The organism is Pseudomonas sp. Pseusp21, assembly GCF_059492145.1.
This window is the reverse complement of the sequence record NZ_CP168520.1, coordinates 4,623,244-4,680,914: the sequence shown is the minus strand read 5'-3', so window position 1 is coordinate 4,680,914 and position 57,671 is coordinate 4,623,244. Positions and strand designations below refer to the sequence as shown.

Genomic DNA, 57,671 nt, shown 5'->3' with positions numbered 1-57,671 from the left:
GATCGCCCTGCCCGCTCAAGCCTTGAAAGGCAAGCCGCAACTGCGCTTCGAAGGTGCGGAACACAAGGCTATAGGCGATAACACCCGGCTGCGCTTTATTGAAAATGCCGAGCCGGTGCTCGCGCAAAATGTGCCGCTGCATCTGCCGAACGGATTGGCGCTGACCTACGGCCAGGTGCTGGCGCTGGGCGGTGATTTCTATGGAATCGTCGACCGTCCGATCAATGAAGGGTCGACTTCGGCTGATCGCCTTCAGCGCTTCACGGCGGCCTTCGACACTCTCGCCACGCTGTCGGCCTCGAAGATCGAGGCGACGCAAATTCTCGCAATCATGCAAAAGGAGATCGACGCGGTTAAACAGGCCATCAAGGATGGCAAGCAACCTCATGAGGCCTACGACGCGTTGGGAGATACGTTGTCGGAAGAGTGGAACAAAATCACCGGCGGCGGCAGTTTAGTCTCGGCCCTGTTCCCGCTCGGTCGCTATCTGAAACTGGCAGCGAACAACGCCGACCACTTCGGCGAATGGGCTCGCCAGGCCTACATCGCCGGGCACACCGCCGCCCTGCAAACCGCCGCTGCCGCCCACGCCAGTCAGGACGAACTGCAACTGGAACGGGCCTACGCGATGAACGCATTCGCCGACCACTACCTCACCGATCTGTTCTCTTCCGGGCATTTGCGAGTGCCGCGCAAAGCCATGGCCGCAGCGGTGACACCGAGCGATCTGGGCTCGCTCATCACACGTTTCATGCACGACGAAGACAGCAAGTTCGGCCTCAAGGTACGCAACGGACATGGCGAGCAATGGCGGGCATTCGGTGACAAGCGCTACTTCGACGCCACGGACGCTGACAACCGCAATCAGGTGAATCGGGCGGTACAGGATTCGGCGGACGAGGTGTACGCCGCGTATTCAAGCGGCAACGTGCCGACCACCTTCAACGCGCTGCAACGGTTGCCGGATCTGACGGCCGTGCTGGACCCGGCCAACAACTTCTCGCCACTGTTCCGCGTCGAGGGCAACAAAGTCCTGCGGCGCAAGGACGTCAACAACCTCAACGACACCGCCACCGTCGACGACTGGTGGGGCTGGAGCACTTACCTGCTGCTCAAGGACTATCACCCAACGGGCAACACGAATTAAGGAGCGATTCGATGACCATCAAATTGAAACTGGAACTGGCCTCGGGCCAATCGATGGAAGGTGCGCCGCTGCAATTGCTGCGCGATGGCGTGGCCATCGCCCGGGCGTCGGTGGATGCTCATGGCCAGGCGACGTTCGACGTCCGGCCCGGCCCCGGCAAACTCGCAGTCAGGGTGGATCGTTCGACTCTGCCCCAGAGCTGAAATGCCCGGACAAGATTGCCCCGGCGCGCCTCACCGACTCGCCGGGTAAAGTGCGACGACTGCCGCGAAGGATCGCGGCAGATCTTTCAAGGAGAGCGAAACATGACGTTTGCCGCTGCACACCTTCCGCAATTCCCCGACCACGCCAGCGACTCGATCATTCTGCGGTTATCAACTCTGGATGATGACTTGATCGTTCGTGTGCCCGATGGGCAGAACACACCGCCGAACTGGGATGTGTACCCGATCCTCGGTGATGATCCGGAGGAGCCTGAATGGCAGGGTTTGGCGGAGCCGACCGGCGTCTGGGATGACACACTGGATGACATGGTCGGCCTGACCGGGATCGAACTGAGCATCCCGAGATTCGAGCTGGAAAAGTACCTGAACAGCACCGTTGAACTGCGCTACAAGTTCGCTGATGAGGCCGGTCTCGAGCCTTGTTCGGAGCCGCTGAAACTGTACATCGAGTCCTGATCCTGCTCTTTCGAGTCCTTCCAAGACCGAGCTCACTACTACCGTTCATCGCAACTGTCATTTCTGACAGGTGCGAACGCTTGGCAGGTTCGGGCTTACTGACTTGGGAGTTAACGAACCGGCTCCATCTACGCAACACCATGGTTTGCGTTCTTACAACGGTTCAAATGGATGTGAAAAGGAGTTTGATCATGACTGCACAAGTCAAAACCTTGGTGGCACCTATTCTCAAGGAAGCCGAGAACGGTGTGCTCTTCCTTAGCAAACTCAAAGGAGACGCTCACGGTGATGTACCGCCTTACCAGCAGGCCGTCGCTGGCGACGTGATTACCATGAAAGTAGAGACCTCGACCGGTAACAAATGGGAAGCAAGACATACCCTGACCGCAGCCGAGGTGGGAAAGTCAGTGATCTTCGCCATCCCCAAAGATGTCTTTGAGAAAAAACTTGTTCCCGGTGCGAGGGCCGAACTGCATTACACCGTCACCATAAACAACGGTAATGCTTCGTCATCCCCATTGCTGACAGTTCAACTCGAACGATAAGCAACAATCACCCCTGCGCCTGTGCCTCTTCATGAGCCTGGCGCAGTCTTTCCCGGCTGTTGGTCAAATGGAGGCGCATGGCCGCACGGGCGGCATCGGAATCCTGACGGGCGATGGCGTCGTAGATTTCCTCGTGCTCGCGACTCAGGCGACTCATGTAGTGCTGCTGATCGTCATGGGCCAGGCGCGCCGAATTCAGCCGCGTGCGCGGAATGATGCTGGTGCCCAGGTGGGTCATGATGTCGGTGAAATAGCGGTTGCCGGTGGACAGCGCGATTTGCAGATGGAACTGGAAGTCCGACGCCACTGCATCGCTGGCGTGGGCCACGCTGTCATTCAGCGCATCAAGGGCCGCGCGCATCGCAGCAAGTTGCTCGGTGCTGCGGCGCTGCGCGGCAAGGCCGGCGGATTCGACTTCGAGGCTGATACGCAATTCGAGAATGGCCAACACGTCACGCAGGGTGACCACGGTGGCCGGGTCGATCCGGAAACCGCTCGGGCTCGGGGTGTCGAGCACGAAGGTGCCGATGCCATGACGGGTTTCCACCTGCCCCGCCGCCTGCAAACGGGAAATCGCCTCGCGCACCACGGTGCGGCTGACGCCATGGGCCTCCATGATCGCCGACTCGGTCGGCAACTTGTCGCCGCGCTTGAGCAGACCGTCGCGGATCTGCTCGGTCAGCACCGTCACCAGTTCCTGAGCCAGGCTGCGGCGCTTGCGAGGGAGTCGCGGGGTGTCGATCAGGTTTTCCATGGTCTGCATCTTGTCTCGAAAATTCGGCTTGTGGGCATCATAGCTCAAGCGGGTTGTACGATCACTTTCCGTTTCCACACAAACCCTGTGGGAGGCGGCAAGCCAGCCCTCACAGGGTTTGTGTGGACATATCAGGCGGTCACGTTCTGCTCAACCAGGTGACCACTGTCGATCCGCACATGCCGTGGATGGAAGCGCTTGAGGCTGCTGCGATGGCCGACGCTGACGATGCTCAGGCCCGGCAACTGGTCGATCAGCGCCTGATACAGCGTGGCTTCGTCTTCCTCATCCATCGCCGATGTCGCTTCGTCCATGTACAGCCATTGCGGTGCATAGAGCAGCGCGCGGGCGAAGGCCAGACGTTGCTGTTCACCCGGCGAGAGCATGCGCTGCCAGTGATTGGCCTCGTCCAGTCGAGCCACCAGATGCGGCAAACGGCAGGTTTCCAGCACTTGTGCATAACGCTCGGGCGCATAGGTGTCGCCCGGTTGTGGATAACTCAAGGCGTCGCGCAGGGTGCCGATCGGCAGATACGGTTTCTGTGGCAGGAACAGATAACGCGAAGCCGGCAATCGAATACTGCCGTGCCCGGCCGGCCACAAATGGCCCATCGCCCGCAGCAGCGTGGATTTACCGCTGCCGGAACGACCGCTGAGCATCACCCGATCGCCCTGCTCCACGGTCATGTCGGCGCTGGTCAGTAGATGACGACCGTCGGCCAGATCGAGGCCGAGGTTATGAACCTTCAGCTCATCACCCTGATTCTGCACGTCGATGGCTGGCGCACGTTCTTCGTTGTCGGTCATGGCCTGGCGGAAGCTCAGCAGACGATCACAGGTGGCGCGCCACGCGGCGAGGTCCGCATAGGCATTGATGAACCAGCTGAAGTTCTCCTGCACGTTGCCGAATGCCGAGTTGATCTGCATCAGCTCACCCAGTTCGATCTTGCCGGTCAGGTAACGCGGGGCCGCGACGATGAACGGGAAGATGATTGCGATCTGGCCGTAACCCGAGGTGAAGAACGTCAGGCGCTTGGACACCCGCATGATGTCCCAGAAGTTGTGCCAGACCAGACCGAAGCGATTGCTCAGACGGCGATTCTCGTTCGGCTCACCGTTGTACAGCGCAATGCTCTCGGCGTTCTCACGTACGCGGACCATGGAGAAACGCAGGTCAGCTTCGAAGCGTTGTTGTTGATTGTTCAGGCCGATCAGGCGTCGACCGATCAGGTGCGTCAGCCAACTGCCGACCGCTGCGTACAGCAGCGCACACCAGAACATGTAGCCGGGAATCTCGATACCAAACACTTCGATGCTGCCGGAGACGCCCCACAGAATGATCGAAAACGACACCAGGCTGACCACCGTGCGGATCAGGCCCAACGCGAGATTCAAGGTGTTGGTGGTGAAGGTATTGAGGTCTTCGGAAATCCGCTGGTCAGGGTTGTCGGTGTAACCGCCCTGCTCCAGCTGGTAATAGTTCTTGTGCCCGAGCCAGCGTTTGAAATGGTTCTCGGTGAGCCATGCCCGCCAACGGATGGTCAGCATCTGCGTCAGGTACAGGCGATACACCGCGCCAAGAATCGCCACGGCCGCGATGCCGCAGAAATACAGGATCAACTGCCAGAACGCCGCCTCATCCTTCTTCTGCAGGGCGTTATAGAAATCCTTGTACCAACTGTTGATCCACACCGAGATCGCCACGCTGAACAACGTCAGCGCAATCACGGCGATCAGCAACGTCCAGGCCTTGCCCTTCTCTTCGCTGCGCCAGTAAGGCGTGGTCATGGCCCACACCTTGCGAAAAAACTGCCCGCGCACAGTATCGTTGACCGCGGAATATTCAGCGTTCTGATTCATGGAAAAGGCTCGATAAAGAAAAGAACAGACACGCACCGATCATAGATGATCGGTGCGTTTTATCGCGAGGGCTGGCGATGGTCGTTCAGCGCAGGTTCAGCGACGAACCGGACGCTTCTGCAGTTTGCGCTGCAAGGTGCGGCGGTGCATGCCCAGGGCGCGGGCAGTGGCGGAAATGTTGCCTTCGTGCTCGGTCAGCACGCGCTGGATGTGCTCCCACTGCAGGCGATCCACCGACATCGGGTTTTCCGGCACCAGGCTGTCGAGGTCGGCATGCTCGGAAAGCAGCGCTGCCAGCACGTCGTCGGCATCCGCCGGTTTGCACAGGTAATTGCAGGCGCCGCGCTTGATCGCTTCAACCGCCGTGGCGATGCTCGAATAACCGGTGAGGATTACTACGCGCATTTCCGGGTCCAGCTCCAGCAGCTTCGGCAGCAAGACCAGACCGGAGTCGCCGTCCATTTTCAGGTCCAGCGCGGCGTAGTCCGGCAGATCGGCCTGAGCGATGGTCAGGCCTTCTTCGGCAGAACCGGCGGTGCTGACGCGGAAACCGCGGCGGGCCATGGCACGGGCCATCACTCGGGTGAAGGTCGCGTCGTCATCGACCAGCAGCAAATGCGGCAGTTCTTCGCCTTCGACTTGGATTTCGTCACTCATGTTGCTCTCCTCGTGCGCCGTGGGGCAGGCGCAGCTCGGTGAGCGTGCCGCCTTCCTCATGACTATAGAGTTTCACTGAGCCGCCGGCGCGTGTCACGCTGGCCTTGCTCAAAAACAGGCCCAGGCCGAAACCTTTGCCCTTGGTGGTAAAAAACGGTTTGCCGATCTGCTCGGCGATGGCCAGCGGCACACCGGCGCCATGATCGCGGATGCTGATGGTCAGGTCTTCGGCGGTCCAGTCCAGGGTCACCTGAAGGTTTTCCGGGCAAGCGTCCGCGGCGTTGTTCAACAGATTCAACAAGGCCTGGGTCAGATCCGGCGGCGGCGCCACACGCGGCAACGGGCCCTGGCCCAGACGCTGGAAGCGATAACTGGCTTCCGGGCGCATCAGGTGCCAGCGGTTGAGCGCCTCGTCGAGCCACTCGGTGACGTCCTGCATCTCCACCGCCATCCGGCGATTGGCCTCGGCGGCGCGCACCAGTTGTTGCAGAGTCTCCTTGCAGAGTTTTACCTGATCCTTCAGCACCTTCAGATCTTCCTGAAGCATCGGGTCATGATGATCCTGCTGCATTTCGTTGAGCAGCACGCTCATGGTTGCCAGCGGGGTGCCCAGTTCATGGGCGGCACCGGCGGCCTGAGTCGCGACGGCCAGCAATTGCTGATCGCGCAGGCCTTCTTCACGGCGGATCGCCCGTAACTCTTCCTGCCGGCGCAGCTCTTCAGCCATGCGCGCGGCGAAGAACGTAATCACTGCCGCCGCCAGCGCGAAGCTCAGCCACATGCCGTAGATCTGCAAGTTCTCCCGGGCCACCGGCAGGGTTTCCAGCGGATAGAAGTGCGTCAGCATCAATGTGTACAAGGCCAGCGCAATACCGGACAGCACCACCGAATAACGCCATGGCAGCGTCACCGCAGCGATGGTCAGCGGCACCAGATAATACGAAACGAACGGGTTGGTCGAACCACCGGAGAAATACAGCAAGGCACTGTGGATAACCAGATCGCAGGCCAGTTGCAGCGCGTACTCGAGTTCGGTCACCGGCCACGAAGTGCGCAGGCGTACGGCGGTGAACACACAGAGCAGAATCGAACAGCCGAGGGTCATCACCAGTTGCACCCACGGCAACGGCAACAGATCCAGCCAGTAAGCGAGGCCCACGGAGCCGGCCTGCGCGGCGAGCACCAGGGTGCGGATGAAAGTCAGCCGCCAGAGATTCTGGCGAGTGGCGGAAGTCAGTTGTACGGGGGCGAGCATGAGCTCTCCTGATGAGCGCTCCAGGCGGATCGCACGGAGTATAACCAAGGCGCGGGCTTGAGAGGCGAAAGTGCGGCAAACGACCACACCCAAAAGCAGTTGCAAGTTGCGAGCTTCAAGCTACGAGCAAAAGCTTGCGGCTTGCAGCTTGAATCTCGTCGCTGGCCTTGTCATCTGTATAGAAGTTGTAACTGGGCGAACCGGATCATAAAAGCTAGAGTCTGATGGTTTCACGCAGGCCCCCGAACCATCACCTGCGCCCTCATCAAGGAGCTTTCATGCACACATTTCGCCGCAGCGCCGCCCTTCTCGCCCTGACCGTCGGCAGCATCGCCAGCCTTCCGGCCCTGGCCGCCGATGAGCTGCACTACAACCAGATTTCCCTGCGCGCCGAAGTCAGCCAGGAAGTGGCCCGCGACCTGATGATCGTGACCCTCTACACCGAAGAACAGAACACCGACCCGGCCAAACTCGCCGCCGACGTCAGCACCACCATGAACAAGGCCCTCGCCCAGGCGAAGCAGGTCAAAGACATCACCCTGCGCCAGGGCAGCCGCAACAGCTACCCGATCTACGACACCAAGGGCCAGAAAATCACCGGCTGGCGCGAACGCGCCGAACTGCGCCTGGAAAGCGCCGACTTCGCCGCCCTGTCCAAACTCACCGGCGAGCTGCTGACCGACCTGAAAATGGGAGGAATGGACTTCGCCATCGCCGACCCGACCCGCAAGGCCAGCGAAGACAAACTGCTGAAAGAAGCCGTCACCGCCTTCAAGGCCCGCGCCCAACTGGCCACCGACGCCCTGGGCGGCAAGGGCTACAAAATCGTCAACCTGAACCTCAACAGCAACGGCTTCCCGCAACCGTACATGCGCGCCCCGATGATGATGAAAGCCGCGGGCATGGATTCAGCGCCCGTCACGCCTGAAGTCGAAGCCGGCACCAGCCAGGTCAGCCTGACCGCTGATGGCTCGATTGAAGTGTTGATGCAGTGATTGAATGACGACTGAATGAAAAACCGGCGATCAGTGATGATCGCCGGTTTTTTTTATACCTGGGATTTGTGTTGTCAGGTTTGCGGATCAACCCGATCCAGCGCGCGGTTCACTGCAAGCTCCGCCAGCATGATGATCTGCTGGATACCCAGTGCCGTATTGCGTTGCGGGCCGCTGAGTTCGTTGGCGAAATTGCTGGCGATGGTACTGGCCGAGGCCAGGGATTCGCAGGCATTGGCCAGCAGGCTTTCGGTGTCGACGTTGGGCGTGACCATGTACATCGTGCTCGGGCGCGGTTTGGAAGGGTTGGGGCACAGGTAATAGTCGAGGGCGCGTTTGATGGCTTCGCGGTTGCGGGCGAGGTCTTCGGCGCGCATGGCTTCTTCGAGGGGTGTGGGTGTTTCGAGGGGTGGGTCGGGTACGGGCTTGTTCATGGAGCATTTCCTTATGAATTTGCGCCACTCATTTCCGATCTCACTCGAGAAATGAGGTGGCAACTATGTACGGAGTGAGATTACCGGTAAGGAAACCAACCCGGCCGGACCGAAGTCCGCCCGTACATAGCCGCCATAAAGAACTGCCGACAGCATGAACTGGCGGCGATTATGGGGCGGCTTGCTCTGGTTTCCAAATTCAGTAACCGGGAATCTCACCTCCCGATCGCAGAGTCTTCTGCGACAACCAAAGACTAGGGATCGTGCTTCCGACGGACAACCTGAAAACCTTGTGGGAAGGTTCGGTGAATCCCACACATCTTTAAACATTCGAAAATGGAACGCGGAGCGTCCCGGGCTGCATTCCCACGCGGAGCGTGGGAACGATCAAGCAGTCCGCAGTTGCTTTCCGCTTTCCGCTTTCCGCTTTCCGCTTTCCGCTTTCCGCTTTCCGCTTTCCGCTTTCCGCTTTCCGCTTTCCGCTTTCCGCTTTCCGCTTTCCGCTTTCCGCTTTCCGCTTTCCGCTTTCCGCTTCCCACCACTCAACACGATGAGCGTTAGCTCGAGTAAAGCTCTTGATCTTTTGGCGACGTCGGAAGGCTGAGTGGAGGGATTTATCCGGGGGTGGGAGCGCAGCGACCGTTTGGCGAAGCCAAACACATCGAGAGGAGGTGCAGCGAAGCAAACCGTAGGCGATGCCCCCGGATGAATCCCGTAACGAAGGAACCCCGAGCCCCAGCGAGGGGCCGAACGCAGGAGCAAGCGTTTTTGGTTACTTTTTAGGCGTTTGTAAAAAGTGACCCGCCGTAAGGGCGGAACCATAAGCCGCAGCACCCGAAAAAACGGATATGCCCAAAAACCCGCCAGATATACCGAGATAGACGCATCCCCTCAAAAAACGATATTTCCGAACACCCCCAAATCCCCGCTAACCTCAAACAACAACCACCTAAAAACCCACGGGCCAGACATGCATAGATCCACCCTAAAACCACTCCTGATCACCCTGGCCCTGACCGCCATAACCCCACTCGCAAACGCAGCAACAACCCTGGTCTACTGCTCCGAAGCCAGCCCCGCAGGCTTCGACCCCAGCCAATACACCAGCGGCACCGACTTCGACGCCTCCGCCGAAACCGTCTTCAACCGCCTTACCCAATTCAAACGCGGCGGCACCGAAGTCGAACCCGGTCTGGCGACCAAATGGGACGTAAGCCCGGACGGCCTCCAGTACACCTTCCACCTGCGCCAAAACGTAAAATTCCACACCACCGACTACTTCACCCCAACCCGAACCTTCAACGCCGACGACGTCCTCTTCACCTTCCAGCGCCTGCTCGACCCGGACAACGCCTTTCGCAAGGCCTACCCCGCCGAGTCCCCGTACTTCACCGACATGGGCCTGAACACCACGATCAAATCCGTGGAAAAACTCGACGACAACACCGTGCGCTTCAACCTGAACAACGTCGACGCCGCGTTCGTGCAAAACCTCGCCATGAGCTTCGCCTCGGTGCAATCGGCCGAATACGCCGCCCAATTGCTAAAGGAAGGCCACGCCGCTGACCTCAACCAGAAACCGGTCGGCACCGGCCCGTTCGTGTTCAAGCGCTACCAGAAGGACGCGCAGATCCGCTACGCCGCGAACAAGGACTACTGGAAACCCGAGGACGTGAAGCTCGACAACCTGGTGTTCTCGATCACCCCGGACGCCGCCGTCCGCCTGCAAAAGCTCAAGACCGGCGAATGCCAGGTCAGCGGTTACCCGCGCCCCGCCGACATCGAAGTGATGGAAAAAGACCCGAACCTGCGGGTGTTGAAGCAGCCCGGTTTCAACCTCGGCTTCCTCGCCTACAACACCACCCATCCGCCGCTGGATCAGCTCAAAGTGCGCCAGGCGCTGGACATGGCCATCGACAAACCGGCAATCATCAAAGCGGTTTATCAGAGTGCCGGACAGCTGGCGCAAAACGCCTTGCCGCCAGCGCAATGGTCGTTCGATCCGAACATAAAAGACGCGCCGCACGACCCTGTGAAAGCCAAAGCGCTACTCAAGGAAGCCGGGGTTGCACCGGGTACAACCATCAACCTCTGGGCCATGACCGTGCAGCGCGCCTCGAACCCGAATGCGCGGATGTCGGCACAGATGATCCAGCAGGATTGGGAGAAGATCGGTATCAAGGCCAACATCGTCAGCTATGAATGGGGCGAGTACATCAAGCGCGCCAAGAATGGCGAACACGACGCGATGATCTACGGCTGGACCGGTGACAACGGCGACCCCGACAACTGGCTGGGCGTGCTTTACAGCTGCGCGGCGGTGAACGGCAGCAACTACGCCAAATGGTGCGATCCGGCCTACGACAAGCTGGTGCAGCAGGCCAAGGTGTCCACCGATAAATCGCAACGGGTAAAACTGTATCAACAGGCGCAACTGATCCTTAAACAGCAGGTGCCGATCACGCCGATCGCCAACTCCACGGTGTTCCAGCCGCTGCGCAAGGAAGTCAGCGACTTCAAGATCAGCCCGTTCGGTCTAACCCCCTTCTATGGCGTGGGTATAAATAAGTAACACCCGGCCCCAATCCGGCGCGTACGGCATGACCAATGCACCGTTTTGGGGCTCCATTTGCACCGTAAAAACCGGTCGCAAACGGTCAAATGCGTCAGAAGTTATACGGATGCGACATTAAGGTACGTTCGTGCCACGCTTTGAGGCCGCCGAGCGCTCTGGATCTTGCATTGGGTATGGGCCCTGCATAAGTATCCGCAGGCACGACTCACGAGGTCGTACCTCACTACTAAAAAATGACAACAAATCATGAGGCCAACATGCTTAAACACGCGGTCATTCCGTTTTTAGTCGGCGCAGGCTTGTTAGCCTCCGCACCTTTCGCCACCGCTGCGACTAACCTGGTGTTCTGCTCCGAAGGCAGCCCGGCCGGTTTCGATCCAGGCCAATACACCACCGGAACCGACTTCGACGCCTCAGCCGAAACCATGTTCAACCGTCTGACCCAGTTCGAGCGTGGCGGTACCGCCGTGATTCCTGGTCTGGCGACCAAGTGGGACATTTCGGATGACGGCCTGACTTACACCTTCCACCTGCGCGAAGGCGTCAAGTTCCACACCACCCCGTATTTCAAGCCGACTCGTGAGTTCAACGCCGACGACGTGCTGTTCACCTTCAATCGCATGATTAACAAGGATGACCCGTTCCGTAAGGCGTACCCGACCGAATTCCCGTACTTCACCGACATGGGGATGGACACCAACATCACCAAGATCGATAAAGTCGACGACCACACCGTCAAGTTCACCCTGAAAGAAGTCGACGCTGCGTTCATCCAGAACATGGCCATGAGCTTCGCGTCGATCCAGTCCGCCGAGTACGCAGCCCAGCTGCTGAAAGAAGGCAAGGCTGCCGACATCAACCAGAAGCCGATCGGCACTGGTCCGTTCGTGTTCAAGAGCTACCAGAAAGACTCCAACATTCGTTACACCGGCAACAAGGACTACTGGAAGCCTGAAGATGTGAAGATCGACAACCTGATCTTCGCCATCACCACCGACCCGTCGGTACGTATCCAGAAGCTGAAGAAGAACGAGTGTCAGGTCACCCTGTTCCCGCGTCCGGCCGACCTCGCGGCACTGAAAGCCGATCCTGCGCTGAAGATGCCTGACCAGGCTGGCTTCAACCTGGGCTACATCGCCTACAACGTGATGGACAAGGTCAAGGGCAGCAACGAGCCTAATCCGCTGGCCGACCTGCGCGTTCGCCAGGCGCTGGACATGTCGGTCAACAAGCCACAGATCATCGACTCGGTATACCAGGGCGCGGGCCAACTGGCCGTCAACGCCATGCCGCCGACCCAGTGGTCCTACGACACCACCATCAAGGACGCCAAGTACGATCCTGAGAAAGCCAAACAGCTGCTCAAGGAAGCCGGCGTCAAGGAAGGTACCGAGATCGTTCTGTGGGCGATGCCGGTTCAGCGTCCGTACAACCCGAACGCCAAACTGATGGCCGAAATGCTCCAGTCCGACTGGAAGAAAATCGGTCTGAACGTGAAGATTCAGAGCTACGAGTGGGGCGAGTACATCAAGCGCTCCAAGGGTGGCGAGAACCAGGGCATGCTGATTGGCTGGAGCGGTGACAATGGTGATCCGGACAACTGGCTCAACGTGCTGTTTGGTTGCGACTCCCTGAGCGGCAACAACTTCTCCAAATGGTGCGACAAGAAATTCGACGGCCTCGTGAAAGAAGCCAAGCGCACCACTGACCAGGCCAAGCGCACCGAACTCTACAAAGAGGCGCAGCACGTCCTCAAAGATGCAGTCCCTATGACACCTATCGCTCACTCGACGGTGTATCAACCCATGCGCGCCAACGTGCAGGACTTCAAGATCAGCCCGTTCGGCTTGAACTCCTTCTACGGCGTCAGCGTCAGCAAATAAAAGAGGCAGCGGCGACGTTTTCAGCGTCGCCGCTGTTTTTTTGCCGAGAAGTTAGGAATTTGCCTACAACTTTTTCCACCCCGTCTTACCGGGATGGTTTAGGACGTGTCGCCTTTTCCTACGAGTCTTTAGGACTCAGCGCATTTACTGCCAGACCCACGGCCCCTACCGTCGGGTTCTGACCAGTGACTGCGTGGGCTTTCGGTTTTGCTGTTCGTTTCGGTTGGAGCTCAATGCAGCCACAACGTCCCTGGACGGGATCGCGGCGCATTGAAAAACACTAAAAAAGAGGGAGCGTCATGCGCCATACCTTGGTTTTTTCCGCATTGCTGGGCGCCGGCCTGTTGGCCGCCACGTCCGCCAGTTTCGCCGCCAGCGACAGTCTGGTGTTCTGCTCCGAAGGCAGCCCGGCCGGTTTCGATACCGCGCAGTACACGACGGCGACCGATAACGACGCCGCCGAACCGCTGTACAACCGCCTGGCCGAGTTCGAAAAAGGTGCGACCGGTGTAGTACCGGGCCTCGCAACCAGCTGGGATATTTCCGAGGACGGCCTCAAGTACACCTTTCACCTGCGTGAAGGGGTGAAATTTCATACAACGCCGTACTTTAAACCTACACGCGATTTCAACGCCGACGACGTGCTGTTCACGTTTAACCGCATGCTCGATCCGCAACAGCCTTTCCGTAAGGCTTATCCGACCGAGTTCCCGTATTTCAACGGGATGAGCCTCAACAAGAACATCGCCAAGGTCGAGAAGACCGGGCCGCTGACCGTGCAGTTCACGCTCAACAGCGTCGACGCCGCGTTCATCCAGAACATCGCCATGAGCTTCGCCGCCATTCTGTCCGCCGAGTACGCCGACAAGCTGCTGGCCGAAGGCAAGCCGAGCGACATCAACCAGAAGCCGATCGGCACTGGCCCGTTTGTGTTCAAGAGCTACCAGAAAGACTCGAACATTCGCTACACCGGCAACCCGCACTACTGGGATCCGAGCCGGGTGAAGCTGAAGAACCTGATTTTCGCGATCAATACCGACGCCTCGGTACGTGTGCAAAAGCTCAAGGCCGGCGAATGCCAGGTCACCCTGCACCCGCGTCCGGCCGATGTGCCGGCACTGAAGAACGACCCGAAACTGCAATTGATCGAGAAACCAGGCTTCAACCTCGGCTACATCGCCTACAACGTGCGCCACAAGCCGTTCGACCAGCTCGAAGTGCGTCAGGCGCTGGACATGGCGGTGAATAAACAGGGAATTCTCAACGCTGTTTATCAAGGCGCCGGCCAACTGGCCGTCAACGCCATGCCGCCGACCCAATGGTCCTACGACGACACCATCAAGGACGCCGCCTATAACCCGGAGAAAGCCAAAGAGCTGCTCAAGGCTGCCGGCGTCAAGGAAGGCACCGAGATCACCCTGTGGGCGATGCCGGTACAACGTCCGTACAACCCGAACGCCAAACTGATGGCCGAAATGCTCCAGGCCGACTGGGCCAAGATCGGTCTGAAAGTGAAGATCGTCAGCTACGAATGGGGCGAGTACATCAAACGCACCAAGAATGGCGAGCACGACGTCAGCCTGATCGGCTGGACCGGTGACAACGGGGATCCGGACAACTGGCTCGGCACGCTATACAGCTGCGACGCCATCGGCGGCAACAACTACTCCATGTGGTGCGATCCGGCTTACGACAAGCTGATCAAGCAGGCCAAGGTCGTCACCGACCGCGACCAGCGCACCGTGCTCTACAAACAGGCCCAGCAACTGCTCAAGCAGCAAGTGCCGATCACGCCTGTCGCCCACTCGACGGTCAACCAGCCGCTGAGCGCCAAAGTCGAAGGGTTCAAGGTGAGCCCGTTCGGTCGCAACGTGTTTTCGGGTGTCAGCATCGATTAAACAAAAAACCGATTAGCCGCAATGCTGAGGGGGCCGTCTACCCCCTCACGCAAGCGCTTTGCCGAAATTCGCCAATCAGGCATTTTGCAAACGTTTGCGATGTGTGAATGAGTTCTAAACCAATAACCGGCCAACCCAAAAAAGCCGGCATAAAAAGAAAGTAAAGGAGCTTCACCCATGAAACTGAGCAATACCGCGATACTGGCCCTGGCCATCAGCAGCATCACCGCCACGGCTTACGCGGAAACCCAAAGCCAGGCGTTCACCCCGGTGACCGTCAACACCAAGAGCGCCCAGGCAGAAGCCACCGGTTTCGTCGAAGGTCAGTCGATCACCGGCACTACCCGCAACTGGTACGCCAACGAACAACTGAAGCGTGGCGGCAAGTTTGCCTATAAGAAAGATGGTGCAATCGCCGAGACCGACCGTCGTATCAACTGGGTGCAAGGCACCATCGTCAAGTACAACTCGGGCTTCACCGAAGGCACTGTAGGGATCAGCACCGAAGTTGCGGCGTACAACGCCATCGCGCTGGAGCGTGATCGTGAGAATCTGGCCTCCGGCAACGGTGGTGCACCGAAGACCGGCTCCTTCTCCGGTAACAACCGTACCCTGACTCACAAGAACAACGGTGAAGCGGTCGATCAGTGGAGCAAAATCGGGCTGGCCAACATCAAGGCCCGTATTTCCAACACCACGCTGACCGCAGGTCGCATGAACTTCAGCAGCCCGCAAGTCGACGTGATCGGCAACCGTGCACTGCCTTCGAGCTTCGAAGGTATTTCCCTGCACAGTGAAGAGCTGAACAACCTGTCCTTCGACCTGGCCACGTTCGACCGCGTGTCGCCACGTTCGGAACAGAGCCTGCAGAAATTCCGCGCCGAATACGCCAACGGCCGTGTCGAATCCGATCACGTGCACACTGCCGGTATCAGCTACCAGCCACTTGAAAGCCTGAAAACCAGTGTTTGGGGCACTCAGGTCGAAGACCTGTGGAACCAGTACTACTTCGGCGCCACCCATGAACTGGGTGACAGCAATGTCCTCGCCCTGACTACCGGTCTTAACTACTACAAGACCGTTGATGAAGGCAAAAAACTGCTGGGCGATATCGACAACGACACCTACTCTCTGTCGTTCGGCCTGACCCACCAGGCCCACAGCCTGACGTTCTCGTACCAGCAAGTGAACGGTAACGAGTACTTCGACTACCTGCATGAAACCAACGGCATCTACCTGGCCAACTCCCTGCTGTCGGACTTCAACGGCCCGAACGAGAAATCCTTCCAGGTTTCCTACGGCATCAACATGGCCGAATACGGCGTGCCAGGCCTGAAGTTCAACATCTATCAGGCACGCGGCTGGGGCATCGACGGTACCCACTACAACGGCAACAAAGGCGTTGCCGGCAAGGGTTACGACGGTATCCAGGAACAAGATGGCGAGCACCATTATGAATACGGTATCGGTGCCACCTACGCAGTACAGAGCGGCCCTCTTAAAGCGACCACCATTCGCGGCACCTACACCGCGCACCGTGCGAGCGAATTCCAGTCGGACGGCAGCATCAACGAGTTCCGTCTCGTGACCACCATCCCGTTCAACATCCTGTAAAACCGCACGCCGACGGCTGACTCAGTGACGAGTCGGCCGTTCGGCTTTTGTCTTCAACCGATTGCAGAGGGTTCTTGATGAAAATGCTTCCCCTACGTGCGGCCATCGCGGCTGCGTTGCTGAGTGTCGCTGTCGGCGTCTCGGCCAAACCCTTGGTGGTCTGCACCGAAGCCAGTCCGGAAGGCTTCGATATAGTCCAGTACACGACTGCAGTCACAGCCGACGCGGTGGCCGAAACCATCTTAAACCGTCTGGCGGACTTCAAGCCCGGCACCACCGAAGTGATTCCGGCGCTGGCCGAATCCTGGGACATCAGCGACGACGGCCTGACCTACACGTTCCACCTGCGCAAAGGCGTCAAGTTTCACACCACCGAATATTTCAAGCCGACCCGCGACATGAACGCCGACGACGTGGTCTGGAGTTTCCAGCGTCAGCTGGACCCGAATCACCCGTGGCACAAGCTGTCGAGCGTGGGCTTCCCGTACTTTGAAAGCATGGGCTTCAAGGAACTGCTCAAAAGCGTCGAGAAAGTCGACGACAACACCGTCAAGTTCACCCTGACCCGTCGCGAAGCGCCGTTCCTGGCCGACATCGCCATGGCGTTCTCCTCGATCTATTCGGCCGAGTACGCCGACCAGTTGCTCAAGGCCAACAAGACCGGCGACCTGAACAACAAACCGGTCGGCACCGGGCCGTTCATCTTCCAGCGCTACAACAAGGACGCCCAGGTTCGCTTCAAGGCCAACCCGGACTATTTCCGTGGCAAGCCGCCGGCTGACGCGCTGATCCTGGCGATCGCCACCGACAACAACGTGCGCTTGCAGAAACTCAAGGCCAACGAGTGCCAGATCGCGCTGTACCCGAAACCGGATGACATCCCGAGCATCAAGAAAGACAGCAACCTGAAAGTCGACGAACTGGATGCGATGACCGTCTCGTACGTCGCCATGAACACCCAGCACAAGTACATCAGCGACGTGCGGGTGCGTAAGGCGATCGACATCGCCTTCGACAAGGAAGCCTACGTCAACGCCCTGTTCGGCAAAGGCAACGCGACGGTTGCGGTCAACCCGTACCCGCCAACCCTGCTGGGCTACAACCACGAACTGAAGAACCCGCCACGTGACCTCGATGCTGCCCGCAAGCTGCTCAAGGAAGCCGGCGTACCGGAAGGCACCGTGTTTACCCTGTTTACCCGTAACGGCGGCGGCCCGACCAACCCGAACCCGATGCTCGGCGCGCAGATGATGCAGGCTGACCTGGCGAAAGTCGGGATCAAGATCGACATCCGCGTGATGGAATGGGGCGAGATGCTCAAACGCGCCAAGGCCGGCGAGCACGACATGGTCTCGGCCGGATGGGCGGGCGACAACGGCGACCCGGATAACTTCCTGACGCCTATGCTCAGTTGCGAAGCCGCCAAGAACGGCGAAAACTACGCGCGCTGGTGCAACGAGAAATTCCAGGCCCTGCTCGACGAAGCACGGGCTAAAGTAGATCCGGCCGAACGCGCCAGGCTGTATGAACAGGCTCAAGTGCTGTTCAATCAGGATCAGCCGTGGATCAGCATGGCCCACACCCGCATGTTCACCGCAATGCGCAACAACGTAGAGGGTTATCACATCAGCCCTCTGACAACCAATAACTTCGCCACCACCCAGGTGAAGTAGATAAGAAAACTCCCGGTTTCCCTGACCCCAGGGAAACCGGGCACGCCTAACCGGCTGATGAGGTACCACACACGATGTTTAGTTTTATTGCCCGCCGACTGGGGTTGTTGATCCCCACGTTTTTCGGCATCACCTTGCTGACTTTCGCGTTGATTCGCATGATTCCCGGCGACCCCGTGGAAGTGATGATGGGCGAACGTCGGGTCGACCCCGAAATGCACGCTCAGGCAATGGAACGCCTCGGTCTGAACAAACCGCTGTACGCCCAGTACCTGGACTACATCGGCAAACTGGCCCACGGCGATCTCGGCGAATCCCTGCGCACCCGTGAGAGCGTATGGACCGAGTTCACCTCCCTCTTCCCGGCGACCCTGGAACTGTCCATGGCCGCCCTGCTGTTCGCCGGCATCCTGGGCCTCTTGGCCGGGGTGATCGCGGCCCTCAAGCGAGGATCCCTGTTCGACCACGGGGTGATGGGCATCTCCCTCGCGGGTTACTCGATGCCGATCTTCTGGTGGGGCCTGATCCTCATCATGTTCTTCTCGGTGAGCCTGGGCTGGACCCCGGTGTCCGGGCGGATCGACCTGCTTTACGACATCGAGCCGCGCACCGGCTTCATGCTGATCGACACTCTGCTGGCCGATGACATGGGCGCGTTCCTCGATGCCCTGCACCACCTGATCCTGCCGGCCATCGTTTTGGGCACCATTCCGCTGGCGGTGATCGCGCGGATGACCCGTTCGTCGATGCTCGAAGTGCTGCGTGAGGACTACATCCGTACCGCCAAGGCCAAAGGCCTGTCGCCGTCGCGCGTGGTGTTCGTGCACGGCCTGCGCAACGCCCTGATTCCGGTACTGACCGTAGTCGGCCTGCAAGTCGGCACCCTGCTGGCCGGCGCGGTCCTGACCGAAACCATCTTCTCCTGGCCCGGCATCGGTAAATGGCTGATCGAAGCCATCGGCGCCCGGGACTACCCGGTTGTACAAAACGGCATCCTGTTAATCGCCTGCCTGGTGATTCTGGTCAACTTCGTGGTGGATATCCTCTACGGCTTTGCCAACCCACGCATCCGTCATCAGCGCTGAGGTCAATACCCATGAGCACTCCAACTTCCTCAGTAGTCACCGCCGCCACCGCCGTGGATCAAAGTCTGCTGTATCCGTCACCGTACAAAGAGTTCTGGCAGGCCTTTGCCAAGAACAAGGGCGCCGTCGCCGGCCTGCTGTTCATGCTGCTGGTGATTTTCTGCGCGATCTTCGCGCCGTGGGTCGCCCCGCATAACCCGAGCGAGCAATACCGCGACTTCCTGCTGACGCCGCCGGCGTGGCTCGAAGGCGGGCAGATGCAATTCCTGCTCGGCACCGATGAACTGGGTCGCGACCTGCTGTCGCGTCTGATCCAGGGTTCGCGCCTGTCGCTGCTGATCGGTCTGTCGTCGGTGGTGATGTCGCTGATCCCGGGGATCCTGCTGGGTCTGTTCGCCGGTTTCTTCCCGAAAGTGGTCGGCCCGACCATCATGCGTCTGATGGACATCATGCTGGCCCTGCCGTCGCTGCTGCTGGCCGTGGCGATCGTCGCCATCCTCGGCCCTGGCCTGATCAACACCGTGATCGCGATTGCCGTGGTGTCCTTGCCGTCCTACGTGCGTCTGACCCGTGCCGCCGTGATGGGTGAGCTGAACCGCGACTACGTGACCGCCGCGCGCCTGGCCGGTGCCGGTCTGCCACGCCTGATGTTCATCACCGTGCTGCCGAACTGCATGGCACCGCTGATCGTTCAGGCAACCCTGAGCTTCTCCTCGGCGATCCTCGATGCCGCCGCCCTGGGCTTCCTCGGCCTCGGCGTCCAGCCGCCAACCCCCGAGTGGGGCACCATGCTGGCTTCGGCCCGCGACTACATCGAACGCGCCTGGTGGGTGGTGAGTCTGCCTGGTTTGACCATTTTGCTCAGCGTGCTGGCAATCAACTTGATGGGCGACGGCCTGCGCGATGCGCTGGACCCGAAACTCAAGAACGCCGCCTGAGGAGATTCCCATGTCACTGTTAGAAATCAAGAATCTCAACGTTCGCTTCGGCGACAAGAACGCCACCCCGGTCGTCGACGGCCTCGACCTGAAAGTCGACAAGGGCGAAGTCCTGGCGATCGTGGGCGAGTCGGGTTCCGGCAAGTCCGTGACCATGATGGCGCTGATGGGCCTGATCGAGCACCCGGGGATCGTCACCGCCGACGCCCTGAGCTTCGACGGCAAGAACATGCTCAAGCTGAACAACCGCCAGCGTCGGCAGATCGTCGGCAAAGACCTGGCGATGGTGTTCCAGGACCCGATGACCGCGCTGAACCCGAGCTACACCGTCGGTTTCCAGATCGAAGAAGTGCTGCGCCTGCACCTGAAAATGTCCGGCAAGCAAGCGCGCAAGCGTGCGATCGAACTGCTGGAAAAAGTCGAGATCCCGGGCGCCGCCAGCCGTATGGATGCCTACCCGCATCAACTGTCCGGCGGCATGAGCCAGCGTGTGGCAATTGCCATGGCGATTGCCGGCGAGCCGAAACTGCTGATCGCCGACGAACCGACCACTGCACTCGACGTGACCATTCAGGCGCAAATCATGGATCTGCTGCTGGCGTTGCAGAAAGAGCAGAACATGGGCCTGGTGCTGATCACCCACGACCTCGCCGTCGTGGCTGAAACCGCCCAGCGCGTGTGCGTGATGTACGCCGGTCAAGCCGTTGAAGTCGGTCAGGTGCCGCAACTGTTCGACATCCCGGCCCACCCGTACAGCGAAGCGCTGCTCAAGGCGATTCCGGAACACAGCCAGGGTGCCGAGCGTCTGGCCACGCTGCCGGGCATCGTTCCCGGCCGTTACGACCGCCCGCAAGGCTGCCTGCTGTCGCCGCGCTGCCCGTACGTGCAGGACAGCTGCCGCGCGCAGCGTCCGACCCTTGACCCGAAAAGCCACAGCCTCGCCCGCTGCTTCTATCCGTTGAACCAGGAGGTGGCGTAATGGCCGTCGTACTTACCGCCCGCGACCTGACCCGTCACTACGAAGTCTCCCGTGGCCTGTTCAAGGGCCACGCCACCGTGCGCGCCCTCAACGGCGTGTCGTTCGAGCTGGAAGCCGGCAAGACCCTCGCCGTCGTCGGTGAATCGGGCTGCGGCAAATCCACCCTCGCCCGTGCCCTGACCCTGATCGAAGAGCCGTCGTCCGGCTCCCTGAAAATCGCCGGGCAAGAAGTGGCCGGCGCCGACAAGGCTCAGCGCAAACAACTGCGCAAAGACGTGCAGATGGTGTTCCAGAGCCCGTACGCGTCGTTGAACCCACGGCAGAAAATCGGTGATCAGCTGGCCGAGCCGCTGCTGATCAACACCAACCTGTCGGCCGCCGAACGTCGCGAGAAAGTCCAGGCGATGATGAAGCAGGTCGGCTTGCGTCCCGAGCACTACCAGCGTTATCCGCACATGTTCTCCGGCGGTCAGCGTCAGCGTATCGCGCTGGCCCGCGCCATGATGCTGCAACCGAAAGTGCTGGTGGCGGACGAACCGACCTCGGCGCTGGACGTGTCGATCCAGGCGCAGGTGCTGAACCTGTTCATGGACATGCAGCAGGAGTTCAACACCGGTTACGTGTTCATCTCGCACAACCTGGCGGTGGTGCAGCACGTGGCCGACGACGTGATGGTGATGTACCTCGGTCGCCCGGTGGAAATCGGTCCGAAGCACGACATCTATGCCCGCCCTCTGCACCCGTACACCCAGGCGCTGTTGTCGGCGACCCCGACCATCCACCCGGATCCGGACAAGCCGAAAATCAAGATCGTCGGCGAGTTGCCCAACCCGCTGAACCCGCCGCCTGGCTGCGCGTTCCACAAGCGCTGCCCATACGCCACCGCGCGTTGCAGCAGCGAAGAGCCGGCCCTGCGCCAGCTCGACACCCGTCAGGTTGCCTGCCATTACGCCGAGCAGTTCCTCGACGGCGCGGCCTGAAAAAACCCGCCCCGTTTCCCGGGGCGGGTTGTTGATGAGTTGACCAAACCCCTTCTGCCCCGATTGCGCATCAGTCGAGAAAGAAGGGGTTTTCTTTTGTCCGGCGTTTACATCCGGCTGACCCGGCGTCGTTGGATATTCGGTGGGGTGACCAAAAAATCCCGGGCTATCGCGCAACGGTCTAAACAACTGTCAGTTATGACAGGTGCTCGATAGAGCGAGGCAGGCTTATGGTTTCACGTACTCAATACGCGTGACGCTGCACTCAATCCCTCTATTGTTGGATCTGGAGTATCAGGAAATGAACGATGAACACATCGCTACACCGCACCCTCGTGCGCTGCTGGATCGGGTGGTTGACTTTAATCTCCAACCGCGGGACGGCAAGGGGGAGCTCACTGCCAGGGCTAGCAAAGACTACCCCATAGACATCACGTCAGAGCCAACGGATTCCCACACGCTGAAAACCGGGATCAAGACGATCGATCTGCTGCGCCCCGTTCTGAAGGGCAGCAAAATCGGTGTGTTCGGGGGAGCAGGGGTTGGCAAGACGGTATTGATACAGGAACTGATAAATAACATCGCAAAATCTCAGCAATCGTTTTTTGTTGTTTCTATAGAAATCGGGCTTGGGTCGAGCTACCCGAACTCCATAAGTAAGGACGCAAGTGATGACAAACGATTGAGATTGATCGGCTCGGAACATGACTCACAGGACGACTATCTAAGGGCGGTAAAAGTCGGATTGGCCGTGGCCGAGCATTTCCGTGACGAAGGTCGTAACGTTCTGGTGACAATCGATTCCTCCCCCCGATTCACCCAGGCCGGTAGCGAAGTCTCCGCACTGCTCGGTCGAATACCTTCGGAAGTCGCTTACCAGCCGACCCTCGCGACAGAGATAGGCGCCCCGCGAGAGCCGAGGGGATCGATAACTTCTGTACAAGCCATCTACACACCTGCGGAGGACCTGACCGACCCGGCGCCGTCGACCACTTTCGCCGACCTGGACGCCTCCTTCGTTCTGTCTACAAAACTGGCCGCCGACAATATCTATCCAGCGGTAGATCCACTGAGCTCGACTTCGCGCCTGCTGAACCCGGACGTGGTCAGTGAAGAACACTACAAAACAGCTAATAGCGTTCTGAACTTGCTGGAGAAATACGAACCACTGAAAGACATCATTGCAACACTGGGTATGGACGAACTGTCGGACGAGGACAAGCTGACGGTTAGCCGTGCTCGTAAGATCCAGTACTTCTTGTCGCAGCCTCGCTCCAAGGCTGGAACTCCGGGTGGATACTTTTTCCTGGAAGACACCATTGCTGTTTGCAAAGGGATTGTCAGCGGTATCTACGACCACATGAAAGATGAGTGGTACAGCACTTACGAAGTCCCAATCCTCAATTTCGGAAAGGCTCCAATCCAGCCACGCTAAGCACGCAGAGAAAACAAAAAGGCGAAGCTCCACGCTTCGCCTTTTCCCAACCCGTCCATCTGAAAGCCAAATGCGTGGAAATGTGCCCTCCGCACACTAAGTTTGGCTGTCGCCCTCATCCGGATCATCGGTGTCCGGCTCATCGGTGGTCGAGTCGTCATCGTCGGCGCTGCCACCCTGGCCCTTATCGCCCGGCTCGGACTCGGACTTGGCCAGCATCAGCGTGCTGTGCCCCACCTGCCCGCTGGACGCCTGGGTATCGTGATCCTCGCACTCGGCCCAGGCCGTCGCGGTGCCGAGGGACAGCATCACCATCACTTTCAACAGCAGCAAAATCCGTAGCAACCTGCTTTTCATAGCCGAGTCCATCCTGTTCCAGGTGAGAAATTCATGCTGACCTGACGCTGATTGAAATCTAGTTCCGATCCGCCGGGTTCACCAGATAGGACGCTAACCAATGCCCGGAAATGCCATGCGTGGACAGACCGCTTTCGAATAACGCTCATAACCGGATCGGCTAAGCGAGATCGCTTCTCCCGATCGCTTGCTGAGCAACCTATCTACAGCCAATAAAAAGCCCCCGAGGCTTTTGCATCGGGGGCTTTGGATGGAGCAGTTCAGCGCTTAGTGATGCTCGCGCGTCGCACGGAATTTCACGTCCGGCCAGCGCTCTTCCATCAGGGCCAGGTTGACCCGGGTCGGCGCGAGGTAGGTCAGGTGACCGCCGCCGTCCAGTGCCAGGTTTTCCACGGCCTTGTTGGAGAATTCCTCGAGCTTCTTCTTGTCGCTGCATTCGATCCAGCGCGCGGAGTACACGGTGATCGGCTCGTAGGAGCACTCGACCTTGTATTCCTCTTTCAGGCGGCTGGCGACCACATCGAACTGCAGCACACCGACGGCGCCGAGGATGATGTCGTTGCTGCGCTCCGGGAAGAACACCTGGGTCGCGCCTTCTTCGGCGAGCTGTTGCAGGCCCTGACGCAGTTGCTTGGATTTCAGCGGGTCGCGCAGGCGTACGCGGCGGAACAGTTCCGGGGCGAAGTGCGGGATACCGGTGAAGCCCAGGGTTTCGCCTTCGCTGAAGGTGTCGCCGATCTGGATCGTGCCGTGGTTGTGCAGACCGATGATGTCGCCGGCGTACGCTTCTTCCAGCTGTTCACGCTCGGAGGAGAAGAACGTCAGGGCGTCGCCGATGCGCACGTCCTTGCCGGTACGCACATGACGCATCTTCATGCCTTTCTCGTACTTGCCGGAGCAGATACGCATGAAGGCGATACGGTCGCGATGTTTCGGGTCCATGTTCGCCTGGATCTTGAAGATGAAGCCCGAGAACTTCTCTTCCACCGGCTCCACGGTGCGCTCGTTGGCTACGCGTGGCAGCGGGCGCGGGGCCCAGTCGACCACGGCGTCGAGTACGTGGTCGACACCGAAGTTGCCCAGTGCAGTACCGAAGAACACCGGGGTCAGTTGACCGTCGAGGAACTCCTGCTGGTTGAACTCGTGGCAGGCGCCCTGCACCAGTTCCAGCTGTTCGAGGAAACGCTCGTACTCATCGCCCAGGTGTGCGCGGGCTTCGTCGGAGTCGAGCTTCTCGATGATCTTGGTTTCGGTGCGTTCGTGACCGTGACCGGCGGTGTAGACAATGATGTAGTCGTCCGCCAGGTGGTACACGCCCTTGAAGTCGCGGTAGCAACCGATCGGCCAGGTGATCGGCGCAGCCTTGATCTTCAGGACGGCTTCGATCTCGTCGAGCAGTTCGATCGGGTCGCGGATGTCACGGTCGAGTTTGTTGATGAAGCTGACGATAGGCGTGTCACGCAGACGGCAGACGTCCATCAGCGCGATGGTCCGTGGCTCTACACCTTTACCGCCGTCGAGAACCATCAGGGCCGAGTCCACCGCAGTCAGGGTGCGGTAGGTGTCTTCGGAGAAGTCTTCGTGGCCCGGGGTGTCGAGCAGGTTGATCATGTGTTCGCGATACGGGAACTGCATGACCGACGTGGTGATCGAGATGCCCCGCTGCTTTTCCATCTCCATCCAGTCGGATGTCGCGTGGCGGTCGGATTTACGGGATTTTACCGTACCGGCCACGGCAATCGCCTTGCCCATCAGCAAGAGCTTTTCGGTGATGGTGGTTTTACCGGCATCGGGGTGGGAAATAATGGCGAAAGTGCGGCGTTTCGCGACTTCGGCGGCCTGTCTGGTCATGGGAAATCGCCTGGCGGTGATTCAAAAAAGGGCGGCGATTATAGCCCAACTCGATTCAATAACCGAACCGTTGAGCACATTAAGGGTGGCCAAATGCTGCCTCGGATGGGAACCTTTTAAAGCACGGAGACGTCCATCCCCTGTTACGACAATTCGTCAGGGGCTGAAAAATCAGCAAGTTAGCCTGACGAGGCTGCGCTCATGGCTCGCTTTCAGGCCGCTTTTGCCGGACTGAAAAAAAGCTGCTTCTCGCGAACACTGACTCCGGCAGCCAGGCATGGCATGCCACACGGAGCAGCGGTCGCCGACTAAAAAAAGGAGTCCGCCTGTGGCTATCCGCTATGGCAAAGGGCTGATGGGAGGTGCGGTGGTGATCGCGCTCCTGGCCCTGCTGGTCCACTGGATCGGCATCAACACGATCGAACACTACCGCGACGATTTGTTGTTTTACCTGCAAGCTCATCTGATTCTCGTCCTCGCCTCAATGCTGGCCGCCCTTGTCGTGGGCATCCCCGCCGGTATTTTCCTGAGCCGCCCGACCATGGTCGGCCGCGCCGAACGCTTCATGCAGATCTTCAACATCGGCAACACCGTGCCGCCGCTGGCCGTGCTGGCGATTGCCCTGGGGATTCTCGGCATCGGCAGCGGTCCGGCGATCTTCGCCCTGTTCCTCGCCTCGCTGTTGCCGATTGTGCGCAACACCTACGAAGGCCTGAAAAACGTCCAGGGCTCGCTGAAAGAGGCCGCTGTCGGCATCGGCATGACCCCGCGCCAGGTGCTGTGGAAAGTCGAGTTGCCCAACGCCGTGCCGATCATCGTCGGCGGTGTGCGGGTGGCGCTGGCGATCAATGTCGGTACCGCGCCGCTGGCCTTCCTGATCGGCGCCAACAGCCTCGGCAGCCTGATCTTCCCCGGCATCGCCCTGAACAATCAGCCGCAACTGCTGCTCGGCGCCGCGTGCACCGCGCTGCTGGCCCTGCTGCTCGATGGCGTGGTCACCCTCGCCAGCCGTCTCTGGCTGGAACGCGGTTTGCGCCCGTCTTGAGGCTTTGCGAAGGAATATTTATGAAAAGACTTAGTTTGATTCTGGGCTGCGTGCTGCTCTTCACAGGCATCGCCCAAGCCGCTGACAAACCAGTGATCCGCCTTGGCGCCCGGGTATTCACCGAGCAGACCCTGCTCGCGGAAATCACCGCGCAATACCTGCGCAGCAAAGGCTACGACGCGCAGATCACCGGCGGTCTGGGCAGCAACCTGGCCCGCAGCGCCCACGAAACCGGACAACTGGACATGCTCTGGGAATACACCGGTGTGTCGCTGGTGGCCTACAACCACGTGACTGAAAAACTCGACAGCGCACAGTCCTACGCCCGGGTCAAAGAACTCGATGCGAAGAAAGGCCTGGTCTGGCTGACACCGTCGAAATTCAGCAACACCTACGCCCTCGCCCTGCCGAAAACCGTGGCCGAGGAATATCCGCAGATCCAAACCATCAGCCAGTTGAACGAAGTGCTGCGCGCTGAAGCCAAAACCAATCATCTGGTGGCGCTGGACACCGAGTTCGCCAACCGCTCCGACGGTCTGGACGGCATGGTCAAGCTCTACGACATGAACCTGACCCGCAAGAACATCCGGCAGATGGACGCAGGGCTGGTGTACACCGCGCTACGTAACGGGCAGGTGTTTGCAGGTCTGGTCTACACCACCGACGGTCGCCTCAACGCGTTCGGCCTGAAGCTGCTGGAAGACGACAAGCATTATTTCCCGGACTACACCGCCGCGCCGGTCGTGCGTCAGGCCTACCTCGACGCGCATCCGCAACTGGCCGAGCAACTCAAGCCGCTGGCCGAGCTGTTCGACGACGAAACCATGCGCCAGCTCAACGCGCGGGTCGATGTCGATCACGAGAGCCCGTCGAAAGTCGCTGCCGATTTCCTGCGCCAGCATCCACTGAACTAAAGGAGGAAAAGTCATGGAATTTTTGAACGCCTTTTCCCACCTCGACTGGCAGCAGGTGATGCACCTGACCTGGCAGCACATCACACTGGTCGGCATTGCTGTCAGCCTGGCAATCCTCATCGGCGTGCCGCTGGGCATCCTGATGACACGCTTCCCGAGCCTCGCCGGCCCCTTGCAGGCCAGCGCCACGGTGCTGCTGACCGTGCCGTCGATTGCCCTGTTCGGCCTGCTGCTGCCGTTCTACTCGAAGTTCGGCCAGGGCCTCGGCCCGATGCCGGCGATCACCGCTGTGTTCCTTTATTCACTGCTGCCGATCATGCGTAACACCTACCTTGCCCTGACCGGTGTCGAGCCGGGCATCCGCGAAGCCGCACGCGGCATCGGCATGACCTTCGGCCAGCGCCTGCGCATGGTCGAGTTGCCGATCGCCGTGCCGGTGATCCTCGCCGGCGTACGCACTGCCGTGGTGATGAACATCGGTGTGATGACCATTGCCGCGACTATCGGCGCCGGCGGCCTCGGTGTGCTGATCCTCGCTTCCATCAGCCGCAGTGACATGTCGATGCTCATCGTCGGCGCGCTGCTGGTCAGTCTTCTGGCGATCTTCGCCGACCTCATTTTGCAGTGGCTGCAACGTTCGCTGACTCCAAAAGGACTCCTCAAATGATCGAACTTCAAAACCTCAGCAAGACCTTCCAAAGCAACGGCAAAGATGTGAAAGCCGTGGACTCGGTAAGCCTGACCGTCAATGAAGGCGAAATCTGTGTGTTCCTCGGGCCATCGGGTTGCGGCAAAAGCACCACGCTGAAAATGATCAACCGCCTGATCAAGCCGACCTCGGGCAAGATCCTGATCAACGGCGAAGACACCACCGACCTCGACGAAGTGACCCTGCGCCGCAACATCGGCTACGTGATCCAGCAGATCGGTCTGTTCCCGAACATGACCATCGAAGAGAACATTGTCGTGGTGCCGAAACTGCTCGGCTGGGACAAACAGAAATGCCACGACCGCGCCCGCGAACTGATGAGCATGATCAAGCTTGAACCCAAGCAGTATCTGCATCGCTACCCGCGCGAACTGTCCGGTGGCCAGCAGCAACGGATCGGCGTGATCCGTGCGCTGGCGGCGGATGCACCGCTGCTGCTGATGGACGAACCGTTCGGCGCGGTCGACCCGATCAACCGCGAGATGATCCAGAACGAATTCTTCGAGATGCAGCGGGCGCTGAACAAGACCGTGATCATGGTCAGCCACGACATCGACGAAGCGATCAAGCTCGGCGACAAGATCGCGATCTTCCGCGCCGGCAAGTTGCTGCAGATCGATCATCCGGACACCCTGCTCGCTCATCCGGCGGACGACTTTGTCAGCAACTTCGTCGGTCAGGACAGCACCCTCAAACGCCTGCTGCTGGTAAAAGCCGAAGATGCGGCGGACAACGCGCCTTCGGTGAGCCCGGAAACCCCGGTGGCCGATGCGCTGGAGTTGATGGACGAGCATGACCGTCGTTATGTCGTCGTCACTGACGCGGAGAACAAGGCTCTGGGTTATGTGCGCCGTCGCGACCTGCACCGTCAGACCGGCACCTGTGCGCAATTCCTCCGCGAGTTCAACGCCACCGCTGCCTACGACGAGCATTTGCGCATTCTGTTGTCGCGCATGTACGAGTTCAATCGCTCATGGCTGCCAGTGATGGATGCCGAGCGTGTGTTCCTTGGCGAGGTCACCCAGGAGTCGATTGCGGCTTACCTGAGTTCGGGCCGTTCGCGCGGAATGAAGACCAATATCGTGTCACCGGCCGAAGCGGTGGCCTGATCAAATGCAAAAGGGCTGTTCGACAGCCCTTTTTTTCGACCGCCGGAATCTGAAAGCCGTGATTATTTTGCCGACTATGAGCCGGCAAGAAATATCAACACGTCAGAAGGTTGAACCCGCCCGAAGATCTCTGCCTCAACCAGCAACTTCCCTCGCACCTCCCCTTCTCGCCGCCAACGTCGCCGATGTTGAAGTGAACGCACTTATCTGAGACTTGGCACACATCAGCGTCGAACGTGCAGGTATTTTTAACACCTGAAAATTATTGCGGAACATCTGGCCGTCATCTCGGTCGGGTACAAAGAGTGATATCCGCGACGTACGTCAGAAGCGTGCAAAAACGCGACATTTTTAGTTGATCTCAGGCCCCTCACGCCCTAAAGTTCGCGCCGAACGTCCATGCTGGAAACGATCCATCCGGCTCAAGTACTGACGACGAGACAGCAAGGCCAAGGGAAAGAAAGACTACATTTCCCATGGCCTTTTTGCTTTCGGCGACATGCCTTGGGAAGTAGGCGAACCAAAGTGGGGATACGGAGGACGTTCAGGAGGGTGTGTCATCAATGAATTCACGAGTGCGCCGGGCATGCTTTTGCGCAGGGCAAGGCGCGAGGCCCGCAGTTTGGTTGTTCCAAATAAGGGACGAGCAACGCAGCCCTGCGCAAAAGCAGGCCCGGCCCTTCGGGTTGTGCCTGAGCGCGCGCCATGCTGCGTTGCAGGCCTTGCGAAGGGAGCAACCATTAGCTGCGGCCTGCGCCTTGCCTGGCACGCGCTCAGGCACAACGCACTCGCGAATTCATTGATGACACACCCTCGCACCCATTGATTAACTTTGTTTGCCAGTAGGAGAGTTCCCAGCATGTCGATCCAGGTCGAAGACTATTTCGCGCGCGAAACCTTTCAGAAAATGAAGGCGTTCGCCGACAAACAGGAAACCCCGTTCGTGGTGATCGACACCGCGATGATCGCCCAGGCCTATGACGACCTGCGCGCCGGTTTCGAATTCGCCAAGGTCTACTACGCGGTCAAGGCCAACCCGGCCGTCGAGATCATCGATCTGCTCAAAGAGAAAGGTTCGAGCTTCGACATCGCCTCGATTTATGAGCTGGACAAAGTGCTGAGCCGTGGCGTCAGCCCGGACCAGATCAGCTACGGCAACACCATCAAGAAGTCCAAGGACATTCGCTACTTCTACGAGAAGGGCGTGCGTCTGTTCGCCACCGACTCGGAAGCCGACCTGCGCAACATCGCCAAGGCCGCACCGGGCGCCAAAGTCTATGTGCGCATCCTGACCGAAGGCTCGACCACGGCCGACTGGCCACTGTCGCGCAAATTCGGCTGCCAGACCGACATGGCCATGGATCTGCTGATCCTTGCTCGTGACCTGGGCCTGGTGCCTTACGGCATCTCGTTCCACGTCGGTTCGCAACAGCGTGACATCAGCGTCTGGGACGCGGCGATCGCCAAGGTCAAAGTGATCTTCGAGCGCCTGAAAGAAGAAGACGGCATCCACCTGAAGCTGATCAACATGGGCGGTGGCTTCCCGGCCAACTACATCACCCGCACCAACAGCCTGGAAACCTATGCCGAAGAAATCATCCGCTTCCTCAAGGAAGACTTCGGTGATGACCTGCCGGAAATCATTCTGGAGCCGGGCCGTTCGCTGATCGCCAACGCTGGCATCCTGGTCAGCGAAGTGGTGCTGGTCGCGCGTAAATCCCGCACCGCCGTCGAGCGTTGGGTTTACACCGATGTGGGCAAATTCTCGGGCCTGATCGAAACCATGGACGAAGCGATCAAGTTCCCGATCTGGACCGAGAAGAAAGGCGAGATGGAAGAAGTCGTGATCGCCGGCCCGACCTGCGACAGCGCCGACATCATGTACGAGAACTACAAGTACGGTCTGCCGCTGAACCTGGCGATCGGTGATCGCCTGTACTGGCTGTCGACCGGTGCGTACACCACCAGTTACAGCGCGGTAGAGTTCAACGGCTTCCCGCCGCTGAAATCGTTCTACGTGTAAGCGATGCTGGCGTAATGCAAAAAGCCCATGACGTGTCATGGGCTTTTTTATGGCTGCGATTCAGGTGTTCTGTAACTCGGTGCAACGGTGAGCGTAGGCCTGCGCCAGCGCCTGGATTCGCGGATCGGTTGCGCTCGCCAGCGTCTGGCTGGCCACGCGCAGAAAATTCAGGTTGCCGCCGGCCAGCGCTTTCTCCAGCCAGACCAACGCCTCATCAACGCGCCCCTCAGCCGCCAGCACCGCCGCATAACTGAACTGCCCACGAAAGTCTCCGCCTTCGGCCGAACGTCGATACCAGTCACGGGCCGCTGCCGGATTCGAGGGGCACACTTGCCCCTCTTCCAGATAACGCCCGAGCAGGTTCATCGACTTGGCATGCCCGGACTCTGCCGCGCGCTGATACAGCGCCATGGCCTGAAGATGATCGACCGCAACACCGCGCCCGGTCGCCAGTAGGTTGGCGAGGTTGTACATCGCCCAATCCAACCCGCCGGCGGCAGCGATTCGATAATGTTGCACAGCATTGGCGGCATCGACCGGACATCCCCAACCGTGCTCATGACAGCGGCCGAGCATGTTGCGCGCCATCAGATGACCTTGCCCTGCGGCGATTTCAAACCAGCGCAAGGCCAGCGGCTGATCCTGAGCAATCCCGTGACCATCGAGCAGGATCTGCCCAAGCAGCGCCTGCGCTTCCAGCACGCCCTCACCCGCCGCGATCAGAATCGCCTGAGCCGCGCGGGCAGGGCTTTCTTCGAGCATGGCCGTGAGGCGTTCGCCGTCGAGGACTTCTTCGCGGCGCAAACGAAAGTCCGCCACTTATACCTCGACCCAGCGACGCAGCAGGTTGTGATAGGTGCCGGTGAGGCGGATCAGCGAAGGGTGATCGGGCATGTCCTGGGTAAGCAGCTGGATCGCACCGTCCATCTCGAACAGCAACGCGCGTTGGCTGTCCTCGCGCACCAGGCTTTGAGTCCAGAAGAACGAGGCATAGCGCGCACCGCGAGTCACCGCGTTGACCTTGTGCAGGCTGGTGCCGGGGTACAGCACCATATCGCCGGCGGGCAGTTTTACCCGCTGGGTGCCGAAGGTGTCCTGGATTTCCAGCTCGCCGCCGTCGTAGTCCTCGGGTTCGCTGAAGAACAGCGTGGCCGACAGATCAGTGCGTACCCGTTCGATGCTGCCCTTGGGCTGGCGTACGGCATTGTCGATGTGAAAATCGAAACTGCCACCCGCCGTGTAGCAGTTGAGTAACGGCGGAAATACCTTGTGCGGCAGCGCGGCAGACATGAACAACGGATTTTTCCACAGCCGTTCGAGCATCGCCGCGCCGATTTCCTTGGCCAGCGGATGGCCTTCGGGCAGTTGCAGATTGTGCTTGGCCTTGGCCGATTGATAGCCGGCGGTGATCTTGCCATCGGCCCAGTCCGCTTGTTCCAGCGCCTCGCGAATGCGCTGCACTTCGTCTTTCTCGAACAGCGCGGGGATGTGCAGGAGCATGGCGACGTCACCAGATGGCAAAAGGATGCCAATGGTATTGATTCTTATTGACTGTGTAAAACCCGCTAGACGAATGAACTGGTAAAAACCGTAAGGTTAAATTGTAAAGAATGTAAATTTGTCGCGAATAGTAATGTTTCGCAATTGATACGAATACCTGTTTACCCTATATTCCGCCGCCTCAAATCCTTGGGGAGGGGAATAAAAATGGCACGTCAACCAGCACAAGTACCGGTCAGTTCACCACGTCTGCTCGCTTCCGCCATCGGCGTGGCGATCACCGCCGGCTCCGCAGGCCACATGGTGTTCGCCGCCGAAAAAACCGACAGCAAAGCCACCGGCAATGCCATCGCCCTGGACGCCACCGCCATCACCGGCGAAGCCCAGGACTCGACCTCCTACCAGGTCGAGAAAGCCTCCTCGCCCAAGTACACCGCGCCGCTGGTTGATACCCCGCGTTCGGTCACCGTTATCCCGCAACAAGTGCTGAAAGACACCGGCGCCCTGAACATGCAGGATGCGCTGCGCACCGTACCGGGCATCACCTTCGGTGCCGGTGAAGGCGGCAACCCGCAGGGCGACCGTCCGTTCATCCGTGGTTTCGACGCCCAGGGCGACACCTACCTCGACGGCGTGCGCGACACCGGCTCCCAGAGCCGCGAAATCTTCGCCGTGGAAAACATCGAAGTCAGCAAGGGCCCGAACTCCGCCATCGGCGGTCGCGGCGCAGCCGGCGGCAGCATCAACCTGGTGAGCAAGAAAGCCCACTTGGGCAACTCGTTCGACGGTGGCTTCACCTGGGGCTCCGACCAGACCCAGCGCTACACCATGGATGGCAACTACCAGTTCAGCGACACCGCTGCCGGCCGTCTGAACCTGATGAGCCACGAGAGCAACGTCGCCGGTCGCGACAAGGTCGACTACGACCGCTGGGGCATCGCGCCGTCCCTGGCCTTCGGCCTGGGCACCGACACTCGCGTCAACCTCGATTACTACCATCTCGAAAGCAACGACACCCCGGATTCGGGCATCCCTTACACCATCCCGGCCGGTGGCTCGGCGGCGCGCACCAAGTCCAGCCCGGACAAACCGTACGCCGGCGGCGATCACAGCAATTTCTACGGTCTGGACCGCGACTTCCGCAAGGGCCGCACCGACACCGCGACCTTCGCCATCGAGCATGACCTGAGCGACTCGCTGACGATCAAGAACACCCTGCGTCACGGCACCAGCATGCAGGATTACATCCTGACCCAGCCGGACGACAGCAAGGGCAACGTGAACAACGGCAGCGTCTGGCGTCGTGCGAACACTCGTGTGAGCAACACCGAGACCACCACCAACCAGACCGATCTGTTCGGCAACTTCTACGTTGCCGGCTTCAAGAACAGCTTCTCCACCGGTGTCGAGTACACCCGTGAGGAAAGCAGCAAATCCTCGTACAACGTCAACACCGACACCACGCCGCGCACCTCGGCCGTGACCACCAACTGCAACCCGGGTCTGATCGGCGCCGCCAGCGGCTACAACTGCACCTCGCTGTCGAACCCGACGCCGAACGATCCGTGGAACGGCGCCATTTCGCGCAACTACGCCGGCACCGACACCCAGTCCGATACCTACGCACTGTATGCGTTCGACACCCTCGAGCTGTCCGAGCAATGGCTGGTGAACATGGGCCTGCGTTACGACCACTTCGAAACCGGCTACAAGACTTACACCAACGCTGGCCGCACCACCTCCAAGGGTTCGGACACCAGCGAGTTCGTCACCGGTCAGTTCGGCATCGTCTACAAACCGGCAGAGAACGGCAGCATCTATGCGTCCTACGCCACCTCCGCCACTCCGCCGGGCAACACCCTGGGTGAAGGTCAGGAAGGCAACCCGCTGGGCGGCACGCCGGATCGCAATGGCAACCTGCTCAAGAGCGACATGGAGCCGGAAACCACCAAGAACTACGAAGTCGGTACCAAGTGGGATCTGCTGAACGATCGCCTGTCGCTGACCGCCGACATCTTCCGCACCGAGAAAGAAAACGCGCGTGTCCAGGTCGATACCACCTCGTACGAAAACGCCGGCAAGACTCGTGTACAAGGTATCGAGTTGTCCGCCAGCGGCAAGATCACCGACAAGTGGCAAGTGTTCGCCGGCTACGCCTACATGGACAGCGAACAGGTGGACGGTGGTGACCTGCCGGCCAACAAGGCCAACAACGGTAACGAGTTGCCCAACACGCCGAAGAACAGCGCCAGCCTGTGGACCACTTACCAGGTCACGCCGAAGCTGACCATCGGTGGCGGTGCGTTCTATGTGGATGACGTATTCGGCAACGTGGCCAACACCACCATGGTCGATTCCTACGTTCGCTACGACGCGATGGCGGCGTACAAGCTGAGCAAGAACGTCGACCTGCAACTGAACGTGCAGAACCTGACCAACGAGACCTACTACGACAAGGCCTTCTCGACCCACTTCGCCAATCAGGCGGCGGGCCGTACGGCATTGCTGAGCACCAACTTCCACTTCTGATCGAAGCGGGAAGTACCGAGCCCCGTTCATTCATTTGAGCGGGGCTTTTGTGCGTAATAAAGAACGTTTCTCGATAGGCCACGGCATAATGCACGCCGTGAACACAACCTCCGAACGGACAAGGCAAGCAACGTGTTGAAGAAAACCCTGTTCCAGTTGCACTGGTTTTTTGGCATCACTGCCGGGCTGGTGCTGGCCCTGATGGGCATCACCGGCGCTGCCTATTCGTTTCAGGACGAAATTCTCAAAGCCCTCAACCCTTCGGTGTTGCAGGTAGAGAAGCAGGTCGCCGGCGTGCTGCCCCCCGCCGATCTGGTGGCGCACATCGAAGCGGCCTCGGGCAAGAAAGTCTCGATGCTCTCGGTCGAGACCGAAAGCGGCAGCGCCGGACGTGTCTGGTTCACCCCGCCCAAAGGCGAGCGCCGGGGCGAGATGCGCTACTTCGATCCTTACACCGCCGAGTTCAAGGGCGACGCCACCGGCCAGGACTTCTTCGGCCTGATGCTGCAACTGCACCGGTTCCTCGCCATGGGCGATACCGGCCGCAACATCACCGGCGCCTGCACCCTGATGCTGCTGTTCTTCTGCCTGTCCGGCCTGTACCTGCGCTGGCCGCGCCAGTGGCACAGCTGGCGCGTGTGGCTGACCCTCGACTGGAAGAAAAAGGGCCGCAGCTTCAACTGGGATCTGCACTCGGTGTTCGGCACCTGGTGCATGCTGGTTTACCTGCTGCTGGCACTGACCGGACTGTCCTGGTCCTACGAGTGGTACAACAAGGGCCTGACCCGACTGCTTTCCGATGCACCGCAAAACGAGCGCGTGCGCGGTGGTCGTGGCCCGGCGCCTGAAGGTCCGGCGCCGACTGCCGATTACGCCGCCATGTGGCTCAGCATCTACAGCACCGCAGGCCCGGGCCTCGCTTCCTACAACATCCGCATGCCGCCGGTGGCCGGCCAACCGGCGACCGTGTTCTACCTGCTCGACAGCTCGCCCCATGACCGCGCGCTGAACCAGATCACCCTCGACCCGGCCACCGGTGTGGTCAAACGCGTCGACCGCTACGCCGACAAGAGCTTCAAGGCGCAATTGCTGACCAGCATTTACGCGCTGCACGTCGGCAGCTATTTCGGGCTGGTCGGGCGGATCATCGTCACCGTCGCGGCCGTCTTGATGCCGCTGTTCTTCATCACCGGCTGGTTGCTTTATCTGGATCGCCGACGCAAGAAAAAGCAGATCAAGGATGCCCGCAAAGGCCTCGACCAACCGGCCGGCGATACGCCGGCGTGGCTGATCGGCTTCGCCAGCCAGAGCGGTTTTGCCGAGCAACTGGCGTGGCAGACCGCCGGGCAATTGCAGGCCGCCGGATTGCCGGTGAAGGTGCAGCCGCTGGCGAATGTCAGCGAGCAGAATCTGCGCGAATCAAACAACGCGCTGTTCGTGGTCAGTACCTTCGGCGACGGCGAAGCGCCGGACAGCGCGCGCGGTTTCGAACGCAAAGTGCTGAACAACGCCTCGACCCTCGACAGCCTCAACTACGCCGTACTCGGCCTTGGCGATCGGCAGTATCAACACTTCTGCGGTTTCGCCCGACGCCTGCATCAATGGCTGGGCGAACACGGTGGCAAGACCCTGTTCGCCCCGGTCGAAGTCGACAGCGGCGATCCTTACGCGCTGCGTCACTGGCAGACCCAGCTCGGCCTGCTCACCGGGCAAGCACCGGTCGACACCTGGCAGGCACCGAGCTACGAGAACTGGACACTGGTGCGCCGCGAGCTGATGAACCCGGACAGCGCCGGCGCCCCGGTTTTCCTGCTCGGCCTGACCGCGCCGACTTCTCGCAGCTGGCTGGCCGGTGACCTGGTGGAAGTGCTGCCGCGCAACTGCCCGTGGGCCATCGAGCATTTCCTCGACGGCCTCGGCATCCGTGGCGAAACCAGCGTCAAGGTCAACGGCCTGCAGGAGTCGCTGGAAGTGGCCCTCGCCAGCCGCCAGTTGCCCGAGCACCGCGCCCATCTGGTGGGCCTGCACGCCCAGGCGCTGGTCGATGCGATGGTGCCGTTGGCCATGCGCGAATACTCGATCGCCTCGATTGCCGCCGACGGCGTACTGGAACTGATCGTGCGGCAAGAACAGCATGCCGATGGCAGCCTCGGCATCGGCTCCGGCTGGCTGACCGAGCATGCGCAGATCGGCGGCAGCATCAGCCTGCGGGTCCGCCGCAACAGCGGTTTCCACCTGCCGAACGCTCCGGTGCCGATGATCCTGCTGGGCAACGGCACCGGCCTTGCCGGGCTGCGCAGCTTGCTCAAGGCACGGATCGCCGACAACCAACAGCGCCACTGGCTGTTGTTTGGCGAACGCAATCGCGAGCACGACTTCCTCTGCCGCGCAGAGCTGGAAGAGTGGTTGATCAATGGCGATCTGGAACGCCTCGATCTGGCGTTCTCGCGGGATCAGGCCGAGAAGATTTACGTGCAGGATCGCCTGCGCGAATCGGCCGGCGAGTTGAAGAAATGGCTGGCGGACGGTGCAGTGATCTACATCTGCGGCAGCCTTCAAGGGATGGCGTCGGGCGTGGATCAGGTGCTCAATGAAGTGCTGGGCGCTGCCGAAGTCGAACGCCTGATCGAACAGGGTCGCTATCGCCGCGACGTTTACTGATTCACCTTGGATAACTGTGGGAGCAAGCTTGCTCCCACAGCTTCAGCGCTGCATTCAGACCGGCTGCAGCTTCTGCTCAAACACCGCAACCCCCTCCAGATCCCGCAACACCACGCTCATCTCCCCGCTCTGCCCCTCAATGTTCACTTCGCCGAAAAACTGAAAACCGGCAAACGGTGAAGCGTTTTGCGTCGGTGGCGCTTTCTGAAACACCACTTGCGGGCCGAAGGTCTTGTCCAGCGGATTGGGGCCGAAACTGCCGGCGTTCAACGGCCCTGCGACAAACTCCCAGAACGGTTCGAAATCCTGGAACGCCGCGCGATCCGGGTGGTAATGATGCGCCGCGCAGTAATGCACGTCTGCCGTCAGGAACACGAAATTGCGCACCTGATGTGCCCGCAGGAACCCGAGCAATTCGGCCACTTCCAGCTCGCGCCCCTGGGCCGGACCGGGGTCGCCGTTGGCCACCGCTTCCCAGCGTGCAACACCGGGACTGACTTCACCGTCGGGCACGCCGAGACCGATCGGCATGTCGGCGGCAATCACTTTCCACTGGGCTTTCGAGGCCTTCAATCCACGCTTGAGCCAGTTCAGTTGCTCCCGCCCGAGGAACGGCTTTTCCGCCCCGAGATTGTCGTCGTTGGCCCCGCGATAACTGCGCATGTCGAGCACGAACACATCGAGCATCGGCCCGTAACTCAGCTTGCGATAGATCCGCCCGCCACCGTCCGCTGCCTGACGGCGCATCGGCGAATATTCGAGCCAGGCCTGACGCGCACGGCCGACCAGGGTGTGGATATTTTTTTCCTGATAACGATCGTCGAGCTGCTTGCCCGGCGACCAGTTGTTGACCACTTCATGGTCGTCCCACTGCCAGATCTGCGGCACTTCGGCGTTGAAGCGACGGACGTTTTCGTCCATCAGGTTGTAGCGGTAATTGCCGCGATAATCGTCGAGGGTCTGGGCGACCTTGCTCTTGGCTTCCGTGGTGAGGTTGCGCCAGGTCCGGCCACCCTCGGTGGTCAGCTGCGCCGGCACCGGGCCGTCGGCGTAGATGGTGTCGCCGCTGTGGATAAAGAAGTCCGGCAAGCGCATGCGCATCGCTTCATAAATGCGCATGCCGCCGATATCGGGGTTGATGCCGAAGCCCTGGCCGACGGTGTCGCCGCTCCAGACAAAACGGAGATTGCGCCGCGCAGTCGGTGCACTGCGCAAGTGGCCAAGCCACGGTTCACTGGCGACGCCGGTGCGGGCGTCCTTGAAATACACGCGGTAGAAAATCGCCTGATCGGCCGGCAACCCGGTGAGTTCGACGCGGGCGGTGAAATCGCTGCGGGCATCGGCCAGCGCCGAAACCACGCGGCGCGGATGGCGGAACTGGCTGCGGGTGTCCCATTCCACCACCATCTGTGCCGGGCGGTCGGCGCGGCTCCAGATCATCGCGCGGCCACCCTGCAGGTCGCCGGATTGCACGCCGTCAGTCAGTTGCGGTCGATCCTTGACCGACGCGATCACGGCCGGCGCCAGCCCCGGCATCAGCAGTCCGGCGCCGACGGCTTGCATCACGCGCCGGCGACCGGGATTGAAATCGCTCATGGTGTTCTCCCTGAAAAAAGGAAAACTTAAGCACTGCTAGATGAAAAGGGTGTGACACCTCACGCCTTCGCGGGCTCCAGCGCCAGTTCCACGGCTTCCGGGCGTTTGACCAGCGCATACACCACCGCCGTCAGCAGACTGCCCGCGACAATCGCCAGCAGGTACAACAGCGCATGGTTGATCGCATTCGGAATCGCCAGCACGAACAGCCCACCGTGGGGCGCCATCAGTTTGCAGCCGAAGTACATCGACAGCGCACCGGTCAGCGCACCGCCGGCAATGCTCGCCGGGATCACCCGCAAAGGGTCTTTCGCGGCAAACGGAATCGCCCCTTCGGAGATGAAGCACAACCCGAGCACCAGCGCCGCTTTACCGGCCTCGCGTTCAGTCTGGGCGAACTTGCGTCGGGCGATGAACGTGGCGATGCCCAGACCGATCGGCGGCACCATGCCGGCGGCCATGGTCGCGGCCATCGGTGCATAACTCTGCGAGGCGAGCAGCCCCACCGAGAACGCATACGCGGCCTTGTTGATCGGCCCGCCGAGGTCGACGCACATCATGCCGCCCAGCAGCACACCGAGCAGGATCGCGTTGGTGGTGCCCATGCTGTCGAGAAAATGTGTGAGCGCCGCAAGCATCCCGGCCACCGGTTTGCCGACCACGTAAATCATCACCAGTCCGGTGAACAGACTGGCGAACAACGGGATGATCAGAATCGGTTTCAGCGCTTCGAGACTTTGCGGCAGCGCCACATAGCGACTGATTGCTTTGGCGGCATAGCCTGCGATAAACCCGGCAACGATCCCACCGATGAATCCGGCGCCCAGGGTGCTCGCCAGCAAACCGCCGATCATCCCCGGTGCGAGTCCGGGACGGTCGGCAATCGACCAGGCGATGTAACCGGCCAGCAGCGGCACCATCAATTTGAACGCGGTCTCGCCACCGATCTGCATCAGCGCCGCCGCCAGCGTGCCCTCTTCCTTGAACGCGGTGATGCCGAACACGAACGACAAGGCGATCATCAGACCGCCCGCTACCACCATCGGCAGCATGAACGACACACCGGTCAGCAGGTGTTTGTAGACGCCGCTTTTCTCTTGTTTGGCCGGGGCCTTGCCGTCGCCGGCAGCGTTTTCAACGACACCTTCGGCCAGGGCTTTTTTCAGCGTGGCTTCGGATTGCTTCAACGCAATGCCGGTGCTGCAGCGGTAGATTTTCTTGCCGGCGAAACGCTCGGTGGCGACTTCAATGTCAGCCGCCAGCAGCACTACGTCAGCCTCGGCAATCGCGGTTGCGCTCAGCGGATTTCGCGCGCCGACCGAGCCCTGGGTTTCGACTTGCAGGTCGTAGCCCAGACGCTTGGCGGCTTGCTGCAAGGCTTCGGCGGCCATGAAGGTGTGGGCGACGCCGGTCGGGCATGCAGTGACCGCGACCAGACGCGGCGCTTGCGCGCTGGCAACCACGGGCGGCGTTTCGTCAGCGACGTAAACCTGCGCCTCGACGGCGCCACGCCGCAGCACGTCTTCAACATCCTGCAGGGCTTGCGCCGGCGCGATCCGAAAGACTTTCTTGCCGATGAACCGGGTCATGTCCACCGGTCCCGTGGTCACCAGCAACACCCACTCGGCGGCTTCGATGGTGGCCGCTGACAACTCGCGTTCCGGGTGCGCGGCATCCACCACTTCGACGCTGGTGCTCCAGCCCTGACGCTGGGCCGCGGCATCCAGCAGCCGGGCGCACAGCACACTGGTGACCATGCCGTTAGGGCAGGCCGTGACAATGGCTAACTTCATGACAAACCCTCTTATTGTTCTGTCAGGGGGCGCACGCGCACGCCCTGTTCGAGCTGCGTCAGTTGCGCAGCATCGTGAATACCGAATCCGATCTGGGTCACCGCCTGCGCCGCAATTGCGGTGGCCGTGCGCAGGGTTTGTTCCGGCGTGTCGGCGCTGAGCAGGCCGTGGAGCATGCCGGCCAGCAACGAATCGCCGGCACCGACCGTGCTGGCGACGCTGACCTTCGGCGGCGTCGCATGCAGCGCCGAGCCGACGCTGTACCAGTTCACACCCTCGGCGCCATGGGAAATCACCACATGCTCGATGCCTTGGGCGTGCAGCCGATTGGCCGCTTCGGCCTGAGACGCGTGGGACACCACTTCACAGCCCAGCGCATCGGCCAGCTCTTCGGTGTTCGGCTTGATCAGCCACGGGCCGGCCTTGAGCGCCGCGCGCAAGGCGTCGCCGCTGGTGTCCAGGGCGACTTTCAGGCCCAACGTTTTCAAGCGTTCGACCAGTTCGCGCAACCACTGTGCAGTGACTCCGCGCGGCAAGCTGCCCGCAACTACAACCGCGTCATGCCCCGGCGCGATCTGCACCAGTCGATCCAGCAACGCCTGTTGCGCCACCACGCCGACCACCGGCCCCGGGCCGTTGATGTCGGTGATGCGGCCATCCTGTTCCGCGACCTTGATGTTGCTGCGGGTCTCGCCGGGCACCCGGATAAACGCATCGGTGAAACCGCGCTTGGCGAACAGGGTTTCGAACGCTTGCAGATTGTCTTCGCCGAGAAAGCCGCTGACCGTCAGTTGATGACCGAGGTCGGCCAGCACTTGCGCAACGTTGACGCCCTTGCCGGCGGCGTGGGTGTGCATCTCGTCGCTGCGGTTGACCTGACCGGCCTCAAGACGTGGCAACTGCACCGTAAGGTCCAGCGCCGGGTTGAGGGTCAGGGTGAGAATCTTGGCCATTACAGGGCCTCCACTAATGCGCGCACTTCGTTGGCGCTGCCCACGGCCAGGGCTTGTTGAGCAAGGGTTTGCGTTTGCGTCAGGCTGAGTTCGCGGATGCGTGCCTTGACCTCGGCGATGCTGCGCCCGGAGACACTCAGTTCATCCACACCGAGGCCGACCAGCACCGGCACCGCCAGCGGATCCGCCGCCAGCTCGCCGCACACACCGACCCATTTGCCATGGGCATGGGCCGCGCGCACGGTGATGTCGATCAGTTGCAGCACTGCCGGGTGCAGGCCGTCAGCCTGGGCGGACAGGGTCGGATGTCCACGGTCGATCGCCAGCGTGTACTGAGTCAGGTCGTTGGTGCCGACGCTGAAGAAATCCACCTCTTTGGCCAGCACCGGCGCCAGCAGTGCGGCGGACGGCACTTCGATCATGATCCCCAGTTGCAGGTCGGCAACCGGGATTTCCAGACGCAGGCGTTCGGTCATGTCGCGGGCCTGACGCCACTCTTCGACGCTGCCGACCATCGGGAACATGATCCGCAAAGGACGGCTGTCTGCCGAACGGAGCAAGGCACGCAATTGCGCCTCCATGATCTGCGGACGCTGCAAGGTCAGGCGAATCCCGCGTACGCCGAGGAACGGGTTTTCTTCCTTGGCAATCGGCCAATACGGCAGCGGTTTGTCGCCGCCGACATCGAGGGTGCGCACCACCAGCGGCCGGCCGGCGAGGCCGTCGAGGACGCGGCGGTATTCGGCTTCCTGAGTCGCCTCGTCCGGCGCCTGTGGATGAGCCATGAAAATCAGTTCGGTGCGCAACAGACCGATGCCTTCGGCGCCCTGCTCCACCGCACTGATCACACCGGCGCTTTCACCGATGTTGGCGAACACTTCCACAGCGTGGCCATCGGTGGTGTGTGCCGGCTGATGGCGTTGTTCGGCGGCGGCTTTCAGGCGTTGTTGGCGGGTGTCGCGTTCTTCGCTGGCGCGTTGCAGGGTCGCGGCATCCGCGTCCACATGCAGGCGCCCACGCTGGCCGTCGAGCAGCAACGGCGTGCCCGGCTTCAGCAGCAACACCGCAGCGCCCGCACCGACCAGCGCCGGAATCCCCAGCGCGCGAGCCACGATGGCGCTGTGGGCGGTGGCGCCGCCCCGTGCGGTGAGAATCCCCGCCACCCGCGCCGGATCCAGACGCGCCACGTCGGACGGGCCGACTTCATCCATCACCAGAATGTACGGTTGCTCGGGCTCGGCGGGCGTCTGCACGCCACACAGTTGCGCCAGCACCCGACGACCAATGTCGCGCAGGTCGGCGGCACGTTCGGCGAGCAACGCGTCCTGCAACGCTTCCTGTTGTTTTGCGGCGGCCTCGATCACGGCCATCCAGGCCGCCTCGGCGCTTTCGCCCTGCTTGAGGCGGGTGTCGACTTCGTCGGTGAGTTCCGGGTCGTCGAGCATTTCCTGGTGGGTGATGAAAATCTCGCGGATCGCCTTGGCCTTGCTGCGCTCGATCAGGCCCTGAATGTCCTGACGCACGTCGGCCAGCGCTTGCTTGAGACGCTCGCGCTCGATAGCGGCGGACTCGCCGCGCAACGGGTAATCGATGGTTTGCTGGACTTGAATGTGCGCCGGGCCGATGGCGATGCCGGGGGCGGCGGGAATCGCTTGCAGCAGACTGCCGGAGGCCGGGGCGGTCAGCACTTCTGCAATGTCCGTAATCACTTCGCGCTGTTGACTGACTGCGGGCAACGGTTCGACTTCTTCGCCGAGGCCTTCTTCGATGGCGGCCAGCAACGCCGGCAAGGCGTCAGCGGCAATGCTCGGCTCGGCGATGATTTCCAGCACCTGCCCGCGACGGGCGCCGAGGCTCAGCAGTTTGCTCAGGCTCTTCACCGATACGGCGCTGTCCTGACCGTCGACGATGCGCACACGAATCTCGCCGTCAAAACTTTTCGCCAGTTGCGCGAGGATTTTCGCCGGCCGCGCGTGCAGACCATGGGCGTTGGCCAATGCGATACGTGCGCTCGGCCAGTCGGCCGGCAACTCACCGCCAAGCACTTCGAGGACTTTACGGCTGCTGGTGGCGCGGCCCAGTTCATGGCCGCGACCTTCGATCAGCAACGCGCACAACCGTTCGAGCAACGCCTGATGCGCTTCACCCAGACTGGCCAGACAGAACAGACCGCTGAGCGGCTGGCCGAGGTAACGCATCGGTTTGTCCGGGGTGACGAACGCCAGCCCCGGACGCTTCACGGTCTGCTCGCTGTGCAGCCACCACAGGCCATCGCCCAGCGGCAGCGCTTCGACTTGCTGCAGCACGCCGGCGAAACCGTTGCTCACGCAATCGGCCTGGCGCAGCAGACGCGCACCACGCCAGACCAGTTCTTCGAAATCGTCGGCGGAGACCCCGAGGCCGATCATCTGCGCATCCAGCGCCAGCTCTTGCGGCGCACCTTGCAGCAGTTTCAGCAGTGCTTCCGGCGAACTGGCGCGGCGCAGGGCCTGGCCCAGATCGGTCTCGCCGAGAGCGCGGGTCAGCAGTTGCAGCAGGCGCAGGTGTTCGTCGGATTTGGCGGCGATGCCGATGGCCAGATAAACGATCTGGCCGTCGCCCCAGTCCACGCCATCGGGGAACTGCATCAGGCGCACGCCGGTGGCGAACACCTGATCGCGGGTTTCGGGCGTGCCGTGGGGGATCGCAATGCCTTGGCCGAGGAAGGTCGAGCCCTGAGCCTCCCGGGCCTGCAGGCCAGCGAGGTATCCGTCGGCGACCAGACCATCGGCGACCAGATGACTGGCCAGCAATTGCAAAGCGGCGGGTTTATCCACAGCCGACTGGCCCATGGATATCTGCTCTACAGTGAGCTCGAGCATGCGATCTCCTTTTTGGCGCGGTGGCGCGCCAGGTATTGTTTTGAATGGTTGCAGCTTAGGCGCTATGGGCCATCCTTTTCAGGAGGCAGTTTTGGCGGTTTCACGGCAGAACCGGCCAAAGGCGTCTAAAACGTAGAAAATACGCTTGCTGAAACGTTTAATCTAGATTGATCGGCACGTTACTCGATAATGTCCCATCCTTGAAGTCCAACTTGTCGGATGCGCTGAGACAATGGTCGCCTGCCTGAATCGGGTAGGATTGGCGAAAATGTCGCGGCAAGCTCGAAAAAACAAGGAAATCCCGGGTTGAAACTCAGTGATATCGCGCGGTTGGCCGGAGTGTCCGTGACCACCGCCAGCTACGTCATCAACGGCAAGGCCGAACAGCAACGCATCAGCAACGCCACCGTCGAGCGGGTGCGGGCGGTGGTCGAACTGCACGGCTTTACCCCCAATCCACAGGCGGCCGGGCTGCGCAGTCGGCACACCCGGACCCTGGGTTTTATCCTGCCGGATCTGGAAAACCCCAGTTACGCGCGGATCGCCAAACTGCTGGAGCAAGGCGCCCGGGCGCGGGGCTATCAGCTGCTGATCGCCAGCTCCGACGATGCGCCGGACAGCGAGCGACAACTGCTGCAACTGTTCCGCGCCCGGCGCTGCGATGCGTTGATCGTCGCCAGTTGTCTCCCGGCCGGTGACGACAGTTATCGCCAGTTGCAGGCCAAGGGCCTGCCGATCATTGCCATCGACCGGGTGATGGATGCCGAGCATTTCTGCTCGGTGGTCAGCGACGACCGCGAAGCCAGCCTGCACCTGACCGAAAGCCTGCTCGACCCGCAGCCGAAGCAGATCGTGCTGCTGGGCGCCCGCCCGGAACTGAGCATCAGCCAGGAACGTGCGGCCGGATTCAAGCAAGCCCTCGCCGGATTCAAGGGCGAAGTGCTGATCGAACACGCCGAATCCTTCAGCCGCGAGTGCGGCAAGCAGTTGATGGAAGAACTCCTGCAACGCCTCGGGCATTTGCCGGATGCGCTGGTGACAACGTCCTACGTGCTGCTGCAGGGCGTATTCGACGCGCTGCATGACTTCCCGCTCAAATCGCGCCCACTGCGTCTCGGCACATTCGGTGACACCCAGTTGCTCGACTTCCTGCCGCTGCCGGTCAACGCCATGGCCCAGCAGCACCAGTTGATCGCCGACAAGGCGCTTGAACTGGCGCTGGCGGCGGTCGAACAATCGGACTACCAGCCCGGCGTGCAGGCCATCGCCCGTACCTTCAAGCAGCGTATTCACCGGGACTGAGCCGTGGAGCTGATCGACAGCCACACCCATCTGGACTTCCCTGACTTTGACGCCGACCGCGCGGTGCTGCTGAGCGAAAGCCGCGCCCTCGGGGTGCGGCGAATGGTGGTGCTCGGGGTCTACGAGGGTAACTGGCAACGGGTGTGGGATCTGGTGCAAAGCGATGCCGATCTGTACGCGGCCCTCGGTTTGCACCCGGTGTATCTCGATCAGCATCGGCCGCAAGACTTGCTGGCACTGGGCGACTGGCTGACACGGCTAAAGGGTCATAGGCAGCTGTGCGCGGTCGGCGAAATCGGCCTGGATTACTTCATCGAAACCCTCGACCGCGAACGCCAGCAGGCGCTGTTCGAAGCGCAGCTGCAACTGGCGGCGGATTTCGAATTACCGGCGCTGATCCACGTACGACGCAGCCATGCGGCGGTGATCGCCACGCTCAAGCGCTTCAAGCTCAAACGCGCCGGCATCATCCACGCCTTTGCTGGCAGCCGTGAAGAAGCGCGGGAGTACATCAAGCTCGGTTTCAAACTTGGCCTCGGGGGCGCACCGACCTGGCCGCAGGCGTTGCGCATGCATCGGGTGCTGGCCGACTTGCCGCTGGACGCGGTGGTGCTGGAAACCGACTCACCGGACATGGCGCCCGCCATGTTTCCCGGCGTGCGCAATACGCCGGCGCATTTGCCGGCGATCTGCGACTCACTGGCCACTTTAATGAACATCAGTGCGCAACAACTCGCCGCCGCCAGTACCGCCAACAGCTGCGAGGTGTTCGGCTGGTAGTCAGTCGGCGTGGGCCTTGGCCGCGTCGAGAATCAGCGTCAGGTGCTGGCGCTGCCGGGCATAACGAATCACCGCGAAGTACACGAAAATCGCGATCAGCGATCCGTTCAGTTGTTCGGTGACGCTGAGCAGCCCCACCCATTCCATCACCAGGGCCACCAGCAGCGCGGTGCACACCGTCACCAGCGCACTGGCGCGCAGCAGGCCGAGTGAATCGAGCGAACGGAAACGTTTGATCTGCTTGGGGCAACGCAATTCCAGGCTTTTCTGGCAATGGGCGCAGGTGAACGCTTCGTGAATCGAAATGGCATTCAGCTGCCAGGGTTTGAGTGCCAGCGTGGTCTGGCAGTGGGCGCAGCGGCCCTGGACGCCCAGGGTTGCGACGGACATGTGCGATCTCCTCCAAGTGGTCAATGAATTGATCTTGGTTCATTGAAGCCGAAAAACCAGCGCCTGGAGGAAAACAGGATTGGGCTTACAGATGCAGGCAAAAAAGTACTACAAACCATTCCGAAAAAACCTGCCTCAGAGGAGGCAGGTCGATTCAAACCCGGAACGCGCTGATCAACTGCTTCAACTCGACCACCTGCGCCGACAACGCACGGCTGGCATCTTCGGTCTGGTGTGCACCTTCTGCAGTGCGCTCGCCGGCACGGTTGATCTCGACGATGTTCTGGTCGATATCGTGGGCGACGGCGGTCTGCTGCTCGACGGCGGCGGCGATCTGCTGGTTCTGGTCGACGATCATGCCGACAGCGCCGAGGATGTTTTCCAGCGCCTGCTGGACTTTCTCCGACTGCCCCACCGTGCCGTTGGCCATCTGATGGCTGACGCCCATGGCCTTCACTGCCGCGCCGACGCCGCCATGGAGCTTGGCGATCATCTGCTCGATTTCTTCGGTCGATTGCTGAGTGCGTTTGGCCAGCGTGCGGACTTCGTCAGCGACCACGGCAAAACCGCGCCCCTGCTCACCGGCCCGCGCAGCCTCGATCGCGGCGTTGAGCGCCAGCAGATTGGTCTGTTCGGCGATGCTCTTGATCACTTCCAGAACGCGACTGATCGACTGACTGTCGCTGGCCAACTGGTTGATCACCAGCACCGATTGATCGATTTCGCTCGCAAGTGCCGCGATGCTGCCCTGCTGCGATTCCACCAGTCCGCGCCCATTGATGGTTTCATCGTTCACGCTGTGGGCGCTGCTGACCGCTGCCGCCGCACTGCGTGCCACCTCCAGCGACGTTGCCGACATCTGGTTCATCGCCGTCGCCACTTGTTCGATCTGTGTGCGTTGCCCGGCGACCGCCTGATTGCTCTGCGCCGAGACGTTTTCCACCTGCCCCGCCTGCCGCTCGACCTCGCCAACGGTGTGGCCGACCCGTTCGATCAGGTCATGGATTTTCCTCACCGTACCGTTGAACACTTCGCCCAACTCGCCGAGTTCATCGCGGCTGTTGGCGTGGAAATTCACCGTCATGTCGCCCGCCGCGACTTTATCCATCATGGCGCCGAGGTTTTTCAGGGTGGCGCGGGTCGAGGCATAGAAGCCACCGTAGAGATAGAAAATCAGCACGAACACCAGCGACAACGCCACGGCTTGCAGCACCATGTGCGTACGGTTTTGCCCCAGGCGCTGTTGCAATTGGGTGTCGAGGAATTTCAGGGTGGCGTCGTTGAGCTGATAGGTCTGGTCCATCAGCCCGGTGAGCTGGTCATAAAAACCCTGCCATGGGGCGTCGAGGGTTTCGGCCATCACCACTTGTTCTTCGATCAGGGTGCCGGCCTGTTTCAGCGACGCCTTGCTGGCATCGGCCGGGGCGCTCAGGGAGTCACGGGCGGCTTTGCTCGAACCCAGCGCATCCTGCAATTTCAGGCCATATTCGGCCTGAAGCTTTTCGATCTGCACCAGCAACTCGTCGAAGCGGGTGCTCGACGAACTGTTGAGAAAGCCCTGGCCCAATGAATACGAGCCCATCGCCCGACCTTCGCCCAACGCCTGGGTGACGGCCGGCGTGATCGCGGTGATCAGCTCGCTGAGCTGGCGTATGTCGCTCTGGTTGTCGCGACTCAATCCGGCCTGACTGGCCACGATCTGGCTGAAAATCTGCGCATTGCCGAGCAATTTGCCAATCAGCGCACTTTTGCTTTGCAGAGAGTTTTCCGCCTGCTGGGCCTTGAACGCGGCGATCATTTCATCGCGCTTGGCCTCGAAGAACTTGATCTGCTCCGGATCCTCGGTCATGGGCGTCAGCCCTTGCAGGCGCGCCAGAACGTTTTGCTCAAGACTGGTGATCTGCGCCTCAACATTGCCGGCCTTTCCGGACTGGCCGAGGGTGACATTGATCTGCACCAGATTGTTGAGGGTTTCCAGATCCCGGCGAAGGGTCAGGCTGCTGCCCAGCAGATCGAGGCTCTGCAGCTCGACCCGGGTGCCCTGGAATTCGCGGTAGGAATCGCGCACCAGATAGAAATTGGTCACCAGCATCGGCACCAGGAACAGCACGCTGATCAGGCTGAACTTCATGCCGAAGCTCAAGCGGTTCATCAGCGAGACGGCGGGATAGAGCAAGCTCTTCACTGGAAGTCTCCCTTGGTTTTTTCTTGTTTTTATTGGCAGGCGCGGGGCGACAGCAGATAGCCACTATCGGGCGCTATCTCTGTATAGCTCAAATCGAAGGGAGGTTTTGTAACTTAAGGTTAACGAGGGGGATTGCCCCCCTCATTACTCGAACGGCCTACGCCAGCACTGTCCACAGGGCAAATCCGGCATACCACAGCACCGCCGCCCGCAGCAGCAACTCCCACAGGCAGTCGAGGGTGTTGATGCCTTCGGGGCCGACAGCGGCCGGCGGGATTTCCCCGGCCGCGAGCCCGACCCTGTTGATCAGTTGCGCGGCGCTGATGTTCCAGTTCAGCAGCTCGTGCAGCATCACCCGACTGACCGCGACGAAATTACCGACCAGGGCGAGGCTCGCCGCCAGCAGGCGCACCGGCACCCAGTCGAAGGCATGACGCAGTTGCCCTGCCCGTTCGGCCACCGCCGGGTTCTGGGCGTTTTCCTCCGCCAGCGCCAGCAAGCGGTAACTCAGTGCCGCCACCGGACCGAGCAGGAAGTACCAGAAAATCACCGCAAAAAAGCTCTGGTAGGCCTGCCACAATAGATGCCGCTGCACTTGCTCCAGCAATTGTTCTCCGCTTTCGGCGCAGATTTTCAGATCACGCTTGGCCACATGGGCGGCGGCCTGCAGGTCCTCGCGGCGCCAGGCGTCGCGAAACGGCCCGAGTTCGCCGAGCAGGTCACCCCGCCCCAGGCTGTAAATCACCACCAGTAAATGCACCGGCAATGCCAGCAGACCATAGGCCACCGGCTCCAGCACCAGCAGCAACAAGCCCAGCAATGCCACCGGCAGCAGCACCAGAACAATCAGCACCAGCCACGGCTGTTTCGCCAGCCCACCGGTTTCAAGCTTGTGCAGTTCGCGGATCCATCCGCCATCGCGTTGCACCCGTTGGCGCAGAGCCGAGAACTTCTCGATCCATACCGCCAGCAGTAACACCAGAAAACTCATTGTCCTTCCTCTTGTGCCAGGGCGGCGCGGTAGCGTGCCCAGTCGAATGCGGGTCCGGGGTCGGTCTTGCGTCCGGGGGCGATGTCACTGTGCCCGCAGATGCGCTCGACGGTGATTGCCGGGAACGCCGCCTGTATCTGCCGGGTCAGCGCGGTCAGCGCCCGGTACTGCGCATCGGTGAACGGCAGATCATCGGTGCCTTCCAGCTCGATGCCTACGGAAAAATCGTTACAGGTTTCCCGTCCCTCGAACATCGAAACACCGGCATGCCAGGCCCGTTCAAGACAGGAGACAAACTGGGTGACCTTGCCGTCACGTTCGATCAGAAAATGTGCAGACACGCGCAGGTCGGCGATCCCCGCAAAGTAGGGATGTTCCGTGACATCCAGACGATTCTGGAAAAATTCCTGGACCTTGCCGGTGGCGAACTGCGCCGGTGGCAGGCTGATGTTGTGGATGACCAACAGGGAGACTTCGCCCGCCGGGCGTTCATTGAAGTTGGGCGAAGGGCAGACCTGCACCCCGTGACACCACCCGCTTGCGGGATCCAACTGCATACCGATTCCTTCAACGCCGACTGTGTTGGCGACCAGTATGCCGTGATCGGCCCCCGGCGCGCGATCACTTGCCGCGATTGAGCCGCCGCAGATTGCCGAGCACCGACTCGAGCGCCCGGTCGAACAGCAAGGTGTCGTCCAGCGCCCGCACCGCGCCGCGACGAAACGCCAGGGCCAGTTCCGTGCGGTCGCGCTCCAGCACTTTCATGCCGGTGCGGTCGACGAACACGTACTTGCCGGTCGCCTCGATGATCGCCGCCAGTTTGCAGCGCAGAGTGTGTTCTTCGTCCTCCTCGAACGCCACCCAGCTGCCCAGACGCAACTGTTCGACCTGGCGCAGACCGACATCGTCGGCTGGCAAACGCGCTGGCGTGCGTGGTTTGAGACCGTCGTCGGCCATCTGCAGGACAATCGTCTGCGACACTTCGATCATTTCCGGCAGCACGGACTGATCCGGTGCGCCGGACGGTTCGAGCAGCCGCACATGCAGCGCTTCCAGCTCACTGAAAAAGCCGCTGGTGGCAAACGGATCGAAGGCCGAAGTGCTCAAGCCGTCGCGCAATGACTTGAGCAACCCCGGCACCAGCGCCAGCAGACGCAGACCGGCTTCGGCATCGTCGTGGCGCTGCACGCTCCAGATCAATTGCTCCATGGTCTGCACGTCGGCCTGCCATTCGGCGGACTGATCGCCGTGCTTGAGGCAGGTCAGCAGCAACACCTTGCTCCAGGCGTCCTGCACGAACGTCACCACCGACGGTGGCAGGACCTTGCCCAGCAACGCCTGATTGAGCGCCTGCTCGACCCGCTGGCGAGCCAGTTCGGTTTTCGCCCGGCCCTCTTCGGCATCGCGCAAACGCTGTTCAAGCAATTCGCTGCGACGGCGCTCGTCACTGGTGAAGGCGAGGAAGTCCGCCAGCAACTCGGAAAAAATCGCCGGGTCATCGACGAAATCCGTCAGCAGGCGCTGCACCACTTGCTCGATGCGCAGGTACAGGCTGTCGCGCGCATTACCGTCGCACTCGCCCCAGCCCATCGCCGCCTCGGCGATTTCGTTGAGCAGGCGGCGCGCCGGGTGGCTGCTGCGGCTGAAGAAGCTTTTGTCGATCACCGCGACCTTCAACATCGGGATCTGCAACCGGGCAATCAGCGCCTTGAGGGAATCCGGCAGGTTGCGATCATCGAGGATGCAGTCGAAGACCATGGCCACCAGATTGATCACGTCCTCGTCAGCCCCGCCGACAATTCGCGATTTGCCGCTGCGTACGCTGACCCGCGTCAGCAGTTGTTCAAGCTGATGGCGCAGATCGAAGTCGTCCTGCACTGCCAGCGCCGGCACGTATTGCTGCAGGTGCGAGAGCAGGCGCAGCAGGTCGCGGGTGGAAATCGGCTGCGCCGGAGCGCTGGGTTCAAGGGTCGGCGCGACGGTGCCGCGCACGTGCAGCAGCAACTCCTGCAATGCGGCGAAGACCTCCTGCACGCCGGCATCGGTCTGGGGTTTGTCGACGCCCTCGAATTCGCTCTGCACGCTGGCCACGGCCTGATCGATGGCACGACGGGCCGGTGCCGGCTTGAGTTCGGGCAACACACCCGTGGCGATCAGCAGTTGGTTGGCTTCGGCGTAGAGTTGATCGGTATCGGCCAGCACATAGCGCTCGAACAATTTGAGCAGGATCAGCTTGACCTTGATCTCCACCCCCAGATTGCGCCCGGCCTGCAGGAAGTACTCGCAAAGCATCGCCGGGCCCAGCGGGTTGTAATGATCGCCCAGAGTCTTGCCCAACAACGCATTGAACCGCGCGGTCAGTTGGTCGAGGGCGAAGCCGTCGCGATTGAGCACGCGGCCGACCATGGTTTCGACCGCGACGCTGCGCTCCATGTCATCGGTGCGCGCTGTCGTGTCCCCGTATTGCAAGGCGTGAGACAGGACGGCGGGAACGGGATCGAATTGAGTGAGGCCGACAAAGGCTTCGAAAAACTGCTCGAGAAAACCACGCTCGATGTTCTTGCGCTTGAGGCGCAGGTCGCGCATGGCTTCGAAAAAGATGTTCTGTTCGACGTCGTTGCGTGCCCGGTCGGCCATTTCGAACAGGGTGTCGTCGGCGTTATCGAACAGCTCCTGCAAACCGTTGCGCAGGCGCTGGGCAGCCTTGTCGCGAACCTGAAGCAGAATCACAGGCAGGCGGGCGAGCGGCGAGTGAGGCGCCTGATCGGTAGTGGCCTTGTGCAGAGGCACTACATTCCCGTCGTTGTGCATCCAAGCCTCCTGAAACGGTGATTTGCCGACGTCAAAGCTATGGCGTCAAATGCAAGGCGGATTATCTTGCAAAAGATGTCTCCGGCGCCAGAGCCGTCAGGGTTTCCCCTATGCGCCGACACCTTGAAGTGACCACGACAGAATCGGGTTTGCTCAAAGAAAATCGACCGGATGCAGGGCTGCGTGGCTGTTCTCGCCTTGGGTTGGCCGACGCCATGCCCCTATAATCGGACCACTTAGTTTGTGGAGCCCGTTATGCCGAATCTACGTCTCGCCGATTTGACCGCCGAAATCGAAGCCAACGTGCGCCGTGCGTTGCTCGAAGACATCGGCAGCGGCGACATCACCGCGCAACTGATCCCGGCCGAACGCCTGGCCAAAGCCACCATCATCACCCGTGACGCCGCCGTCATCAGTGGCACGGCCTGGGTCGATGCGGTGTTCCGCCAGCTCGATCCGCGGGTGGCGGTGCATTGGCAGGTGCGCGATGGCGAACGGGTTTCGCCCAATCAGCCGTTGTTTCATCTGGAAGGCCCTGCCCGCTCACTACTGACCGGCGAGCGCAGCGCCCTGAACTTCCTGCAATTGCTGTCGGGCGTGGCGACCCGCGCGCAGTACCTGGCGGACTTCGTCGCCGAGACCTCGGTAAAACTGCTCGACACCCGCAAGACCCTGCCGGGCCTGCGTCTGGCGCAGAAATACGCGGTCACCTGCGGCGGTTGCCATAACCATCGCATCGGTCTCTACGACGCGTTCCTGATCAAGGAAAACCACATCGCTGCCAGCGGCGGCATCCCGCAGGCCATTGCCGCTGCGCACAAGATCGCCCCGGGCAAGCCGGTGGAAATCGAAGTGGAAAGTCTGGAAGAGCTGAAGGAGGCGCTGGCCGCCGGAGCCGACATCATCATGCTCGATGAGCTGAGCCTCGACGACATGCGCGAAGCCGTGCGCCTGAACGGCGGCAAGGCAAAACTGGAAGCCAGTGGCGGCATCAACGAAAGCACGCTGCTGCCGATCGCACAGACCGGGGTGGATTACATTTCGATCGGCGCGATGACCAAGGACGTGAAGGCCGTGGATCTGTCGATGCGACTGAGCATTTAAGGGCAGCGGCAAGATGCGAGCTACAAGCTGCAAGCCAAAGCGGTTGTGCTTTTACTTGTAGCTTGCGGCTTGTAGCTGGCAGCTCTCGTCAAACGACGAGATTGTTCATCTCGCAGTACTCTTCCCACTCGACGCCCAACACCTCGGCCGCTTCCTTGTGCAGCTCCAGGCGCTTGGCCTCGAACTCCTCAGGTGTGCTGGTGTACTTGAGGGTCAGTTCCCACGGCTGCAGGCCCTGGGCTTCGGCTTCATCTTCGAACGCCCACTGGATCTGGTCTTTCTGATCATCGGGACTCAGGTCCTTGATCTCTTCCTTCAGATCCGGAACATCCAGGATGTATTTTCTAAGCGCTTCTTCGTGACGTTGCTCTTGAGTTAATTCGGTCATGGCGTTCTCGCTGATCATAGGAATGGAGGATGGATCTGGATCATCAAGGATCTCTCTGACGCGGACTGTCCGGCCTTCGGAACCATTCGGGATCATCTGAAAACTGCTGGGCGATGCTCATGCAGGCACCGAATATAGGACGTTTGCATGGCGAATTACACGGCTCTTTACATCTCTCCCACAAAAAGTTGACCTGTGGAACATAAATGCCGGTTCAAAAGGATTAGGGAGAGGTGGTGCCCGAGACAGGAATCGAACCTGCGACCTTCGCGTTACGAGTGCGCTGCTCTACCGGCTGAGCTACACGGGCGGTGGGCTAAACCTAGCACTGGTCTTGCAGGTCGGCAACTTCGCCGAATGACTCGATATTTCATGGACAAAAAAATGCCCCGCCGTTTTCACGGCGGGGCATTTTCATTGCGCTAGGACTGCGGGGTGATTAAACGCCCGAAGCCTTGGCAGCTGCCACGTCTTTGATGGACAGCTTGATACGGCCGCGGTTGTCCACGTCCAGTACCAGTACTTCCACTTCCTGGCCTTCTTTCAGGATGTCGGTCACTTTCTCTACGCGAGCGTCGCTCAGCATCGAGATGTGAACCAGACCGTCCTTGCCCGGCAGGATGTTGACGAATGCGCCGAAGTCGACGATGCGCTCAACCTTGCCGACGTAGATCTTGCCGATCTCGGCCTCTGCGGTGATACCCAGAACGCGCTGACGAGCTGCTTCAGCCGCTTCCTTGGTTTCGCCGAAGATCTTGATCGAGCCGTCGTCTTCGATGTCGATCGAAGCCTTGGTCTCTTCGCAGATCGCACGGATGGTCGCGCCACCCTTACCGATAACGTCACGGATCTTGTCGGTGTCGATCTTCATAGCGATCATGGTCGGAGCGTTGGCCGACAGTTCGGTACGCGACTGGCCGATGATCTGGTTCATCTGGCCGAGGATGTTCAGGCGCGCTTCCAGGGCTTGGCCCAGAGCGATTTCCATGATCTCTTCGGTGATGCCCTTGATCTTGATGTCCATCTGCAGCGCGGTCACACCTTTGGCGGTACCGGCTACTTTGAAGTCCATGTCGCCCAGGTGGTCTTCGTCACCCAGGATGTCGGTCAGGACGGCGAACTTCTCGCCTTCTTTAACCAGACCCATGGCGATACCGGCAACCGGTGCCTTCATCGGGACACCAGCGTCCATCAGGGCCAGGGAAGCGCCGCAAACGGAAGCCATCGAGCTCGAACCGTTGGATTCGGTGATTTCCGATACCACACGGATGGTGTACGGGAACACGTCAGCGGCAGGCAGCATGGCCGAAACCGAGCGACGGGCCAGACGGCCGTGACCGATTTCGCGACGACCGGCGCCACCCATGCGACCACACTCGCCCACCGAGAACGGAGGGAAGTTGTAGTGCAGCATGAACGGGTCTTTTTTCTCGCCTTCCAGGGTGTCCAGCAGTTGCGCGTCACGGGCGGTGCCCAGCGTCGCGACGACCAGAGCCTGGGTTTCGCCACGGGTGAACAGTGCCGAACCGTGAGTCTTCGGCAGAACGCCGACTTCGATGTTCAGCGGACGTACGGTGCGGGTGTCGCGACCGTCGATACGTGGCTTGCCGTTAACGATGTTTTCGCGAACGGTGCGGTATTCGATTTCACCAAAAGCGGCTTTGACGTCGGCAGCCGAAGGCTGGCCTTCTTCACCGGACAGCTTGGCCACAACCTGGTCACGCAGCTCGCCCAGACGCGCGTAACGGTCGGCCTTGATGGTGATGGTGTAAGCCTGGGAGATCGCTTCGCCGAACTCGGAACGGATAGCGGCCAGCAGCTCGGTGGCTTCTGGAGCAGGTGCCCAGGTCCAGGTTGGCTTGGCGGCTTCGGCAGCCAGTTCCTTAACGGCGTTGATCACGACCTGGAACTCGTCGTGAGCAAACAGTACTGCGCCCAGCATCTGGTCTTCGGTCAGCTCTTTGGCTTCCGATTCAACCATCAGTACGGCGTCCGAAGTACCGGCAACGACCATGTCCAGGCTCGAGGCAGCCTGCTGCTCGTAGGTCGGGTTCAGCAGGTAGCCGGTGCTTTCGTGGAAAGCAACGCGAGCGGCGCCGATCGGGCCGTCGAACGGAATGCCGGAGATCGCCAGGGCAGCCGAGGTACCGATCATCGCAGCGATGTCCGGATCGGTCTTCTTGCTGGTGGAAACGACGGTGCAGACAACCTGCACTTCGTTCATGAAACCTTCAGGGAACAGTGGACGGATCGGACGGTCGATCAGTCGGGAAGTCAGGGTTTCTTTCTCGGAAGGACGGCCTTCACGCTTGAAGAAACCGCCAGGGATCTTACCGGCAGCGTAGGTCTTTTCCTGGTAGTGAACGGACAGAGGGAAGAAGCCCTTGCCCGGATCGGCTTGCTTGGCACCGACTACGGTCACCAATACGCTGA

General features: G+C 60.7%; 45 protein-coding genes, 1 tRNA gene and 1 pseudogene (2 of these 47 only partly in view). 25 read left to right on the top strand and 22 right to left on the bottom strand.

All coding sequences use genetic code 11. From position 1 onward, the window contains the following. From ACEN93_RS21115 to ACEN93_RS21100, 4 genes are all read left to right on the top strand, one after another. A protein-coding gene (locus ACEN93_RS21115) for a phospholipase (protein ID WP_495610467.1) crosses the window boundary here: on the top strand, positions 1–1,147 show its 3' portion. It extends 152 nt beyond the left edge of the window; 1,147 of the gene's 1,299 nt are visible here — the last part of the coding sequence; the start codon falls outside the window, past its left edge; it ends in the stop codon at positions 1,145–1,147. An 11-nt stretch (positions 1,148–1,158) separates the two neighbouring features. Beyond that, a complete protein-coding gene (locus ACEN93_RS21110; RefSeq protein WP_039769250.1) occupies positions 1,159–1,350 on the top strand; it encodes a hypothetical protein in 192 nt (63 codons plus the stop codon). Between the two features lie 102 nt (positions 1,351–1,452). Then, a complete protein-coding gene (locus tag ACEN93_RS21105) occupies positions 1,453–1,827 on the top strand; it encodes a hypothetical protein (protein ID WP_039769248.1) in 375 nt (124 codons plus the stop codon). Positions 1,828–2,018: 191 nt separating this feature from the next. Then, on the top strand, positions 2,019–2,372 hold the full coding sequence (locus tag ACEN93_RS21100; RefSeq protein WP_039769246.1) for a hypothetical protein: 354 nt from the start codon (positions 2,019–2,021) through the stop codon (positions 2,370–2,372). 7 nt (positions 2,373–2,379) lie between these two features. On the opposite strand, the gene ACEN93_RS21095 is transcribed toward ACEN93_RS21100, so the two are convergent. From ACEN93_RS21095 to ACEN93_RS21080, 4 genes are all read right to left on the bottom strand, one after another. After that, a complete protein-coding gene (locus tag ACEN93_RS21095) occupies positions 2,380–3,126 on the bottom strand; it encodes a FadR/GntR family transcriptional regulator (RefSeq protein ID WP_176240928.1) in 747 nt (248 codons plus the stop codon). 131 nt (positions 3,127–3,257) lie between these two features. After that, positions 3,258–4,985 (bottom strand): ABC transporter ATP-binding protein/permease, encoded by a 1,728-nt coding sequence (locus tag ACEN93_RS21090; protein WP_210711019.1) that lies wholly within the window; start codon positions 4,983–4,985, stop codon positions 3,258–3,260. A gap of 96 nt (positions 4,986–5,081) precedes the next feature. Further along, on the bottom strand, positions 5,082–5,642 hold the full coding sequence (locus ACEN93_RS21085; protein ID WP_003221630.1) for a response regulator transcription factor: 561 nt from the start codon (positions 5,640–5,642) through the stop codon (positions 5,082–5,084). Then, positions 5,635–6,897 carry an ATP-binding protein gene (locus ACEN93_RS21080; RefSeq protein ID WP_011332442.1) on the bottom strand — a complete coding sequence of 421 codons (1,263 nt, stop codon included), beginning with the start codon at positions 6,895–6,897 and terminating at the stop codon, positions 5,635–5,637. Before ACEN93_RS21080 ends, ACEN93_RS21085 begins: the two co-directional genes overlap by 8 nt. A 278-nt stretch (positions 6,898–7,175) precedes the next feature. On the opposite strand from ACEN93_RS21080, the gene ACEN93_RS21075 reads away from it, so the two are divergent. Continuing rightward, a complete protein-coding gene (locus ACEN93_RS21075) occupies positions 7,176–7,892 on the top strand; it encodes an SIMPL domain-containing protein (RefSeq protein ID WP_064593362.1) in 717 nt (238 codons plus the stop codon). A 74-nt stretch (positions 7,893–7,966) separates the two neighbouring features. Here the strand turns inward: ACEN93_RS21075 and ACEN93_RS21070 are convergent, their stop codons facing one another. Then, entirely contained in the window at positions 7,967–8,326 is a 360-nt protein-coding gene (locus tag ACEN93_RS21070; protein ID WP_495610466.1) for a DUF6124 family protein, read from the bottom strand. Between the two features lie 970 nt (positions 8,327–9,296). Here ACEN93_RS21070 and ACEN93_RS21065 point away from each other — a divergent pair. The 10 genes from ACEN93_RS21065 to ACEN93_RS21020 all read left to right on the top strand — a co-directional run bounded on the left by ACEN93_RS21065 (position 9,297) and on the right by ACEN93_RS21020 (position 23,386). Then, positions 9,297–10,898, top strand: a complete 1,602-nt coding sequence (locus ACEN93_RS21065) for an ABC transporter substrate-binding protein (RefSeq protein WP_490843167.1) — start codon at positions 9,297–9,299, stop codon at positions 10,896–10,898. A gap of 260 nt (positions 10,899–11,158) precedes the next feature. After that, positions 11,159–12,784 carry an ABC transporter substrate-binding protein gene (locus ACEN93_RS21060; RefSeq protein ID WP_129972358.1) on the top strand — a complete coding sequence of 542 codons (1,626 nt, stop codon included), beginning with the start codon at positions 11,159–11,161 and terminating at the stop codon, positions 12,782–12,784. Positions 12,785–13,083: 299 nt separating this feature from the next. Continuing rightward, positions 13,084–14,682 (top strand): ABC transporter substrate-binding protein, encoded by a 1,599-nt coding sequence (locus tag ACEN93_RS21055; RefSeq protein WP_074691859.1) that lies wholly within the window; start codon positions 13,084–13,086, stop codon positions 14,680–14,682. Positions 14,683–14,859: 177 nt separating this feature from the next. Continuing rightward, positions 14,860–16,296 carry an OprD family porin gene (locus tag ACEN93_RS21050; RefSeq protein WP_039769228.1) on the top strand — a complete coding sequence of 479 codons (1,437 nt, stop codon included), beginning with the start codon at positions 14,860–14,862 and terminating at the stop codon, positions 16,294–16,296. 77 nt (positions 16,297–16,373) lie between these two features. Beyond that, entirely contained in the window at positions 16,374–17,969 is a 1,596-nt protein-coding gene (locus ACEN93_RS21045) for an ABC transporter substrate-binding protein (protein WP_163974029.1), read from the top strand. Positions 17,970–18,043: 74 nt separating this feature from the next. Continuing rightward, positions 18,044–19,054 (top strand): ABC transporter permease subunit, encoded by a 1,011-nt coding sequence (locus ACEN93_RS21040; RefSeq protein ID WP_007953665.1) that lies wholly within the window; start codon positions 18,044–18,046, stop codon positions 19,052–19,054. An 11-nt stretch (positions 19,055–19,065) separates the two neighbouring features. Then, positions 19,066–19,992: an ABC transporter permease subunit gene (locus ACEN93_RS21035; protein ID WP_039769224.1), complete on the top strand. Its 927-nt coding sequence runs from the start codon at positions 19,066–19,068 to the stop codon at positions 19,990–19,992. Between the two features lie 10 nt (positions 19,993–20,002). After that, complete coding sequence (locus tag ACEN93_RS21030; RefSeq protein ID WP_064382563.1) at positions 20,003–20,971, top strand: ABC transporter ATP-binding protein; 969 nt, start codon at positions 20,003–20,005, stop codon at positions 20,969–20,971. Continuing rightward, positions 20,971–21,951 (top strand): peptide ABC transporter ATP-binding protein, encoded by a 981-nt coding sequence (locus ACEN93_RS21025; RefSeq protein WP_007953682.1) that lies wholly within the window; start codon positions 20,971–20,973, stop codon positions 21,949–21,951. Before ACEN93_RS21030 ends, ACEN93_RS21025 begins: the two co-directional genes overlap by 1 nt. Positions 21,952–22,252: 301 nt before the next feature. Then, on the top strand, positions 22,253–23,386 hold the full coding sequence (locus ACEN93_RS21020) for an ATP synthase beta subunit C-terminal domain-containing protein (protein ID WP_495610465.1): 1,134 nt from the start codon (positions 22,253–22,255) through the stop codon (positions 23,384–23,386). Between the two features lie 96 nt (positions 23,387–23,482). On the opposite strand, the gene ACEN93_RS21015 is transcribed toward ACEN93_RS21020, so the two are convergent. Further along, positions 23,483–23,743 (bottom strand): hypothetical protein, encoded by a 261-nt coding sequence (locus ACEN93_RS21015; protein ID WP_103385642.1) that lies wholly within the window; start codon positions 23,741–23,743, stop codon positions 23,483–23,485. A gap of 267 nt (positions 23,744–24,010) precedes the next feature. After that, positions 24,011–25,594 (bottom strand): peptide chain release factor 3, encoded by a 1,584-nt coding sequence (locus tag ACEN93_RS21010; RefSeq protein ID WP_011332431.1) that lies wholly within the window; start codon positions 25,592–25,594, stop codon positions 24,011–24,013. 355 nt (positions 25,595–25,949) lie between these two features. On the opposite strand from ACEN93_RS21010, the gene ACEN93_RS21005 reads away from it, so the two are divergent. The 5 genes from ACEN93_RS21005 (at position 25,950) to ACEN93_RS20985 (ending at position 31,394) form a co-directional block, all read left to right on the top strand. Beyond that, positions 25,950–26,639 carry an ABC transporter permease gene (locus tag ACEN93_RS21005; RefSeq protein WP_172667905.1) on the top strand — a complete coding sequence of 230 codons (690 nt, stop codon included), beginning with the start codon at positions 25,950–25,952 and terminating at the stop codon, positions 26,637–26,639. A gap of 20 nt (positions 26,640–26,659) precedes the next feature. Then, the gene (locus tag ACEN93_RS21000) at positions 26,660–27,553 is read left to right on the top strand and encodes a glycine betaine ABC transporter substrate-binding protein (protein WP_134334072.1); all 894 of its coding nucleotides are present in this window, start codon (positions 26,660–26,662) and stop codon (positions 27,551–27,553) included. Positions 27,554–27,566: 13 nt separating this feature from the next. Then, entirely contained in the window at positions 27,567–28,220 is a 654-nt protein-coding gene (locus tag ACEN93_RS20995) for an ABC transporter permease (protein WP_007953690.1), read from the top strand. Continuing rightward, positions 28,217–29,371 carry an osmoprotectant ABC transporter ATP-binding protein OsmV gene (locus tag ACEN93_RS20990; protein ID WP_039769215.1) on the top strand — a complete coding sequence of 385 codons (1,155 nt, stop codon included), beginning with the start codon at positions 28,217–28,219 and terminating at the stop codon, positions 29,369–29,371. The genes ACEN93_RS20995 and ACEN93_RS20990 overlap by 4 nt, the downstream gene beginning before the upstream one ends. Positions 29,372–30,230: 859 nt before the next feature. Next, complete coding sequence (locus tag ACEN93_RS20985) at positions 30,231–31,394, top strand: type III PLP-dependent enzyme (protein ID WP_039769212.1); 1,164 nt, start codon at positions 30,231–30,233, stop codon at positions 31,392–31,394. Positions 31,395–31,454: 60 nt separating this feature from the next. Here the strand turns inward: ACEN93_RS20985 and ACEN93_RS20980 are convergent, their stop codons facing one another. Next, positions 31,455–32,156, bottom strand: a complete 702-nt coding sequence (locus ACEN93_RS20980) for a tetratricopeptide repeat protein (protein ID WP_495611562.1) — start codon at positions 32,154–32,156, stop codon at positions 31,455–31,457. 57 nt (positions 32,157–32,213) lie between these two features. Then, on the bottom strand, positions 32,214–32,894 hold the full coding sequence (locus tag ACEN93_RS20975; RefSeq protein ID WP_103385640.1) for a Fe2+-dependent dioxygenase: 681 nt from the start codon (positions 32,892–32,894) through the stop codon (positions 32,214–32,216). 207 nt (positions 32,895–33,101) lie between these two features. On the opposite strand from ACEN93_RS20975, the gene ACEN93_RS20970 reads away from it, so the two are divergent. After that, positions 33,102–35,423: a TonB-dependent receptor gene (locus ACEN93_RS20970; RefSeq protein ID WP_039769206.1), complete on the top strand. Its 2,322-nt coding sequence runs from the start codon at positions 33,102–33,104 to the stop codon at positions 35,421–35,423. A gap of 132 nt (positions 35,424–35,555) precedes the next feature. Continuing rightward, positions 35,556–38,084 (top strand): PepSY domain-containing protein, encoded by a 2,529-nt coding sequence (locus ACEN93_RS20965; protein ID WP_414882886.1) that lies wholly within the window; start codon positions 35,556–35,558, stop codon positions 38,082–38,084. A 54-nt stretch (positions 38,085–38,138) separates the two neighbouring features. On the opposite strand, the gene ACEN93_RS20960 is transcribed toward ACEN93_RS20965, so the two are convergent. Genes ACEN93_RS20960 through ptsP form a run of 4 tightly spaced genes read right to left on the bottom strand, consistent with a single transcriptional unit; the run spans position 38,139 to position 45,287 of the window. Then, positions 38,139–39,680: an alkaline phosphatase D family protein gene (locus ACEN93_RS20960; protein WP_495610464.1), complete on the bottom strand. Its 1,542-nt coding sequence runs from the start codon at positions 39,678–39,680 to the stop codon at positions 38,139–38,141. Between the two features lie 59 nt (positions 39,681–39,739). Then, complete coding sequence (locus tag ACEN93_RS20955) at positions 39,740–41,473, bottom strand: PTS fructose-like transporter subunit IIB (RefSeq protein WP_074691877.1); 1,734 nt, start codon at positions 41,471–41,473, stop codon at positions 39,740–39,742. Positions 41,474–41,484: 11 nt separating this feature from the next. Further along, positions 41,485–42,426, bottom strand: coding sequence for a 1-phosphofructokinase (gene pfkB, locus ACEN93_RS20950; protein WP_103385638.1), 942 nt, complete (start codon positions 42,424–42,426; stop codon positions 41,485–41,487). Continuing rightward, the gene (ptsP, locus tag ACEN93_RS20945; RefSeq protein ID WP_103385637.1) at positions 42,426–45,287 is read right to left on the bottom strand and encodes a phosphoenolpyruvate--protein phosphotransferase; all 2,862 of its coding nucleotides are present in this window, start codon (positions 45,285–45,287) and stop codon (positions 42,426–42,428) included. The genes pfkB and ptsP overlap by 1 nt, the downstream gene beginning before the upstream one ends. Before the next feature lie 306 nt (positions 45,288–45,593). On the opposite strand from ptsP, the gene cra reads away from it, so the two are divergent. Beyond that, positions 45,594–46,589, top strand: coding sequence for a catabolite repressor/activator (gene cra, locus ACEN93_RS20940; protein ID WP_495610463.1), 996 nt, complete (start codon positions 45,594–45,596; stop codon positions 46,587–46,589). Positions 46,590–46,592: 3 nt separating this feature from the next. Further along, on the top strand, positions 46,593–47,369 hold the full coding sequence (locus ACEN93_RS20935; protein ID WP_495610462.1) for a TatD family hydrolase: 777 nt from the start codon (positions 46,593–46,595) through the stop codon (positions 47,367–47,369). Here ACEN93_RS20935 and ACEN93_RS20930 read toward each other — a convergent pair whose 3' ends face one another. The 6 genes and pseudogenes from ACEN93_RS20930 to ACEN93_RS20905 form a co-directional block, all read right to left on the bottom strand. Continuing rightward, positions 47,370–47,759 (bottom strand): hypothetical protein, encoded by a 390-nt coding sequence (locus ACEN93_RS20930; protein WP_039769189.1) that lies wholly within the window; start codon positions 47,757–47,759, stop codon positions 47,370–47,372. It abuts the gene before it with no gap. Between the two features lie 154 nt (positions 47,760–47,913). After that, on the bottom strand, positions 47,914–48,618 hold the full coding sequence (locus tag ACEN93_RS20925; protein WP_371857714.1) for a methyl-accepting chemotaxis protein: 705 nt from the start codon (positions 48,616–48,618) through the stop codon (positions 47,914–47,916). A gap of 153 nt (positions 48,619–48,771) precedes the next feature. Further along, positions 48,772–48,975, bottom strand: a pseudogene (locus ACEN93_RS20920) (HAMP domain-containing protein); the annotation flags it as partial. Between the two features lie 1,126 nt (positions 48,976–50,101). Next, positions 50,102–50,935: a regulatory signaling modulator protein AmpE gene (ampE, locus tag ACEN93_RS20915; RefSeq protein WP_414882892.1), complete on the bottom strand. Its 834-nt coding sequence runs from the start codon at positions 50,933–50,935 to the stop codon at positions 50,102–50,104. Next, positions 50,932–51,492, bottom strand: coding sequence for a 1,6-anhydro-N-acetylmuramyl-L-alanine amidase AmpD (gene ampD, locus ACEN93_RS20910; RefSeq protein ID WP_074691898.1), 561 nt, complete (start codon positions 51,490–51,492; stop codon positions 50,932–50,934). The genes ampE and ampD overlap by 4 nt, the downstream gene beginning before the upstream one ends. A gap of 64 nt (positions 51,493–51,556) precedes the next feature. Then, positions 51,557–53,746: a DUF1631 domain-containing protein gene (locus tag ACEN93_RS20905; protein ID WP_039769182.1), complete on the bottom strand. Its 2,190-nt coding sequence runs from the start codon at positions 53,744–53,746 to the stop codon at positions 51,557–51,559. Positions 53,747–54,001: 255 nt separating this feature from the next. Here ACEN93_RS20905 and nadC point away from each other — a divergent pair, with 255 nt between their 5' ends. Further along, positions 54,002–54,850, top strand: coding sequence for a carboxylating nicotinate-nucleotide diphosphorylase (gene nadC / locus ACEN93_RS20900; RefSeq protein WP_007953729.1), 849 nt, complete (start codon positions 54,002–54,004; stop codon positions 54,848–54,850). An 88-nt stretch (positions 54,851–54,938) separates the two neighbouring features. On the opposite strand, the gene ACEN93_RS20895 is transcribed toward nadC, so the two are convergent. The 3 genes from ACEN93_RS20895 to pnp form a co-directional block, all read right to left on the bottom strand. After that, on the bottom strand, positions 54,939–55,238 hold the full coding sequence (locus tag ACEN93_RS20895) for a DUF6388 family protein (protein WP_039769697.1): 300 nt from the start codon (positions 55,236–55,238) through the stop codon (positions 54,939–54,941). 234 nt (positions 55,239–55,472) lie between these two features. Continuing rightward, positions 55,473–55,548: transfer RNA gene (locus ACEN93_RS20890), tRNA-Thr, on the bottom strand. 129 nt (positions 55,549–55,677) lie between these two features. Further along, a protein-coding gene (pnp, locus tag ACEN93_RS20885; protein WP_011332410.1) for a polyribonucleotide nucleotidyltransferase crosses the window boundary here: on the bottom strand, positions 55,678–57,671 show its 3' portion. The gene runs 112 nt beyond the window's last position; only the last 1,994 of its 2,106 coding nucleotides appear in the window; the start codon falls outside the window, past its right edge; its stop codon occupies positions 55,678–55,680.

Coding starts and splice junctions, on each gene's coding strand:
- ACEN93_RS21110 (WP_039769250.1), top strand. CDS start 1,159: ATGACCATCAAATTGAAACTGGAACTGGCCTCGGGCCAATCGATGGAA.
- ACEN93_RS21105 (WP_039769248.1), top strand. CDS start 1,453: ATGACGTTTGCCGCTGCACACCTTCCGCAATTCCCCGACCACGCCAGC.
- ACEN93_RS21100 (WP_039769246.1), top strand. CDS start 2,019: ATGACTGCACAAGTCAAAACCTTGGTGGCACCTATTCTCAAGGAAGCC.
- ACEN93_RS21095 (WP_176240928.1), bottom strand. CDS start 3,126: ATGGAAAACCTGATCGACACCCCGCGACTCCCTCGCAAGCGCCGCAGC.
- ACEN93_RS21090 (WP_210711019.1), bottom strand. CDS start 4,985: ATGAATCAGAACGCTGAATATTCCGCGGTCAACGATACTGTGCGCGGG.
- ACEN93_RS21085 (WP_003221630.1), bottom strand. CDS start 5,642: ATGAGTGACGAAATCCAAGTCGAAGGCGAAGAACTGCCGCATTTGCTG.
- ACEN93_RS21080 (WP_011332442.1), bottom strand. CDS start 6,897: ATGCTCGCCCCCGTACAACTGACTTCCGCCACTCGCCAGAATCTCTGG.
- ACEN93_RS21075 (WP_064593362.1), top strand. CDS start 7,176: ATGCACACATTTCGCCGCAGCGCCGCCCTTCTCGCCCTGACCGTCGGC.
- ACEN93_RS21070 (WP_495610466.1), bottom strand. CDS start 8,326: ATGAACAAGCCCGTACCCGACCCACCCCTCGAAACACCCACACCCCTC.
- ACEN93_RS21065 (WP_490843167.1), top strand. CDS start 9,297: ATGCATAGATCCACCCTAAAACCACTCCTGATCACCCTGGCCCTGACC.
- ACEN93_RS21060 (WP_129972358.1), top strand. CDS start 11,159: ATGCTTAAACACGCGGTCATTCCGTTTTTAGTCGGCGCAGGCTTGTTA.
- ACEN93_RS21055 (WP_074691859.1), top strand. CDS start 13,084: ATGCGCCATACCTTGGTTTTTTCCGCATTGCTGGGCGCCGGCCTGTTG.
- ACEN93_RS21050 (WP_039769228.1), top strand. CDS start 14,860: ATGAAACTGAGCAATACCGCGATACTGGCCCTGGCCATCAGCAGCATC.
- ACEN93_RS21045 (WP_163974029.1), top strand. CDS start 16,374: ATGAAAATGCTTCCCCTACGTGCGGCCATCGCGGCTGCGTTGCTGAGT.
- ACEN93_RS21040 (WP_007953665.1), top strand. CDS start 18,044: ATGTTTAGTTTTATTGCCCGCCGACTGGGGTTGTTGATCCCCACGTTT.
- ACEN93_RS21035 (WP_039769224.1), top strand. CDS start 19,066: ATGAGCACTCCAACTTCCTCAGTAGTCACCGCCGCCACCGCCGTGGAT.
- ACEN93_RS21030 (WP_064382563.1), top strand. CDS start 20,003: ATGTCACTGTTAGAAATCAAGAATCTCAACGTTCGCTTCGGCGACAAG.
- ACEN93_RS21025 (WP_007953682.1), top strand. CDS start 20,971: ATGGCCGTCGTACTTACCGCCCGCGACCTGACCCGTCACTACGAAGTC.
- ACEN93_RS21020 (WP_495610465.1), top strand. CDS start 22,253: ATGAACGATGAACACATCGCTACACCGCACCCTCGTGCGCTGCTGGAT.
- ACEN93_RS21015 (WP_103385642.1), bottom strand. CDS start 23,743: ATGAAAAGCAGGTTGCTACGGATTTTGCTGCTGTTGAAAGTGATGGTG.
- ACEN93_RS21010 (WP_011332431.1), bottom strand. CDS start 25,594: ATGACCAGACAGGCCGCCGAAGTCGCGAAACGCCGCACTTTCGCCATT.
- ACEN93_RS21005 (WP_172667905.1), top strand. CDS start 25,950: ATGGGAGGTGCGGTGGTGATCGCGCTCCTGGCCCTGCTGGTCCACTGG.
- ACEN93_RS21000 (WP_134334072.1), top strand. CDS start 26,660: ATGAAAAGACTTAGTTTGATTCTGGGCTGCGTGCTGCTCTTCACAGGC.
- ACEN93_RS20995 (WP_007953690.1), top strand. CDS start 27,567: ATGGAATTTTTGAACGCCTTTTCCCACCTCGACTGGCAGCAGGTGATG.
- ACEN93_RS20990 (WP_039769215.1), top strand. CDS start 28,217: ATGATCGAACTTCAAAACCTCAGCAAGACCTTCCAAAGCAACGGCAAA.
- ACEN93_RS20985 (WP_039769212.1), top strand. CDS start 30,231: ATGTCGATCCAGGTCGAAGACTATTTCGCGCGCGAAACCTTTCAGAAA.
- ACEN93_RS20980 (WP_495611562.1), bottom strand. CDS start 32,156: ATGCTCGAAGAAAGCCCTGCCCGCGCGGCTCAGGCGATTCTGATCGCG.
- ACEN93_RS20975 (WP_103385640.1), bottom strand. CDS start 32,894: ATGCTCCTGCACATCCCCGCGCTGTTCGAGAAAGACGAAGTGCAGCGC.
- ACEN93_RS20970 (WP_039769206.1), top strand. CDS start 33,102: ATGGCACGTCAACCAGCACAAGTACCGGTCAGTTCACCACGTCTGCTC.
- ACEN93_RS20960 (WP_495610464.1), bottom strand. CDS start 39,680: ATGAGCGATTTCAATCCCGGTCGCCGGCGCGTGATGCAAGCCGTCGGC.
- ACEN93_RS20955 (WP_074691877.1), bottom strand. CDS start 41,473: ATGAAGTTAGCCATTGTCACGGCCTGCCCTAACGGCATGGTCACCAGT.
- pfkB (WP_103385638.1), bottom strand. CDS start 42,426: ATGGCCAAGATTCTCACCCTGACCCTCAACCCGGCGCTGGACCTTACG.
- ptsP (WP_103385637.1), bottom strand. CDS start 45,287: ATGCTCGAGCTCACTGTAGAGCAGATATCCATGGGCCAGTCGGCTGTG.
- ACEN93_RS20930 (WP_039769189.1), bottom strand. CDS start 47,759: ATGTCCGTCGCAACCCTGGGCGTCCAGGGCCGCTGCGCCCACTGCCAG.
- ACEN93_RS20925 (WP_371857714.1), bottom strand. CDS start 48,618: ATGTCGGCAACGTCGCTGGAGGTGGCACGCAGTGCGGCGGCAGCGGTC.
- ampE (WP_414882892.1), bottom strand. CDS start 50,935: ATGAGTTTTCTGGTGTTACTGCTGGCGGTATGGATCGAGAAGTTCTCG.
- ampD (WP_074691898.1), bottom strand. CDS start 51,492: ATGCAGTTGGATCCCGCAAGCGGGTGGTGTCACGGGGTGCAGGTCTGC.
- ACEN93_RS20905 (WP_039769182.1), bottom strand. CDS start 53,746: ATGCACAACGACGGGAATGTAGTGCCTCTGCACAAGGCCACTACCGAT.
- nadC (WP_007953729.1), top strand. CDS start 54,002: ATGCCGAATCTACGTCTCGCCGATTTGACCGCCGAAATCGAAGCCAAC.
- ACEN93_RS20895 (WP_039769697.1), bottom strand. CDS start 55,238: ATGACCGAATTAACTCAAGAGCAACGTCACGAAGAAGCGCTTAGAAAA.